Below are 54,681 nucleotides of genomic sequence, written 5' to 3'. Positions count from 1 at the left end.
TGCGAAGCTTGCATTATCTGTATCCCCTGCTCCGCTTACCAACGCATATGTAAAGCTACTTCCTGCATCAGGGTCAATTCCGGCTAATGTCCCTACACTGCTTCCTGATGCTGTATTTTCTGCTATGCTGTTATTTGAAAGAGTAATGTCTGTAGGCGTTTCATTTACATTGGTTATTGTAATGGTAAACTGCTTCTCATACCATAACCCTCCGGCATCCGTCGCTCTTACCCTTATGCTGTAGCTGTTCTTTGCTTCATAGTTAAAGCCTGCCGCTGTCTCTAAAGCAGTGCCATCTATTGCGAAGCTTGCATTATCTGTGTCCCCTGCTCCGCTTACCAATGCATATGTAAAAAGTACATCTCCTGAATTTGAGTCTGTAGTACTAAGACTACCTACAGCACTTTCTGAAGGACTATTTTCTGCTATGCTGCTGGATGATATAGCAATATCTGACGGTGCTGCATTGACTTCAGATATACTTATTGTGAACTGTCTTTCGTATGTCAGACCTCCCGCATCCGTTGTCCTTACCCTTATGCTGTAACTGTTTTTTGCAGCATAACTGAATGTAGTATTTGTTTTAAGTATATTGCCATCTATTGTAAAGCTCGCATTATCTGCATCACCTGCTCCGCTTACCAACGCATATGTAAATGTGTCTATCACGTCAGTATCTGTGCTGCTAAACGTACCTATTGCACTTCCTGTTGCACTATTTTCAGCTATTGTGCTGTTTGTAAGTGTTATCCCGGTAGGATTTTCATTAACATTGGTTATTGCAATGGTCAACTGCTTCTCATACCATAACCCTCCGGCATCCGTCGCCCTTACCCTTATGCTGTAGCTGTTCTTTGCTTCATAGTTAAAGCCTGCCGCTGTCTCTAAAGCAGTGCCATCTATTGCGAAACTTGCATTATCTGTATCCCCTGCTCCACTTACCAACGCATATGTAAAGGTTGTATCTCCTATATCAACATCAGTGCTGCTCAATATTCCAACTGTACTTCCAGATATGGCGCTTTCCGGTACACTGCTGTTTGACAGGCCGATATCTGCCGGTGCATCATTCGCTCTTGTTACATCAACTGTTACATTCGCTGTACCAGAAATACCGCCTCCACCATCATCAACCGTTACGGAAATTGTCCTTTGTGAAGTATCCGGATTTGCATTATTGCTATTTGAGTAGGTGAGAGCACGTATCAGACTCTGAATTGCTGCAGGACTAGAACTGGTATTAAGAGATACTACCAGATTGTTTACACCTGTACCACCTGAATATGTACCGATAGTAGTACCTTCATAAGTAACATTACTGCCGCTTACTCCAATCTGTCCACTGCCTGCACCCTGATTCTGAATGCACAGCACATCCTCGCCAGGTACACGGTTGCTGCTTATCTCAACAGTCACCTTGCCTCCATTCATATTAGTTGAATCTGCATCAGTTAATGCAGCCGGCGTCCCAGCATCAAGCAGGGCATGAGGGGAATCTTCAATATAACTGGCACTGTCCCCGGAAATATTGCCAAGAATGGGTGCTGTACTTGATACAGGGGTTGCATCATATACAAAATCTTCAAAGTACAAATCAAGCTTTCTTACAGTATCTATTACATTATTGTTATTATACTCTGTTACATCCTCATCAGCAGCAATCCTCACTTCATCAACATTCTGAAATCCAGTATCACTGATTACATTACAATATGTATTATCAGGTGTTGAATCATCATAATCATAATAGATTTCTCCAGTAACCTGTGCCCCATTCCTCCAACCTGTTACCTTGAGCTTTCTCGGAGCTAGAGTGGTGCGGGTGAAGTAAAAGCCTTTAAAAATAAAACGCACATTATTGCCTAACTCATTTATCTTTATAATCCTTAATTCATCTACCGGAGCACCATCACTTAATGATAAAGCAGCAGGGCTAGTAACTAGCTTTATTGCTGAAGGTGTAGCTGATGCACCTAAATAAAAAGATTGAAACTTCCATCCGTTATGCACGTATTCTGGTGAAGCACTTGTTCCATTTGAAAAACCCCAAGTCTCGAAATCTTCAGTTACATCTCCTGCATATGAAAAGCTAAAAATACTAACAACTACCGTTATCGCAAGAAAAACAGTTAGAGCCACTTTCGGTATATACCTCATTTCATATTACCTCTTTCTATTCACAATATCTATATAAATAAGTTATTTGCTGTCTTAAGAGCCACTTATTAATCTAAAATTATATTAGGATAAACATGCATAGATTCTACACCTGTATGAACACAGCCTTGAATTTTTACATTTATGAAACAAGTGTTTAAGAGCTATAAGAAATAAATATAGACTCTCAAACACTTGTCATAATAAAGCAAGCTAACTATTCAACCTTTATGTCCTGGTTACTGTAATTGTGTAATTTCTGCTGCCTGTGTAGTTCGGATAGGTTACTACTAAATTAAGCACAGTGCTTGCTCCGGTTAACGCTATAGGAGTAGATGCCTGTTCGCTGTTCAGTTCCTGACCGTTAACGTTTATCTTCACCCCATTCATTTCTGCATATGGAGTAACGGTTACACTGGATGCTTTTGTAGAAGTATTTGCTGTATAATTCAAATCAGTGTGATTCATAGTAACACTACTACTGCCCGAATACCTACTTCCGCTAAAAGCCAGATCGACTCTGGACAGATATAAGTCCGGTATTGCTCTGGTAACTTGTATTGTGTAAGTTTTTGAAGCGCCTCCATAGCCCGTAACTAGAACAGGTATAGCTGTTGTAGCTCCTGCATTCAAACTTATCACTCCCGATGCCTGTCCGCTCTGCACCACAGCCCCGTTTATCGTTATTACTGCATTACTGCTTTCCGCTGTAGGAGTGACGGTAGCACTTGCTACACCAAATTCGACATTTGCCGTATATGATGTTGTCCCTGCCGTAAATGCAGGACTTATCCCAATCGTATTATTAGCTGTATCTTTTAGTACCATATTTGTAAGGTTTACACTATCCTGCCTTGTCACAGTGATTGTATAGTTAAGTGGATCACCTATGTATGGTGTCACCTGCACCGTAATTGTATTCTGTCCTACGTTCAGGTTTACTGCTTGTGACGGCTGGCCGCTGGTTACGACCGCTCCGTTCACTTTAATAGTCGCTCTGCTGTCTTCAGCAGTCGGAGTCACGGTTATACTTGAAGTTTCAAATCCTACACTTGCAGTATACGCAGTTGTAGTTTTCACAAACCCCGGGGTGAGAGTTCCCGCACTTATTGTAAGTCCCGAAAGGTAGCTGCTGGTCGGGTCTGCCTGAAATACCTGAAACTCTGCTATTGATGCAAAATTAGTATTTGCAGCTATACCCTGCCCCCCAGGAACATAAAGGCGTACATATGATGCCTTGAATGGTGCTACTGTGCGTGTTGTAGAATTTGATGCATTTCCTGTTACAGTATCCCTGTCAACCCAGTTGATGTTATCCATGCTGGATTGAAGCTTGTAGCCGTTCATATTGTAGTTTTGAGGCCAGTTTGCCGCTCCCAGGTTTGCTACGGTCCACTTATCTATCCAGTATACTCCCTGTAAGTTTACAGACATCCATGCCGGCAGTGTCACACTGAGCCACCTGTTTGCTGTAGCCAGTGAGCCGTCAACAGCTCTTTGCGGTGCATACGGGTATAAATAGCTGCTGGAGCTGGCAGGCTTATTTAAGGCTATGTTTATATTCCCCATTATATTTCAATCCTTTCCTGCGGTTTTATTTAAACCAATAGACTAAATACTTCCTAATTTCTTGGCGGGAATATTCCCTGTACTGCTATATAGTACTTGGTATTCGGATTAGGCTCAGCTCCCTGAAGGTTTGGCAGCGCAAAGGTAGTAGTACCGTTGCCACCATATATGTTGCCGATAAGTGCAAACAACGCCTGATTCTGAGCTATGTTCAGTATCTGCCCCTTGCACTGCACCCAGCCTATCGGTTCGAAATTAAAAGCAAAAAGCTGAATCTGACCTAAAAAAGGATCCATAATATTTTCCTCCTGATTTTTAGTATAAAGAATTATAGCGGAGTGTCATCAATACCTTGAGGGGTATATACCCTCCACTGCGATGTAATAGCAGTTGTAATAGCTGCCAGCAGCCGGAACAGGATTTGCATTCATAAGATTAGGTATTCCAAAGGTAGTAGAACCATTTCCCCCGTAAGTAGTTCCTAGTAGCGAATATAGTGCTGAGTTCTGTTGGATATTCAGCGTTCTTCCGTCACATAATATCCACCCCATCGGTTCAAAACCAAAAGCAAACAATTGAACCTGTCCTAAAATAGGTTCCATAACATCCCCCTCCTAAAATCAACAAATTTTTACCTCAGATTGTAAAAATAAACAAAACTAGATATTATTCTACATAATAGAATTATATATGTGTTTCATGGCTAAATCAATCCTTTGTTTACATTTTTTGTGTAGGAAAATAAAATTTTGTTTGGGTAGCTATTAGTATGACTTTTTAGAGGTGGGCTGGAAGTTATGAAAAAACCCTGATGCATTTTATACTCAAGATGATAAAGCGGTAAAAAATACACTACTAAACAAAAATCTAAAGCTTTAGGTTTTAGTTTAGTAGTGTTCAAGTTCTGTTTGAAATATTCAAATCAATTAGTGTCATGTTTTGGTTGTCCATGTTGTGGTCGTTTAATTCCATTTCCATCTTTATCCAAAGAACTTATTGAATACCCTAGCGCTTCGCCAGTTTCCGCATCATAGAATTTAGTTAAAATTGCATTTTTTACAAAACCCGTTTTGTGCATAAATCCATTTGGGTAATGGCAAACTGTAACCCAAATCATTCTATCTTTGTCGATAGATAAATCAAGGTCGAATTGAGTATGCTTTTCTAAAAAATCTTGGTAAGTAAGTAATTCTCTCTTTTCATATTTGGCTCTGTCTTTAAGTTCTTCGTCTTTAATAAAACCTTTTACCTGTTCTATATTTTTTAGCGTATCCTTATTATCTTTATTAGCAGGCTTTGTTAACTTCTTTTTTCAACTTTATCTATTCCTGCCAATTTTGCTCTTTCTTCAAAATTATAATTCTGCTGATCTAATTTTTCAAAACGAGTCAATGATTTCACAAATATAATTGTTCCACTCAAAACAATTACTGATAATATTCCTAATATTATCATGCTTTTAAATTTCATTTTTTCCACCATCCATAAGTACAAATATCTTCAGTAGTATGGACTCCTCCGACTCCCTCTTTGCAAGTTATCATGTCCCCGTGTTTGTTGCTGAAATAAAGTTCACTTTGTCCTGATGAGTACATTTCCACGGCAGCGGACAAACCCTGTACTCAAACCCTGGATTATCGCCCAAGACATACCTGAAGGCCACCTTATCTGCAGCCCGGTCCCTGTCAAACAGCTTTAGAGGCATAGTCAGCGAACACTCCCTGTATTTCAACTCTTCTCCACCGAAAACCCTTATAGCTGTAAACAGGCACAATTGACTAAATCTGCTTTCCACACCCTCCGGAATGTCAACCTCAACCCAGGGAAAAGACCGGTTTCCATCGGTTTGCATATCTTCATCCGTACACCGTGTCGCAATGTCTTTATCCAACTGGAAAATTTCTCCGAGAGAGTGGAAATATTGCTCTTCATCTCCCGTCATTCCTACTATCCTATCCATGTCCATCTTGAGGTCAAGCAGTGCAGCACTCACAAATACACATTCAGGTACCAGAATCCCACCCTCTTCCATCTGGGGAGCCAGATTCATGGTTATGGCTACCTGGGGCTCTTTTTTCAACGCATTCTGCATGGTTTCCGTTATTATCATATGAACCGGTCTGTCTCTGTTTACCCTGTATTCCGCGGCATCGCACTGAACTATTTCATAAATGTAGTCCTCCAGTTGAAGGGACTTTATAACTCTCTTCAAGCATCTTATGCTTTCAGTATTTATCTCCAGAAGAGTGAATTTTATTTCAGAGCTAGCAAATACGGTCGTCAACGGTACAGCCAATGCAGCAAAAGGGCCTGTTCCGGCATACAGGATATGTATCTGCCTTCCGGGAAATTGTGTCTGCGCCTGCTTTATACCTTTATATACACCTCTTAAATACCTCTTTGTCCTTACCAGTTCCTTTATGCATGCGGCTGCCCAAAAAGACCCTATTGCCTTACCGCTTGGCAGGAATATATCCTCCCTGATTTTTTCATTGTTCTCCTCAAGACCCGATACAGTCTGGAATAACCTGTACAAATCATCTACAGCCTTTTTCATTTTCCCGTAATGGTCCTCTTCTTCAAGTAAAATCCCTGTTATGTTCCTTAATTCTTCTTTATATTCCATATCAAGCAATCACCTCGAGATTATTTTACAAATTATTGTATTTTATTCCATAAATAAAGTCAAAAAAAATAACAGCTGTATTTTAAACAACTGTTATTTTATATACTTTACTTCTTTAATCCGTTCAATCTCTCTGAGACTTTATCATACATCTCCTGATACCTGATTTTCTTTTCCTTCTCTTCTTCGATAACCTTTGCAGGAGCTTTTGCTACAAATCCTTCATTATTCAGCTTGTTATTAACTCTTTCAAGCTCTTTTCCCAGATTCGTCTTTTCCTTCTCGAGTCTGTCTATTTCCTTTTCTACATCTATAAGATCCTCAAGAGGTATGAATATTTCTGCGCCTGCAATAACCGATGCCACCGCATCCTGCGGAATACCCTCCTTAGAGGATTGAACGGCAATTTCCGAAGCACTGGATAGTCTTTCAAAGAAGCTCTTTCCTTCAGTGAATGTCTGTTCTTCCTCTTTTCCCGCTGTTACAAATATCACCTTAGCACGCCTTGAAGGCGGAACATTCATTTCAGCCCTTATATTTCTTATATTTCGTATTGCCTGCATTATAAGCGTCATCTTCTTTTCCGCTTCAGGATAATCATAATCAGCTCTGTATTCCGGCCATCTTGATATCATTATGCTGGCATCATCATTAATAAGGTGGGTGTATATCTCCTCAGTGATGAACGGCATATAAGGGTGCAAAAGCTTCATAGCATTGCCGAGTACATAATTCAGGACATACTGGGCTTCAAGCCTGCTGTCGCTTTCCCTGTCATACAGCCTTGGTTTTACCAGTTCTATATACCAGTCGCAGAACTCTTCCCAGATGAACTCATATATCTTCTGAAGCGCTATACCGAGCTCAAATTTTTCCATATTCTCGGTTACTTCCTTAGCCAGGGTGTTTATCCTGCTCAGTATCCATTTGTCCGCAACGGTAAACTTACCGGCATCAACTTTTGTAAAATCAAGATTCTCATCAAAATTCATCAATACAAATCTGGAAGCATTCCATATCTTGTTTGCAAAGTTTCTGCTGGACTCTATCTTCTCAGTAGAGAACCTTATGTCATTTCCCGGTGAATTGCCCGCACTGAGTGCAAACCTTAGTGCATCGGTACCATACTGGTCTATTATCTCAAGTGGATCTATACCGTTTCCGAGTGACTTGCTCATCTTTCTGCCCTGGGCATCTCTTACAAGTCCGTGTATGAATACGTATTTAAACGGCTCTTTACCCATATGCTCCATTCCGGAAAATATCATTCTTGCCACCCAGAAGAAGATAATGTCATAGCCTGTAACAAGCACATTTGTCGGATAGAAGTACTTCAGATCTTCAGTCATATCAGGCCATCCGAGGGTTGAAAAGGGCCAGAGAGCAGAACTGAACCATGTATCCAGTGTATCGGGGTCTTGTTCAAATTTTGTACTCCCGCACTTTGAGCACTTATCCGGCATATCATGCCCAACTTCCATGTATCCGCAGTCCTGGCAGTAATACGCAGGAATCCTGTGTCCCCACCACAATTGCCTTGATATGCACCAATCCTGGATATTCTCCATCCAGTTGAAATATATTTTTGAAAATCTTTCTGGTACAAATTTTATAGTTCCGTTTTTAACTACTTCTATTGCAGGTTCGGCAAGAGGCTTCATCTTTACGTACCACTGCTTTGAAATAAGCGGCTCGACAACCGTCTTACACCTCTGGCATGTACCTACATTGTGCTTGTGAGGTTCAATCTTTACCAGGAGGTCAAGGTTTTTCAGGTCGTTTATAATCTGCTTCCTTGCTTCGTATCTGTCCATACCCTGATACTGCCTGGAATTTTCATTCATTTTTCCCTTATCATCCATTACCCTTACCTGGGGCAGGTTGTGTCTCAATCCGACTTCGAAGTCATTCGGGTCATGGGCAGGGGTGATTTTTACAACTCCCGTTCCGAATTCCTTTTCGACATATTCATCTGCAATTATAGGTATCTCCCTGTTCATCAGCGGAAGAATGACTGTTTTCCCTACCAGGTGTTTATACCTTTCATCTTCAGGATGCACTGCCAGGGCAGTATCCCCGAGCATCGTCTCTGGTCTTGTAGTAGCTACCACAAGGTACTCTGCGCTGCCTTTTACCGGGTATCTGATATGCCAGAAGCTGCCTTCCTTTTCTTCATACTCAACTTCTATATCAGAAATCGAAGTATTGCAGTTCGGGCACCAGTTGGTGATTCTTTCTCCCTTATAAATAAGGCCGTCGTTGTACAGCTTGATAAATACTTCAATAACGGCTTTGGACAAGCCTTCATCCATTGTGAATCTCTCACGTTCCCAGTCGCATGAGCTTCCCAGCTTCTTAAGCTGCTCCACTATCCTGCCTCCATAGTGCTTTTTCCATTCCCATGCCCTTTCCAGATACTTCTCTCTGCCTATCATTTCCTTGGTAAGACCTTCTTTTGCCATTGCATCTACTATTTTAGCCTCAGTTGCGATACTGGCATGGTCTGTTCCCGGAAGCCACAGAGTAGCATACCCCTGCATCCTCTTCCATCTTATCAGTATATCCTGCAGCGTGTTGTCCAAGGCATGACCCATATGAAGCTGCCCGGTAATATTCGGCGGTGGTATGACTATGGTAAAAGGCTCTTTACTTTCATCCGCTTCAGCGTGAAAATACCTCTTATCTGTCCATTCCTTATACAATCTGTCTTCTACCTGCTTAGGGTCATAAGTTTTTGCTATATTTCTCTGTTCGTCCATATTGACTCCTCCACTCCTTATTTAAATGCTATCAAAATCATGATAAAACCGGGCAAAGCAACCAACATTCCAAGCATCTTAATATTTACGGCAGCTTTGTTTGCCTTATATTGTTCCAGTTCTTTCTCGGTCATCTCATTTTCAAAATCAACTTTTGCATTCCTATCCAGATTGAATCTGGATACCACCTGCCTTGCCATCAGTACCAGCAAACACCCTGGTATAATAAACAACAGGCCGAAAATTTTCAACAACAGCATAATACTCTCCCTTCCCTGCAAATGCTAGCAAATCCTGTTTTTCGCTTAGATAAACAAAAAAGCCTTTTCGTCTCTATATTGGACGAAAGGCTTGTAATTCCGCGGTACCACCAAAATTCCCCTAGGGGCTTCTCATTACATTCAAAATACTTATATATCCTAAATGCTCCATATTAACGGTTGGTTTCCGCTATAGTCTAACAAGGCTGTAAAATACAGAAATCAGATTCAATTTCTCAATAAGTATACCTTATGTTCCGAGAAATTTATCTGCAAAGCTTCAACTATAGAGCTCATAAGCTACCTTCAACAGCTTGATTCCCAGAATAGCTTGCACCCGACGGCTATCCCTCTCTTAAGGCCAATTCTGTCTACTCCTCTTATTCATCGCTTTTATTTCAATAATTTAATTACTAAAAATAATATATTAATTGAGTATTCATGTCAAGGTATAGATACCATACTGATATTATCTTTCCCTGACTTTCCTCTTTTCATAAGGGTCTTCATAGGAGTCATCAATATTGCCTTGCGTATGGTTGATTCTGCTGTTTGTGCGATTTCCACTCACAAGCTTTTCTATTTCATACTGATTTCTTGCTTTTATTTCCTCGGCTTTTACCATTGCATCTGCTCTTATCTGTTCTGTCTTAAGCTTCAGGTTCGTAAATTTTACAACGGATACTATGCTGATTGGAATCAAAGCTAATATACTTATACAAATTATAGCAGTCAAATTTGGATCTAACATCCCGGTTTCCTCCATTAACTTAAGATATCAATAATTTTCTCAGAAATATTAATAAATTTCAACTGATTTTTAGATAATTTCAAATATTTATCCGAGCTTTCTTCCTTAAAACTTCATAATTTGTTGAATACTAAATATGTTTTCTGTATAATTTAATGGAAGGAAAAGTATAATGTGCAGAATTTTCATTAATTCTAGTATTCTTAGCGGACTATAAGTAATTCAGGAGTGTACCGTATGACTTCCGTCGGGTACCAGCCTGACAGATAATAACAAAATTGAGGTGGAATAAATGCAGATAATAGAAGGTGGAGTTACTTCTCCAAAAGGTTTTACAGCATCAGGTGTAGCGTGCGGACTTAAGAAGAATGGTAAGAAAGATCTTGCGGTTGTATGCTCTGAAGGTACGGCAGCAGCTTCTGGTGTTTTTACTACAAATGTGGTTAAAGGGCATTCGCTATTGGTTACAATGGAACATATAAAAAACGGATATGCCCAGGCAGTGGTTATAAACAGTGGTAATGCAAATGCATGTGTGGGCGAACGAGGCTATAAGGATGCAAAGGAAATGGCAGAGCTTGCCGCACAGTTGTTAAACTGTGAGCCTGATGATATCCTTGTCGGTTCTACAGGCGTAATAGGCTCGCCGCTAAACATGCCCGCAGTGCGTTCAGGCATACGCGGCGCCATTGCAGGATTGAGTCCAGATGGCGGACATGATGCAGAAGAGGCAATAATGACAACGGATATTGTACCTAAGGAAATAGCCGTGGAGCTTGAGATACAGGGCGAAAATATACGTATAGGCGGTATGGCTAAGGGCTCGGGTATGATTCATCCGAATATGGCAACTATGATCGGGATAATTACCACCGACATCAATATTTCCCGCGGATTGCTCGATAAAGCACTGAAGGAAACTGTAAAGCACACTTTTAACAGAGTATCTGTAGATGGTGATACCAGTGTCTGCGATATGGTTGTAATGCTGGCTAACGGGGAAGCAGACAACTCAGGCATTGTAAAAGAAGACGCTGAGTATGAAAAATTTCTTTCGGCACTGAATCTTGTATGTACTACACTGGCAAGAATGATTGCCAAAGATGGCGAAGGTGCTACAAAACTTGTTGAAATCACCATAAACGGAGCCGGCAATGAAGCCGACGCCTACAAAGCAGTATGTGCGATAGCCAAATCTCCCCTTGTAAAAACAGCAATATTCGGAGAGGATGCAAACTGGGGCAGGATTATTACGGCAGTAGGATACTCGGGTGCAGACTTTGATCCGAATTTGGTAGATATTTTCCTTGCAGACCTTATGGTATGCAGAAATGGAACAGCTCTCGAGTTCGATGAAGAAAAAGCTAAAAAAATACTAAAGGCAAATGAGATAAAAATAACAGTTAATCTGAAAAGAGGTAATTTTTCGGATAGAATGTGGACCTGTGATTTCTCATATGACTATGTGAAAATAAACGGAAGCTATAGATCCTGAATAACAATTGACAGGTTACATATTTCCCCAATTGAAGAAAATCCGCCTGTAAACCGGATATGATCCAGCTATTGGCTCAGAGTTTACTCTAACAAACTGGAATAACTAATACTATGCAGCATTTATCAAAGCTATGGGGGTGCAGTCATGCTATATAAGGAATATGGTAAAACAGGTAAAAAGATTTCTGCTATAGGTTTTGGCGGTATGAGATTTATAAAGGATGGGGATTCGTACGATTATGACAGGTGTGCAGAAGTAGTAAGAAAAGCAAACGAACTTGGAATAAACTATTTTGATACGGCTCCATATTATAATGATGACAATAGTGAGCTTATATTCGGGCAGGCTTTCGCAAATATGCCGGGACAGTACTACGTATCTACCAAGAGCGGTGAAAAAGACGGAGACAAGCTCCGTGCCCAGCTTGAAACCTCTCTCAAGAGACTAGGACTTTCCAGGATCAACTTCTTTCATATCTGGTGTATACTCACACTGGATGACTATAAAAGCAGGATGGCTAAAAACGGGGCTTATGAGGCAGCACTGAAGGCAAAAGAGGAAGGTCTTATTGAGCATATAGTGTTTTCTACCCACTGTAATGGAGATGAAATAGAACAGATTGTAAAAGATGGGGCTTTTGAGGGCGTTACACTCGGATATAACATTCTGAATTCACCTTACAGGCAGCAGGGTTTAAAAGCCGCTTACAAACACGGCTTGGGTGTGGCAACCATGAATCCCTTAAGTGGAGGCCTTATACCCCAAAAGTCAGAATATTTTGATTTTATAAGAGATGAGGATGATAAAACTGTAACAGAGGCAGCCCTGCGTTTTAACGCTTCCCATAAAGAGATAACTACTGTACTAGCAGGGATGGGGTCTATTCAGGAAGTTATTGAAAATACAAATATAGGAAATAGAATTCTGGAATTCTCAGAAAACAAACTGAAGGAAATACAGGAAAAACTATTCGCCTCTATGGACAAGCTTTGTACCGGATGTAGATACTGCGAACACTGCCCGCAGGAAATCGAGATTTCAAAATTCATGATTGCTTATAATCAGAAAATGCTTGGAGGAGTCGAGGACGGGCTTAACTGGATAAAATGGCATTGGAGTATGACTACCGACAGCAGCAAGTCATGTGTGGATTGCAAGATATGTGAGGGCAAATGTACTCAGCACCTCCCGATAGTTGAAAGACTTAAGGAGATTTCAGGATGGTAGACTGTTAAAATATTATAACATTATAATTTTATGTTAAATTACCTCTATAGGTTGCCGTTTTCGTTTAAAACTGCTATAATTATGTATAAATCGTTTTATTTTCATATGACACTACTCTAGTTAGGGGGTAACTATTTATGTCAAATCGTCAGTTACTGATTTTCAAATTAAACGGGGATAATTACGGTGTTGAAATAACCCATATTGATTCTATTGTTCCCACAAAGGAGATCGTAAAAGTGCCTAATACGCCTGAATATGTAGAAGGACTTATGAGTCTCCGTGGTAAGGTGTACACGGTATTTAACCTTAGAAAGAGATTTGAGCTTCCTAACAGAGATTTTGATGAAAACACAAAAATCGTAATAGTAAATTTCAATTCAGTAACAGTAGGCTTTATTGTTGATGAAGTCAATGAGATTACCCACATAGAGGAAGAAAACATCGAAAATACCCCACAGGCAATATCGGCTATGAACAGAAAATATATCAGCGGTGTCGCAAAAATGGGTGACAAACTTGTCATAATGCTTAATCTTGAAGAAGTACTTTCATTAAGCGGCGAAAGTGTTGCATCAAAAGCATAGAATAATGAAGAAAAAAGGCCATATCATTTCCTTACTAAGATGGAAACGATATGGCCTTTTTGGAATATCTCAATAAAGCTTTTATCCTTGCAAGAACCTCATTATAGCACAATGGCTCGGTTACATAATCATCACATCCCAATTCAAATGCTATCACTTTACTGAGTTCATCTTTTTTTGAAGAAATCACAACTATAAAAGTATCAGCAAGTTTGACATCCGATCTCACTTTTCTTATAAAGTTGTACTTACTGCTGTCCGTATTGTCCAGATTTACCATGATTAAATCAGGTAACTTATACTGGGCTTTGAAAAAACCTTCCATAATCCGGTGTGAACTATATACCTTATAACCTTCTTTTCTTAAAAAGCTCTTTAACAGATACAGACTTTCCGTATTTTCATTTATTAACAAAACAGAGCGCAATGTTTCTCCCTCCAGGGATTACAGATATAAACAATGGAATTATTTCTCATTCAGATTAACCCGGTATTAATACAAAGTAAATTTAAGGTAAATTTTAGGATAAAGGCATTATTTGTAATATGCATATAAAGGTAATATATGAAATCAAAAATCCTATAATCACATCTGTCGGGAAATGGCAGCCAAGGTATATCCGCGAGATTCCTACTAAGACAGCGGGAAAAATGAATATAAGCGAAAAAGCCGGAATTGTATAAGTAAGTACAAAAGCTAATGAAAATGCAGCACTTGTATGCCCTGAAGGGAAAGAGTATTTACACTCCGGCGGTTTGACAGCAATTACCCAATCAAATGTTTTATATGGTCTGGGCCTGTTTGCTATACGCTTAACAAGTTGTATTATTACCTGACTGACAATCAGGTTTAGTACAACGAGTGCACCAATACGTGAATAATATGCAAGATCATACAGCAAACAAACTGTTGCCAGGCTCACAACAAAGCCTGCAGATCCCAATTGTGTGACAGCTTTCATCAACACATTCAGTATACGACAATGCATTTTCCTGTTTAGCAGAAAGAAAACAATAACATCATTTTTCTTAATAATAGCAGTTATTGAGGACATTTTATCACCTCCACCAGTATCGCTCTGATTCTATAAAAGTATTATTAAAACAGTATGAGGTTATTGTTATCTTACTGTAAACTATCAACCAGAAGCTCTCACTCCTATGATATGAATAAACCTTATATGAACCCAATTATAGTTTGTTATTTCATAATTATCCCTGTCATACGTGTGTGCTGCTATCAATAAATTATCCAGAGCCGGGGGAGTTCCGGCTTTCACTATTATCGGCGTATGGTTGAACATACCGTCACTGTTAAAAGATAATTGAGCTATATCACCGGGTTCAACATCCTTTACGTCAACAACCTCACCGAAAGGTCCTGCGCCTCTGTTATTAATCAGAAAATTATGGAGAAAATTTACACCTGTCCATGAAGCCGTCCTTTTCCGTGAATTTATATAATACCACCCATGAACGGGAGTAAAGTTCATTACACCGCTCCCGGCAAAAATAACCTGAGAAGCGAAATTAGTGCAATCACCCCCAAGCTTTTCAAAGTCCAGATATGAGCTATTACGCGTATATGCCCATTTATGAGCATATTCTACAGCCTTTTCCCTGTTATATGAGGCAATATTTGAGGCTTTGTGATACCATGTCATATAATCACCGCTAATTCAGCTTCTGTTACATAATATGATTTACATACATACAGTGATTCCTTTTGCTGTATTTATCTATACAACTCAGCTTAAAGGCTAAAATGCTTTATCGATTTTTGAAGTCTGTCTACTAATTCATTCAGATTATCAGCATAACTGTGAACATCTTTCACTATTTTGATCTGATTTTCAGTAAATTGCTGTACACTCTCCGAGCTTGCTGCAATTTCCTCAGCAATTTCGTTTAAGTTTCTGACCAGTCCTACTATGCCGGTTTTCTGTATACTCATTTCGTCAAGATGCTTTGATATTTTTACAGTTTTTGCAATGACTTCTTTGATAGACTTGTAGATTGAACCAAACGCAGCCTGTGTATCCAGGACAGCCTCGTTCTGCTTGTCTGCCGCATTGTTTGCATCTTTCATAGTAGTTACAAGCTCTTCTGATTTCTTTTGTATACTGAATATGAGCTTGTTAATTTCTCCTGCCTCGCTTTTGGTTTGTTCTGATAGCAACTGTATCTCTCCTGCAACCACTGAAAAACCTTTTCCTGCATCACCGGCTCTCGCAGCTTCAATCGAAGCATTGAGTGCCAGGAGATTTGTCTGTTTTGCTATATTGGTTATGGTTTTTGCAATCTTGTTTATCTCCGTAATTTCTTCACTTAGGAGTTGTATTACATTATCTACCATCTGAGTATTCCTGATATTTTCATCAGATTTTATCCTTAGAATGTCTACAAGCTTCAACCCATTTTCTGCAGCATCATTAACCCTTTTTGAGCTTTCACCGGCTTCGTTTGACAGCCTTATGGAAATACCAATTTTCTCTGCAAGCTCTTCCACATTTTTTGCAGCTACTTCAGTACCCGCCGCCTGTTCCTGTATGCATCCAGTGATATCTATTACTGCATTCAGTGTATCCCCGGCATGCTCAAGAGAATTCTGTGACGCAGCTGTCATGTATGCTGTGGTTCCACCTATATAGCCTGAAGCATCAACAATGTCTTTTATGAGTCTCTTCAGGTTTTCTATCATACTTGCAAAACCTTGCTTCAATTCTTCCATTTCTCTTACTGTAGTTTTAAAATCAGCTGCCACTCTTAAATCTCCTGTCGAAATGCTTTTCATCATTGCAGTCAGTTTTGTAACAGGTCTGGAAATATAGCTCGAAAACACCAGTGATATTACTGTTGCCAGAACTATGAGCAACAGTATCACTATAATGATAAAGCTTTTAAAATCGTTTACGGATTTATAAAATTCGCTGTTTTGCACCTGCGTACATATCAGCCAGCCTGTCCTGCCTGATTTTTGAAAAAAAAGCATATTCTCCTTACCAGCAAAATTATAAGTTCTAAATGCACTTTCGGTTTCTTCCTTTAAAATATTTTTTAGATCCACTGATTTATTCTGACTGTTAATCAGTTTACTATCATTATGAAATAGTATCCTGTTATCCTTATTTATAACCAATACTGCTCCGGTAGCAGCGAAATTGAATTTATCATAACCTTCTGTCAGTTCTTTATGATCAAACATTATAGTAATTACCCCTATAAAACCCTTTGCACTGCTTATGGGTCTTGAGACGGGAATAAGAATCTTCCCCTTCTCTCCTTCAGTTATCGGATTACCTATCAAGAAAGTATTATGCCTTTTTAAATATTCAAATGCCTCAGGAGAATAGAAATCAGTTCCTATCTTACTTTCACTCTGCTTTGAGCCATACATTACAGCCTTACCGTTAATATCATAAACTAATACGGTGCTATAAAGCTTCTGAGAGTTTTTCACAACTCCGCTTAAGGCCATCTGTATGGAATAGTATCTTATGGTGTTATCAGTCTTAGAAAATAAATTAAAATCTGTAAGTGTGGAAATAAGGTCTGCATTATTGGCCATCCCCCTAAGAGAGTTGTCTGCAACCTCCATTTTGCTTTCTATACTCTCCAGGATCACCCTTGAGTAAGCTTTCAGCGTATTTCTTTTTTCCACGCCCATATTTTCCTTTGTGCTTAAGTATGTAAAAATACCGGCAGAGACCATAGGGACTATAGACATGATAATAAGTACTGTAACGAGCTGCGTTTTTAGCGAAGAAATGAAAATAGGTTTCTTTTTTAAATGTTTCATACTAATCACTCCATTTTTTTTACGTTATAGCTGTGTCTGATTCTTCCATATTATGTATTGTCAACATAATATCTACTATGATTATATTAACGTTACTGTTAAGACAATATTAAGTTAGGGTTAATTTACTGCACGTTCCTATTAACCTGATTCTGAAACTGGAAAGATTTTAAAATTTACTTTCCCTTAACAATTGCTTAATGACTAATTAATTTGAGAAAACTAATATAAATCTGCAAGGACAAAACGTTATTAAAAACTTTACTTAATGATTTGTAGGAGGAATTAATTCATGAGAAGGTCAACAATTACTAAATCACTCACTCTAATGTTAGTCATGGTTTTCGCATTTTCACTTGTTTTCACAGGATGTGGCCAAAAAGAAAACACAAATGATCCGGCAGCAACTAAACCGGCAGGAGATTCCGGCGGAAAGAAACTGGAAGGCAGCATTACAATAGTAGGTTCAACTTCGGTTCAACCCATAGCACAAGCCCTGGCGGACGCTTTCGGCGATATAGAGTCAGGTGTGACTATTGATGTACAAGGTGGCGGTTCAACTTCAGGCGTTAAGTCAGCAAACGACGGAACAAGCGATATAGGAACTTCTTCCCGTGACCTTAAAGAGGAAGAAAAAGGTTGGGGACTTACAGAGCATGTTATAGCACTTGATGGTATAGCTGTAGCTGTTAATCCTGCTAATGCAGTATCAGACCTGACAAAAGACCAGGTTGCAAAAATATTCAAAGGTGAGATTAAGAACTGGAAGGAAGTAGGCGGAGCTGACAAGGAAATCCTTGTTGTAAGCCGTGAAGCAGGATCTGGTACAAGAGGAGCCTTTGAAGAAATTCTGAAACTTGAAAAGAAAGAAGGCGACAAGACAATTTCCCTGGTAAAAGCAGATGCCCTGATTGCTGACGGTTCAGGTGCCGTACTTGCTAATATAGCAAGCAAGGATAACGCTATAGGATATATATCTCTGGGTTCAGTAGATAAAACAATAAAGACAGTCAAGATTGATGGTATTGAAGCTACCATAGAAAACATAAAAAGTAAAACCTATGCAATATCAAGACCTTTCCTTATGCTTACAAAGGGTGATATGAAGCCTGAAGTAAAAGCATTCATCGACTATATCCTGGGAGAAAAAGGTCAGGAAGTAGTTGCTGAACACAAGTATATAAAAGTTAAATAAGGAATATTTTTAAAAGCAATAAAAAATCCACATATTAGACTTTGCAGAATAATGCAAAGTCTAATGCTGCGTAAAAATCCTTACCTGTTTTTTTCATCTGATGTGTGATTTATCAATTGATCATCTCAAAATATCCATGCAGGACAAAATCTTCGGAGGTGCAAATGAATGGCATCATTTAATAATACCACTTCTTTCTCCAGCAGGTCTGAAGCTAAAGAAAAATCCGGACTTACAGGTAGAAAGAACAAAAGGTTCAAAAAAACACTAGAAAAAATCGTTGAGAATATTTTTTTATTGTGTGCTTGTGTTGCAATTCTATCAGTATTAATAATAGCAATTTATATTTTTGTAAAAGGGTCCCCTGCTATTTTCAAAATCGGCGTATGGAAATTCATTTCAGGCACCACATGGATGCCTTCTGCCGGTGAGTATGGTATATTTCCATTCATTGTAGCATCAATTTTAGCTACCCTGGGAGCAGTTATATTCGGAGTAATAATCGGTTTATTCACCGCAATCTTTCTTGCAGAAATAGCCCCCAAATGGATGGTCAGAGTATTCAGGCCTGCAATAGAGCTTCTTGCGGGAATCCCTTCAATAGTATATGGTTTTTTTGGCCTGATTGTTATTGTCCCTTTGATAAGACAATATATAGGTGGAGAAGGAAACAGCTTATTGGCAGGTATCATAATACTATCCATTATGATTCTTCCCACGATTGTCAGTATTTCAGAGACTTCCATGCGTGCAGTACCGAATTCGTATAAAGAAGGTTCTCTGGCTCTCGGAGCTACCCATATACAAACTATCTTCAGAGTCATTCTTCCTGCTGCAAAATCAGGAATCCTTACTGCCATAGTATTAGGTACCGGCAGAGCCATAGGAGAAACCATGGCAGTAATTCTTATTACCGGTAACACCCCCATGATTCCACATGCCGTGACAGACCGTGTGCGTACACTGACGTCAAATATAGCACTTGAAATGGGTTATGCACAGGGGCTTCATCAAGAAGCACTTTTTGCTACAGGTGTTATACTGTTTGTTTTTATTATGATATTGAATATAATTCTAAATCTTATAATTTACAAGAAGGCCGGTGAATAAGATGAAAAAAACAAAAATTCTGGATAATACTCTAAAGGTTCTTATATGGATGTTTTCTTTCTTTACTATAGGTATTCTGGCTTGGATTCTTATTTATATCATTTCAAAAGGGATAACACAAATAAACTGGGATTTCATTAGCACGGTCTACAAGCCTGGAAAAGACTTGCATGGAGTATTTCCCATGATTATCAGCACCCTTTACCTTGTATCTCTCACTATTGTGATTTCAACACCTATCGGCATATGCGCAGCCATTTATCTGGTTGAATACTCAAAGCCCGGTAAGGTTTTGAATATCATACGTTTTGCCACTGAAACACTTGCCGGTATACCATCAATCATTTATGGACTCTTCGGTTACATATTCTTTGTAGTAATACTGCATTTCAGGTTTTCACTTTTATCAGGAGCCCTCACTCTAAGTATTATGGTTCTCCCCACTATCATAAGAACTACAGAGGAGGCTCTGAAAGCTGTTCCGGTATCTTACAAGGAAGGTAGTCTTGCTCTTGGAGCAACGAAGCTGACTACCATTGTAAAGGTTATTTTACCCTGTGCCATATCCGGAATATTGACGGCTGTCATCCTTAGTATAGGTCGTATAGTAGGTGAAACTGCTGCAGTATATTTGACTTTCGGCTATGCACCGAATATCCCGTCAAACTTGATGAAATCAGGAAGGACTCTTTCTGTCCATCTGTACCAGCTTGCTAAGGAAGGATTATCCTTTGAGCAGGCTTTCGCAACCGCTGCAGTATTGGTAGTCGTCGTTGCATTTATTAATTTTCTGGCAGGCAGAATAGCACATAATATAAGGAAAGCTACAATGGGCAGTTAACCCAAAGTTAACAGATATTTAACCGGGCATTAATTTACAATTGCTAAACTTGTCTTAATCCACGCAATAATAGGATTACTGCTGTCAATAATAATAAGGTAGCAGCTCCTGCTAATCTTAACAAAGAAGGGTTGATTTTGTGAAAAATAATGAATTCAAGCTATACACCAATGGCCTTAACCTCTTTTATGGAGAATCCCAGGCTTTAAAGAATATAAGTATCAATATTGAGGAAAAAAAGGTAACAGCGCTCATAGGTCCATCAGGATGCGGTAAGTCTACATTTTTAAAAACCCTGAACAGAATGAATGATCTGATAGCTAACGTAAAAATAACAGGAGATGTATTCTTTGACGGTTTGAATGTATATCAGGAATATGATATAGTTGAACTGAGGAAAAAGGTGGGTATGGTTTTTCAGAAGCCAAACCCCTTCCCCATGTCTGTTTATGATAATGTTGCATATGGACCCAGGATACATGGAATAAAATCCAAGGCAAAGCTTGATGAAATCGTAGAGAAAAGCTTAGTTAACGCTGCACTATGGGATGAAGTCAAGGACAGATTAAGACAAAACGCACTTGGATTGTCAGGAGGACAGCAGCAGAGATTGTGCATAGCCAGAGTTCTAGCTGTCGAGCCTGAAGTAGTCCTTATGGATGAACCCACATCTGCACTGGACCCGATATCTACCCTCAAAATTGAGGATTTAATAGATGAATTAAAGGAAAACTATACTATAGTCATAGTTACGCATAATATGCAGCAGGCAGGGCGAATATCCGATAAAACTGCTTTTTTCCTTCATGGAGAGATTATTGAATATGATCATACCGAAAAAATATTCAGTATACCCGCGGATAAACGAACGGAAGACTATATAACAGGTCGTTTCGGATAGTTAGTAATGAATTATTCCAAACGAATATTTTAAACAGATTGCAGTCACTATTGGCAACAGAAATTATATAAAATGGAGTGGATTATTATGGTTACAAGACACTTTTTTGATAGAGAGCTTGAAGAGCTTCATCTGCAGATTATAAAAATGGGGAGCCTTGTTGAAGAATCCATAGAAAAAACTATACATGCATTAAAGAAGCAGGATTTAGAACTGGCAAAAAAGATATTTGAAGATGATGATATAATAGATGATATGGAACAAAAAATAGAAAGAATCTGCCTGAATCTTATAGCACGACAACAGCCTCTTGCAAAGGATTTAAGGACTATAAGCACGGCTCTGAAGATAATTACGGATATGGAAAGGATCGCAGACCATTCTGCTGATATAGCCGAAATTACAATCAGAATGGCAAATGTTAAATATATAAAACCTCTTATTGATATACCCAGAATGGCTGAACTGGCAAAAAAAATGGTCAACAGATCAATTGATGCATATATCAGGCAGGATATAGAACTTGCACAGGCAGTATGCAACAGCGATGATGACGTTGATAATCTTTTTTCCAAGATAACACTTGAGTTGATAAATCTTATGAAAAATGATCCTGATACTATAGAACAGGCAATCGACTTCATGCTTATAGCAAAATACCTGGAAAGAATGGCTGATCACGCTACAAATATCGGTGAGTGGGTTGTGTTTAACGTTACAGGAGAACATGATCATTTGACTCACCAGAACAGTTCCGTTAAAGATATAAAAAAAGATTTGACATGAAGTTAAGTTTCGACAGAATTTTAAGGTAAGGTACTGGATTATATACAGAGAAATATACAGTACTTCTGACCTTTCCGGCTAAAAGGAGGACATTATGTCAAAAGAATTAATATTTGCTGTTGAGGATGAAAGCCACATACAGCAATTAATCAAATATAACCTTGAAACCAACGGGTATAAGGTACTGACATTCGACAGCGGTGAAAGTCTCCTTAATGAGTGTAAATCTGCCGTTCCCGATTTATTCATATTGGATATCATGCTTCCCGGGATAGACGGCCTTGAGGTATGTAGACAGCTTAGACAGAATATACGTACAAAAAACATCCCTATAATAATGTTAACCGCAAAAAGTGAAGAGTTTGACAAGGTATTGGGATTGGAACTCGGAGCAGATGATTACATAACCAAGCCGTTCAGTGTAAGAGAACTTGTTGCCCGTGTCAAGGCCCTGTTCAGACGTGTCAATAATCCTTCTCCTGAAGAAACAGAGCTTATAAAGCATGGCGATATCAGCATAGACTGTGTACGGAGAGAAGTCTATAAAGCAGGTAACCTTCTGGAACTGCCTCTAAAGGAGTTTGAACTGTTGAAAATGCTTGTCATAAATAAAGGTAAGGTTCTATCAAGGGATTTGCTTCTTGAAAAAGTCTGGGGTTTTGATTACTATGGGGAAACCAGAACTGTAGATGTCCATATAAGGTATTTGCGGCAAAAGATTGAGGATGACGACAATAATCCCGTATACATTGAAACAGTAAGGGGTATAGGATACAGATTCAATGACAAGGGGTCAAAACACAAGTAATTGACTCATCTGATGCGGCGTGTTGGCTTGCATACTATGACAAAAGGTGGTCAGAAACAATCATGAAAAGAAAGATTTTCCTGTACTATATTATTCTTATAATAATAGGTATATCAGTTACAGGCTTTTTTATCTCGGAACTGACACAAAAATTCTACAAGCAGGAAGTAGAAAACAAACTGATAGATACCGCATCGCTGATCAAAGACAGGGTCTCGGAATATATATCGGAAAAAGATGATCTGGACTATAACCGTATTGCAAACAAGTATGCAGGTCTGCTTATCAACCCGGATGCAGCTTATTCTTCAGAAGCAATTCATTCAAGAATTACATTCATTGATTTCAAGGGCAATGTATTAGGTGAATCCGAAGACGATTACCATACGATGGAAAACCACCTTAACCGTCTGGAAATCCAACAAGCTGTCAAGGGAAAAACTGGTAAGGATATACGTCACAGCAAAACGCTGGACGTTGATTACCTTTATATAGCCATGCCTATCAAAGAATACCAGATCATAGTCAGGGTGTCCGTACCTCTGATGATGTTGAAAAACATAGATAAAATAATCTGGTATTATACTATTATTGGTATTCTCGCAGCTTTATTGCTTACAACATTACTTGCTCTAAAATTCTCATCATCTGCAATCAAGCCTATTAATGAATTGATAGCCATATCCAATGAGATATCGAAGGGAAACTATACAAAGCGTGTAAATATTGCGACAAAAGATGAGTTCGGACTTCTTTCCAAGACTTTTAACGATATGGCCGCTAAACTGGAAGAAACCGTCGATAATCTTATTGATAAAAATGTAAAATTCGATTCAATAATGAATAGTATGATAAACGGGATAGTAGCTGTAGATACCAAATATAGAATTATCCTCATAAATGATATGGCCCGGGAAATGTTCAATGTAAAAAATGAAGCAGAAGTATTAGGCCATAATATTCTGGAGCTGGTGCGCAACAATCAGATAAATGCGTATGTCAAAAAAGCCGTAGAACAGAATACATCCCTTATTAATGAAGTAATAATCGGACCACCTGAAGATAAGGTCTTAAGAGTATATACAAATCCGATAAAACCAAAGGATTCAGAATACTCCGGACTACATGAAATATCAGGAGGTATTATCTTCATACAGGACATAACAAATATCAAAAAACTGGAGCAGATCAGAACTGAATTTGTTTCAAATGTAACACATGAACTGAAGACACCATTGACATCAATACGCGGTTTTGTCGAGACACTCAGAAGCGGCGCTATAAACAATGCTGACGTATCGGAGAAATTCCTGGAAATTATTGATATAGAAGCTGAAAGACTGTATATGCTCATAAATGATATCTTGCAGCTTTCTGAAATAGAAAACCGCCAAAAGGACTCAAACATAGAAAAGCACAATTTAAAATCCATTGTAGAAGAAGTACTTTCAATACTCCAGGGAGTTGCAGAAAAGAAAGGCATAACTGTCACAGACGAAATCGACAGCAACATTACAATAATTGCCAATAAGGACCGTATCAAGCAAATGCTCATAAACCTTATCGATAACGCAATAAAGTATAATAGTGAAAACGGTGCTGTCAACGTAAAAAGCTACAGATCCGAAGGAAAAGTAGTAATTATAGTAAGCGATACGGGTATAGGCATCGCGCAGGAGCATATACCCAGAATTTTTGAAAGATTTTACCGGGTTGATAAGGGAAGATCCAGAAACATGGGTGGAACAGGTCTTGGCCTATCAATAGTAAAGCATATTGTGAATCTTTATAACGGTGATATTAGAGTTAACAGCAATCCGGGCAAAGGAACAGAGTTTATAATTCAATTGCCTGCATAAATGCCGTGGGGCAGTCCTTTATTTTAAGTACTGCCCCACGGCATCTTAATAAAATTTTCTTACAGCTTATAAACTACTGAACCAGCAGGAACATTCCATTCAGTTTATCTACCGAAACAGTGTAATTACCGTCAGAAGCATTGATGATATCACCTGTAATTGCATTTTTAAGCGATGTGCCTCCTACCTGCTCTTGCGGAATAGATATAGTAGAAGTAGATGATCCTGTGTTCAAGACATACACTACCTTGTCATTATCGGCTGATTTGAAATCCACATATATTGTATTGTCAGCCCTTAAATTTTTCCTTTTGCCGTCATATAAAGCAGGGTGCTCTTTTCTCAGTTTCATTAAAGAGGTCACATAGTTCTTAAGATCGGTCTGATTTGAGTCAAATCCAGATATCTGGCCTGCCGATCTGGATGCATGATCATCGTAATAGCCAGAATCACGCTCAAATACAAAATTCGGTACTTCATCACCTATTTCATCTCCGTAATAGATTGTAATGGGGCCTGTGTAAGCTGCCATAAAGCTAAAGGCAGCCTTGTGCCTGTTCCAGTAGTCGGGGTTTTCCTTGCCGCCGTAGCCAGCCCTCTGGATCAAATCTCCAAACCTGACCAAATCGTGGTTGGTAAGCATCAGATTAGGGTGTGCATGAGAAGAATACACCTTATGAGTGTTATACCCTTCATTCAGGAATGAAGCTGGCTGTCCTTTTGCTTTGTCTTCATTTACTTTTTCCTTTGTGGCCAGGGTCGATACTAGTCTGTACCTCAAAGGAAAGTCAAAGCAGGAGTGCAGACCGGGATCAGTATTCTTGCCGTAGCCTTGGCTCTGAATTTCTTTTTCACTCCTCCAAATCTCTCCTACCATGTAGCCTAAGGTACCCCACTGCTTTCCTTCATTTTTCCTTTCCTGGCATTTGGCTTCTACTGCTTCACGGATCTCCTTCCAATATTCGATAGGAACCTGATAAGCCTGGTCAAGTCTCCAGCCGTCTATTTCCAGCTTATCAATCCACCAGGTAGCAACCTCCTTATAAAAGTCAAGGCTTCCGGGATAAGATACCGGATCATTTCCTCCTGTAGGGTAATACCCGCTTGGAGAAGCCGGTATTGGCACATTTTTATGATGTCCGAATACTCCGTCGAGAAAAACATACATTCCAAGCCTGTGTGCTTCTCTTACAAGCTCTTTAGCATCCCTCATGCTTCCGAATTTCGGATCAATCTCAAAGTAGTTCTGAGTGAAATAGCCCGTTGCGTCAAGTGCAGAGTTGCCGTTTGAGTTAAATATCGGTGTCATCCATATAGCATTGACACCCAAGCTCTTTATATACGGAAGGGCATTTTTTACACCTTTCAGGTCACCTCTGTGAGCACTTGGTCCATAACCTGTATTGTAATTTTTTGCATGGTCCCCATCCTGGAATGCTTCAACCATTATCTGATAAGTTATTAGATTGTCCGGATCATTAAAGCTTGGAGGTGGTGGAAGATTATTGTCAGGATTTGAATCATACCAGAGATTATCGGTATAGTACCAACTCTCAGTAGTATTGCTGAATAAATCCGGAGTTTGGTGTCCGTTCCCATCATTGAAAATTATATTGGCACTTATTACAGCCGGAATAGTAAATTTATACCAGTCCTCACCTTCGGATTCCATTGCCTCACCCGGCCATGCAATTTGCTCACCGCTCGGTAACATATTCCAGTAGTATATTTTGATGTCCGTTCCCCAGGTGGATGGTCTCTTAAAATGTACAGTTATGCCTGCCGGAACCGGAGTTCCGACAAGTACACTCCAGTCGCGTCCTCCATTATTATCCCAGAAATCTGTTGGTGCTGTAATGTGGAAACAATAATTTAGAGTAGTACCGTTAGGCACACTGACCTTTAGTTCGAATTCACCCCCGCCCTTGCTTGTCATCTGAACATCCTGTACACTGTTCCAGCCATTTATACCCCAGTGAGCAACAACTGTAGTTGCACTGGTATTGGTATAGGTTATTGTATATTCTACATCAGCAGCCAATACTAACGATGTTGACCCAAACAGACTAAAGCAGAATACCAACATCAGCAAAAATGCAAAAGTACTTTTAACTAACTTATTTCTCATATGGCATACCTCCAAATAATTCACTTTGACTTAATAATTTTTACAGCTTGTTCTACAAATTAAGAATAATCCATTTACGTTACCACCTTTCTGCCTTTGGTTTATTTAGAACATTTGCCAAGATGCCTTTTTATAGGGTCTTTAACAATAACCAAAACGGTCCCGGGTTTTATGGATGATAAGATATTTATTGTCATAAGACAATTCAAATGATATTCAAAACAAGAATAACAAAATCGATAGCAGGGAATAAAAACGAAAACTTAAATTAATATTACTATGCATTAAGTTTTCGAAGATCTGATCCTGAAATATGCTTCTGCTTTTTTTCAGCAAATTCCGTACAAATATAGTAAAAACGGTATATTTTATATCTTATAACATATTTACCATAATTTTACTCAATTACATTTTACATATGGTATACACCGTAGTCAATACAATAAAAAAATTTTATGCACTGAAGAGTATAAGTTAAAAGGGGTCAGTTCTTTTGTAAGAACTGACCCCTTTTATAGCCTAGGGAAATAAGATGGTTAATTATTTACACAATTTGTATTACTTCAAATATGTTCCTGTATCACCGATTTTTCCTGTACCGTTCAGGACATAAACTCTGGCATTTCCTTTTCCGGAGCAAGATGCTGTCAATGTACCATTGGTCACCGTCTTGGTGTCACCGGTTATGGCATCTTTATATGTACCATTCGGAATACTGTTAAAGGTTGCATCTCCTGAGACTGTAACAAGCACAAAGCTGTCAATACCTTTTGTTGTATCGGTATATCTTCTCTTGAATGCCATACTTCCTGAAATATTTTCAGTTGAATATTGACCTTTTTGCAATGCAGGTACGCTTCTCCTGATAAGGTTTAACCTGCGGATGTGCTGAGCTAAAGGATGATTCAGCGTATTTGCCATTTCGCCTGTAGCGTTTGTATATTTCCCATAATCCTGTACCTGAACACTTCCTTCTATTTTACTTCCGAAATACGCTCTTCCTGTTGTACTCAAAGGTGCGTTTGGTCCAACATCTATAGGCGCACCCTTCATAAACTCGATTTCAGATCCGTAGTAAATGCATGGAATCCCACGGAATGTAAACATAAGTGACAGGTTTTCAGCCCAGGTATCCTGTGTTCCTGCAAATCTCTGGTTTTCAGGAGCTCCATCAGGAGCATAGTCATGCGAATCCACATAGGTGACATTCCAGGTTGCATCGTTGTAATATTTATCGCCATATTTCATGTTAAAGGCTTCCTGAGCGGTTTTGAATGCCCAATGCATCGGAAAGTCTATTACGCCCATAGAGAACTTGGAGTAGTCAACTGTGTGATAGTTGTTGCCTGAGAGGAAAGCATTGCTTGATTCGGGTTGTCCTGCAGTTGATACATTATCAGCCCAGTTTTGCTCTACCGAAAGCTTGTTTGCATCGTAACTGTACACACTGTCACCCGGATATGTTTTTGATTCCTTCCATGTATAGAATGGCGCTGAGATGGCAGGAATTCCGCTGTTCCACACATCTCTATATCTTGTACAGACCTCCCCGAAGATAAAGAAGTTTGACCCGCCCCTTTGCTTGAAGGCCGGTACAAAAAACCTGTTCATATCATAACGGCTAATATGTTTTAAAGTATCTACACGGAAAGAATCTACTCCCATGTCAATATACTGGTTATAGGCATCGATTAGGTACTGAATAGTATTAGGTTCTTCCGTATTCAAATCAACACAATCCCCCGCTATCTGACCTGTCTGGACTGTATATGACTCCCATGAAAGGCTTTTTTCAGTATGATATATGTTGTTGTTTGCAGGCAGATTTTTCATTATGTTTATCCTTGCATCATATTGCTGGCTGGGAGTCAAAGAATCATAGTTTGCAGGAAGTTTATCAGTTATTTTTATCATATTCGCAGAAACATCAGGCTTGGTAGGATCTTTCTTAAACATTGGGAAAAGATTTTCCTCACCGAAATTTCCCGTATGATTTAATACGATATCCTGAATTACTTTCATACCCTTTGCATGGGCTGCATTTATCAGATCCTGGTATTTTGCATCAGCCGATTCATACCTCGGGTCTACCTTTTTGAAGTTGATAGCATGATACCCATGGTAATCATAGCCGCTAGCATTTTGAACGATAGGGGTTATCCATATTGCACTGAATCCAAGTGCTTTTATATAGTCCAACTTTTGAATCAACCCTTTGAAGTCCCCTCTCCAGGCAGGGTCAGAATCCGGGTTTCCAGCTTTTGTATCATCCCAGCAGTGTGTATTGTTACTGGTGTCACCGTCATAAAAACGTGAGGTCATTACAAAGTATATAGTATCTTCCCTAAAATCACCTTTTGTAACAGGTCCTATATTATAATAGAAACTCTGAGGAGTCTGATTACCCGCTCCATCTATTACCAGGAACTTCAGTGTGGTAGACTGTGATATAGTTATTGCAGGACCTGTCAATCCGGACGAAGCATTGCCTGAAACATAAACAGGTGAAGCTACTGTAGGATCTGAACCGTCTTTGGTATAATAAGCCGTAGTTGTTGCAGGCTTGTTATCACTTATTGTAAAAGTGACACTGACTGCCGTATCCGATTGTCCTACCGGCAGACTTGAAACTATGGCAGGCGGCTCAGTATCGATATTGGGATCGATTGTATATGAGAAGATATGGACACTTCCTGATTGTCCCGAAGTATTTACGCCAATTGCTTTAATAACCGTAGAAGTGGAAACAGTAATAGGAGCTGTGTATAAGGTAGAAGAAGTCGTAGGGGTTGTATTATCGGTTGTATAGTAAATTTTATCAGTTGTGTTCGAGCTGCTCAGTCTGACAGTTTGAGCCGCTGCATATGCCTTTGGTTCAGGTGTAGCACTAATCACCGGAATGGTGGCTTCAGGATTTGAGTTATACCAGGCATTATCGGTATAATACCAACCCTCGGCAGTGCTTCTGGACAAGTTTGCAGTCTGCTTCCCATTATTGTCGTTAAAAATCACACTGGCACTTGTTGCATTTGGAATGGTATATTTATACCAGCCATTTCCTTCAGATGACATATCCAAACCGGGCCAGGTAGTCTGTGTAGCTGTTGGTACCAGGTTCCAGTAGTGGATTTTTATACGTGACGACCATGTGGAAGGTTTCTTGAAATGTACTGTAAGCCCTGTGCTGCTAACAACCAGGCTCCAGTTGCTGCCGCCGTTATTATCCCAATAATCTGTTGGAGCTGTGACATGATAGCAATAGTTAAGCGTAGCTCCGTCCGGCACGCTTACTGTAGCTTCAAACACACCCCCGCCTTTGTTGGTCATCAGTGTATCCTGTACTCCGTTCCAGCCGTTATAGCCCCAGTGGGCATATACTGTTGTGGCAGTTGAGTTTGTATATACCAAAGTATAGCTTACATCGGCAGCAAAAACTACGGATGTCGAACCGATGAGACTGAAGCAGAATACCAGAGCTACTAATATAGACAAAGCTCTTTTGGAAAAATTATTTTTAGACATATCTTAATCCTTTCTGATAATATTGTATTTTTCATATAAATATCAAATATTTATTTTGATACAGGCAGCGTATCAATATATGCTGCCTGTATCCGCCTTTCAAGATTTTGCAAGTCTTATGTACTACTGAACCAGTAAGAACATTCCACTCAGCTTTTCTACAGAAACAGTATAACTACCGCCGGAAGCATTAATTACAGCACCTGTAAGTGCATTTTTAAGTGATGTACCTCCTACCTGGGATTGTGAGATAGATACGCTAGAAGTAGCTGAGCCTGTATTCAGGACATATACTACCTTGTCATTTGTTGCAGATTTGAAGTCAACATAAATTGTACTGTCAGCCCTTAAGTTTGTCCTTGCACCATCCCACATAGCAGGATGCTGGCTCCTTAAGTTCATCAGAGAAGTTACATAGTTTTTAAGATCTGTCTGGTTTGTATTAAAACCAGAAGTCTGTCCTGTTGACCTGGATACATGGTCATCATAATAGCCTAGATCGCCCTGGTATACAAAATTCGGTACCTCATCACCTATTTCATCACCATAATAAATCGTAATAGGCCCTGTAAAAGCTGCCATAAAACTGAAAGCAGCTTTATGTCTTCTCCAGTAATCGGCATTTTCCTTTCCACCATAACCTGCCCTCTGAATCAGGTCTCCAAATCTTACCAAGTCGTGATTGGTAAGCATCAGGTTGGGGTGAGCGTGGGAAGCATATACGTTATGGGTATTGTACCCGTCTCTCAGGCTGGAAGCAGGCTGTCCTTTTGCACCGGATTCATTGATGCTTTCCTTGGTTGCCAGGGTTGATACCAGTTTATATCTCAGTGGAAAGTCAAAGCAGGAGTGCAGACCGGGAGCAGAATCGCTATTGTAGCCTTGATTCTGAATATCTGTTTCACCCTTCCATATTTCGCCAACCATATATCCTAAAGTTCCCCACTGTTTTCCAGCATTTTTCCTTGCAAGACACTTTGCTTCTACAGCTTCGCGGATTTCCTTCCAGTATTGGACCGGAACCTGATAAGCCTGGTCAAGTCTCCATCCGTCTATCTCCAGCTGGTCAATCCACCATGTAGCAACCTCCCTATAGAAGTTCAGGCTTCCGGGGTAAGAGACAGGATCACTACCGCCGCTAGGGTAGTATCCGCTTGGAGAAGGCGGTATGGATACGTTTTTATGATGCCCGAATACTCCATCAAGGAACACATACATTCCAAGACCATGAGCTGCATTTACCAGATCTTTTGCATCCTGTAGACTTCCGAATTTGGGGTCGATCTCAAAATAATTCTGTGCGAAATAACCTGTTGCATCAAGCGCAGAGCTGCCGTTCGAGTTAAATATAGGTGTCATCCATATTGCATTGACCCCAAGGCTTTTTATATATGGAAGAGCATTCTTTATACCTTTCAGATCTCCTTTATGAGCGCTTGGTCCATAGCCTGTATTGTAATCCCTTGTGGAATCCCCATCCTGGAAGGACTCAACCATAACCTGGTAGATTCTCAAGCTGTCAGGGTCTGCTGAAGGATTTGGAGGAGTAGTTTCAGGATTTGAGTTATACCATGCATTGTCAGTGTAGTACCAGCCTTCCGTATTACTTCTGGACAGATCAGCGGTCTGATGCCCACTACCGTCGTTAAAAATCATACTTGCACTTGTTACACCGGGAATAGTAAATTTATACCAGTCACTTCCTTCAGATGTCATTGCCGTACCGGGCCATGTAGTCTGGGTACCGCTTGGCACCATGTTCCAGTAGTGAATTTTTATGCTTGTTCCCCAGCTTGATGGTCTCTTGAAATGCACTGTTAATCCAGCAGGAGGCTGTGATGTAACGACTACGTGCCAATTATTGCTGCTATTATTGTCCCAATAATCACTTGGGGCAGTAATGTGGAAACAATAATCAAGTGTGGCTCCATCGGGAACACTGACTGTAACTTCAAACTTACCCGAGCCTTTGTTTGTCATTAATGTATCCTGTACACCGGTAAAGCCGTTGATGCCCCAGTGAGCGTAAACTGTTGTTGCACTTGTATTGGTATAGGTTATCGTGTAATTCACATTTGCAGCAAAAACCAAAGATGTGGACCCAAACAGGCTGAAACAGAATGCCAATACCAATAAAAGCGTAAAAGTACTTTTTATTAACTTACTTCTCATATACATACCTCCAAATTTTCACTTTAATTACATATATTTTCTTACAGATTTATTACATATTAAGAATAGTTCATTAGTATCGTCTCCTTTCTGTCTTACATTTTTGTTATGCACTTGCCTGGCTGCCTTTTCATGTCCGATAATTAACACAAATAGACAAATACCGGTCCGGCATACAGCAATATTTACCACCAATTGCAATAACAAGCCTGCTTATTCTACCTAATACATTCACGCCAGATTAGTTTACAAAAGTGATAAATGATATTAATTATTTAGTTGAACTGGATTAGAGCAGTTGGAAATTATTTTTTATGAGTCACAAAAATAATAAAGGAATAAGAATAGCGAAATAGAGCAGCTTTAAGCCAAAAAAAACGTAAACCCTTAGAAAAGATTTTACAGCAAAAGTAAAAAACATAAACAAAAATATAAGTAAAAGCTAAACAAAAGAAAAATCTGATAAAATGGAAAATAGAAACAGAAATACAATAAAAGATTTACATAGAATGGAAATTCATAATAAAGATTACATATTCATACGCTAAAAAAATAAAATAAAATTACAAAAAGGTTTATTTCTAACATATACATAAATCAAGCATATTGTAAAACTATTGGAAACCCTACTTTACTACACTATATACTTGTTTTTTATATCTTTATATTAAGTTAAGAATCCAACCTATAAAAATAAAATTAATTTATTCTTATTACCATCACTCCTTACTGATAAAACAATGTTAATAGTAACATGAACCACATTTGTAAGTATTTGTCTTATCCATATTTTATATACAGCATGGATAATTGTCAATACGTTTATGAAATTTATAATAAATTTGTAATATTATACCGTTTTGAGATTGTTTTAAAGAAGATAATGTCTATTGCAATTTGCATATAAATAGAAAAAGTGCACTAATACTAGCATTAGTGCACTTTTTCGCATTTTATTAATGTAGATAATTGTTTTACTATAATCAACTAAAAACTATCATTCCGTTTTCACATTCAACAGTAATATTACTTCCTTCCTTATATACACCCTTCAGGAATAAATCCGTCAATTCATCCTCTATATACCTCTGTATCGTTCTTCTCAAAGGACGTGCCCCATATTTTACATCGTAACCCTTTTCCAGAATATACTCCTTCACACCCTCAGATATACTGATTTTCATATTCTTCGCAATAACTTCATCAATAACCTCTTTCAACATCAGATCAATAATCTGTCTTAGCTCATCCTTTTTCAGTTCTGAGAATATGATTATTTCATCAATCCTATTAAGGAATTCAGGTCTGAATGTTTCTTTCATCACTTCAGTAATCTTATTTTTCAGTGCACTATAGCCATCGTTTGCAAACCCGATACCATTAGATTTCAAGGTAGTTCCTGCATTTGAAGTCATTATGATAACCGTATTTTCAAAATTCACAGTTCTTCCATGGCTATCAGTAAGCCTGCCATCCTCCAATATTTGCAATAGCATATTAAATACATCAGGATGTGCTTTTTCCATTTCATCCATAAGAATGACCGAGTACGGCTTTCTCCTTATTTTCTCTGTAAGCTGCCCGCCATCATCATATCCGACATATCCCGGGGGGGAGCCTATAAGCTTTGATACTGTATGTTTTTCCATATACTCAGACATATCAAGTCTTATAAGCGCTTCCTCACTCTCAAAGAGCTCCAAAGCCAATGCCCTGACTAATTCCGTCTTTCCTACACCCGTAGGTCCGATAAATATAAATGATGACGGCCTTTTCTTTTTACTGAACCCAGCCCGATTTCGTCTTATTGCTTTTGCAACACTTTTTACTGCATCATCCTGCCCAATCACTCTTTTATGCAGTCTTTCTTCAAGGTTCAAAAGCTTTTCCGTTTCTACCTCGGTTATTCTCTGAACTGGTATCTTAGTCCATGCTTCTATTACGTAAGCTATATCATCTATCGTTATTTCCACATCTTTATTTCTATCCTCGATGTCTTTAATATTCTGTATAAGCTTGCATTCATGTACTTTAAGGTCTGCTGCCTTCTGATAATCCTCTATGGAATCGGCAGAAATGGCACTTTCCTTTTCTTCCTGTACTTTTTTTAGTTCTTCTTTAAGTGCTTCAAGTTCTACAAGTCCGACATTTTTCAGATTAGCCCTTGATCCTGCTTCGTCTATTACATCTATAGCCTTGTCAGGAAGAAATCTGTCTGTTATATATCTTTCAGAAAGAATAACTGCATTCTTAATTACTTCATCTGAAATCTTGACTCTGTGGTAGCTCTCGTAGTAATCCTTAATGCCCTTTAATATTTCGATGGAATCTTCAATGGAAGGTTCATCCACCAGCACCGGTTGAAACCTTCTTTCCAGTGCAGTATCCTTTTCAATGTGTTTCCTGTATTCATTAAGTGTGGTTGCCCCAATTATCTGAATTTCCCCTCTGGATAATGCAGGTTTTAAAATATTGGCCGCATTCATTGCTCCTTCTGCTTCACCAGCACCCATAATATTATGGAGTTCATCAATAACAAGTATAATATTCCCAAACTGCTTTGCTTCATCAATTATACCTTTCATACGGCTTTCAAACTGTCCCCTGAACTGAGTTCCCGCCACTATTCCCGTCAGATCCAGCAAGTAAACCTCCGCGTTAAATAGCTTTGCAGGAACCTGCTTTTTAACAATTCGCACCGCCAGCCCCTCTGCTATAGCAGTTTTTCCCACACCAGGTTCGCCTATCAGTACAGGATTATTTTTGGTTCTCCTGTTCAATATCTGGATTACTCTGTCGATTTCCCTGTGTCTGCCTATAACACGGTCAAGCTTTTCTTCCTTTGCCTGTTCGGTAAGATTAGTGCCATACATATCAAGGTACTTCTTTTTCTTGGGGCTTTTCTTTTCCTGAGTTTTTGTTCTGGTATTATTCCCCTGGCCTTTTCCGTCCTTTTCTTCGGCCGTTTCTCTATTCTGTTCATTACTAGCAGTATCAGCATTGTTTTCATTCTTTCCAAAGGCTTTGTTGATAAAACTAAAAAACGGGTTTCCCCCTACAGGCTGAGCATTTGCACCTGGATTAGCATTGTTCAGACTATCCATATCAATATTTTCAAACAAGCTTCCAACCTGTTTATTTAAACTTTCAATATCATCATCTGTCATACCGGTTTGTTCAATCAGTTGGTTTACCGGCTGTATACCCTGTTTTTTTGCACAAGTCAGACATAACCCTTCCTGAACCTGCTTTCCATCCATTATTTTTGTAATAAATACTACTGCAAAGTTTTCTTTACAAACCGAACACATCATCATACCATTCATCTCCTTCCGTACTTCATGGTAGCATTAAATAACTGCTCCCAGAAATATTACAGGGTTCATTTTTTCAAATCAGCCTGACCCCATAGTATTAACATTAACGTATTCTAAAAACAGTATATTATATCTATAAAAATTTTCAATTATATGGAAATATTCCCTATTTTCTATTTATAGAATATTCCATATAAAAATCCGTTTAAATAAGTATATCATATTATATATACCCAGTCTAACCAGCATCAAACTTACTTATATTCCATCCAGATAAATAAAAGAGTTTACCTTTAATTAAATAAAAATACCTGTACTATAGTCAATATATCTTTCAGTTTTGACTAAAGCACAGGTATTTTGTTTTTAGTAAAGTAAAATCAACCTACAAAAAACTTGATAATCAAAGCCATTAATGCTCCTAATAACGCAGTTATCGGTATAGTAAGCACCCAGGCCCAAACAATATTTCTTGCCAATGCCCATCTGACAGCCGAAAGTCTTTTTGAAGCTCCTACTCCCATTATAGATGTTGAAATAACATGCGTAGTACTCACAGGTGCACCTATTGTAGAAGCAGTTGCTATCACTATAGCAGCTCCGGTTTCTGCTGCAAATCCGCCTATCGGTTGAAGTCTGATCATATTTACACCCATAGTTTTTATTATTTTCCATCCGCCGACCGAAGTACCCAGTGCCATAGCTACCGCACATGCTAACATTACCCAAGTAGGTACATCTGCACCTTTGGGAAGCAGATTTGTACTAATCAACGCCAGAGTGATAATACCCATCGATTTCTGTGCATCATTTCTTCCATGTTCAAGAGACATAAATGCTGCTGATAATATCTGCAGCTTAGAAAACCATCTATTTACAAAACGCTGTGAGAAAGGTCTAAGTATCCTGAATAGGATGGACATTATAAAATATCCAAGCACAAAACCTATAACTGGAGATGTTACAAGCGGTACAACAACTTTTTTAAAGACACCTTTCCATATTACAATATCAAAGCTCCCGAAATAAGCTATAGAAGCACCTAAAAGTCCACCTATAAGGGCATGGGATGAACTGCTTGGAATACCGAAATACCAGGTAATCAAATCCCATATAATTGCTGCAATTAATGTTGCGATTACTATGTATTGGCCAACTGAATTGTTCTCTATACTTACAAGGCCGCTCGAAATAGTTTTTGCCACCTTATGACTTAATAGAGCGCCTAGGAAGTTTAAGCCCGCTGCCATAATAATAGCTTGTTTCGGAGATAAAACTCTTGTCGATACTGATGTTGCAATAGAGTTTGCAGTATCATGGAAGCCGTTTATAAAGTCGAATGCAAGTGCAAGAATAACTACAAGCACTAAAACAAAAGTTACCTCACTAAGCATGTTTCATTACAACCCCTTCTACGATATTTGCAACATCTTCACAGGCATCTAATGTACTCTCTAACAGTTCATACATTTCCTTCCACTTAATTACTTCTATAGGATCTTTTTCATTTTTAAAGAGGTTAGTTACCGCATTTCTAAAGATAGTATCGCCATAGTCTTCCAATCTGTTTACTTCTATTATTTTTTTCTGAAGACTATTGCTCTTCTTCATATTTTTTACTTCTACCATTACACCTTTTAATTCTTTGGTACAAGCTACTATCAATTCTGCAAGCTTCTTTGCCTCATCAGTAATAGAATTTACGTTTAGCATAACAAACCTATGAGCAGTAGCCTCTATGGAGTCAGTGATATTATCAAGCTCTTTTGCTATTAAGTATATATCTTCTCTATCAATAGGAGTAATAAATGATTTGTTCAACTGTTCCATTATGACGTGGACTCTCTGGTCACACTCATGTTCAGTTTCTTCAATAGCTTTTACCTTTTTTTCGATGTCAATATAATTTTTCATTAACTCTTCCAGCATAACAGCAGATTTGCAAGCATTCTCCGCTGTTTCGACAAACAAATCGAAAAATTTCTCTTCTTTTGGTGATATTCTAAACATCTGATTATCTTCCCCCGTTTTTAAATTGATTGAATCCAGACATTAATGCAATTATTTATTTAAACAGACATACTTGTTATGTTATGCCTGTAAGTTCTGCAACTAATTAACGAATAAACCCAAAAAAGATTATATACCAGTGTTAAAGTGAATACAATATCAGTTAACATATATTTAACAATTGTTTCGCCAACAATTTAGTAAAGCCTGATAAATCAAGCTTTACAACCATTTATCTTTTTACTGTTTTTTATAAAAAACAGTAAAACTTCTCGCTAGTTTACTAGCACACTAGTATTGTTTATCGTATACATTATTGATCCATTAGCATAAGGATTCATAATAATTATTATAATTTACTGTATGTACGTTTTATATGAATGAATATAATGTATTTCTCAATAATAGATTATAATTGATTAAACACTTTGTAATTATTCCCACTTATGCAATAATTATGTGTCAATATGATCAAGTACATAATATACCCTTACAGCTAGTTAATTTATAGTAAACTAATCTGTATAAAAAAATCCTTGGATGTAAATACATCCAAGGATTTTTTATTATTGTTGCAGAATTTTCTTTAAAAAATGCCCCGTATAGGATCGGTCTACTTTAATTACCTGCTCGGGAGTACCCTGAGCTACTATCGTTCCACCTCGGTTTCCCCCGTCAGGTCCAAGATCTATCAAATAGTCAGCTGTTTTAATAACGTCAAGATTGTGTTCAATAACCAGTACAGAATTACCTGCCTCAACAAGTCTGTGCAATATATCTATCAGTCTGTGGACATCCGCAACATGCAAGCCTGTGGTAGGTTCGTCAAGAATATACATAGTACTTCCGGTACTTCTTTTTGAAAGTTCGGTAGCAAGCTTAATCCTCTGTGCTTCGCCTCCCGACAGTGTTGTTGAGGGTTGCCCAACTTTTATATAGCCCAGCCCTACATCATATAATGTCTGAAGCTTTTTTTGTATTCTGGGTATATTCTTAAAGAATTCCAATGCATCTTCTACTGTCATATTTAGAACATCAGATATATTTTTACCTTTATACTTTACCTCGAGAGTTTCCCTGTTATACCTTTTCCCTTTACATACTTCACACGGAACATAAACGTCAGGCAAAAAGTGCATTTCTATTTTAATTATTCCATCGCCATTACAAGCCTCACACCGCCCACCTTTTACATTGAAACTGAAACGTCCTGATTTATAGCCTTTCATTTTAGCTTCTGTAGTTCCTGCAAATACCTCTCTTATCAAATCAAACATTCCCGTATATGTCGCAGGATTTGATCTCGGAGTCCTCCCTATAGGCGACTGGTCTATATCTATTACTTTGTCCAGATATTCTATCCCTTTGATTGCATCGTGTTCACCAGCCCTGGTTCTTGCTTTGTTCAATTCTGCTGCCAGCTTTTTGTGTAATATCTCATTTATCAAAGAACTCTTACCTGAACCAGAAACTCCGGTAACGCATGTAAACACTCCCAAGGGTATCTTTGCATCGACATTTTTCAGGTTATTTTCTCTTGCTCCTAGTATTTCCAACCATTTACCGTTTGGCTTTCTTCTTTTCTTTGGTATCTCGATTTTCTTTTTACCGCTCAGGTATAATCCGGTAAGAGATTCATCACATTCTTTGATTACGTCAACAGGCCCCTTACAGACCACCTGTCCCCCATGTATTCCGGCACCAGGTCCCATATCGATGATATAGTCGGCAGCATACATGGTATCTTCATCATGCTCAACAACAATGAGGGTATTGCCTAAATCCCTTAAACGCTTCAGAGTTTTCAACAGTCTGTCATTGTCTCTCTGATGCAAGCCGATACTGGGTTCATCAAGTATATATAAAACCCCCATAAGCCCTGATCCGATCTGAGTTGCCAGCCTGATTCTCTGGGCTTCCCCTCCCGAAAGAGTACCGGCAGAGCGGGACAATGTCAGGTAATCCAAACCGACATCTACAAGGAATCCAACTCTTGCATTGATTTCCTTCATTATTTGGTGTGCTATGATACTGTCTCTTTGATTAAGATTCAGGTTATTAAAGAAATTCTTTGTTTCCAGTACCGGCATGCTAACCACATCATGTATATTTTTCCCTCCAACGGTAACGGCCAAGCTTTCCTTCTTTAATCTTGCACCTTTGCAATCCGGACAAGGATTACTGCTCATAAAGCCCTCATAGTATTGTTTCATTCCATCAGACTGAGTCTCTCTATACCGCCTCTCGGCTATATTTATAACTCCATCAAAAGCCGCCATATATGAACCGCTTCCATATTCTCTTTCATACTCTACTTTGATTTTTTCACCTTTTGTTCCATAAAGTATAATATCGACAATATCTGCCGGAAGCTTGTCAATTGGTGTATCCAGCTTAAATTTATAATGTTTTGCCAGTGCATTAAAAAACATTCTTGAATACGCATCTTCATTTTCAATGTTCCATCCTGACACGGCAATAGCACCATCTGCAAGCGACTTGGAACGTTCCGGAACAACAAGGTCAGGATCAATGTTTAGCAGAGTGCCCAATCCACTGCATGTAGGACATGCTCCAAACGGGTTATTAAATGAGAACATCCTCGGTGCAAGCTCCTCAATACTCACTCCACAGTCACTACAGGCAAAATTTTGGCTAAAAAGAAGCTCCTCCTTACCTATAACATCGACCACTACTATTCCACTACTAAGATGGAGTACTGTCTCTATGGAATCCGCAAGTCTTTTTTGTATATCTTTCTTTATGACAAGCCTGTCCACTACTATTTCGATTGTATGTTTCTTATTCTTATCCAGGTGTATTTCGTCATTTATATCCATTACTTCTCCGTCAATCCTGATTCTTACGAATCCACCTTTTTTAGCATCTTCTATCAGTTTGTGATACTCGCCTTTTCTTCCCCTAACTACAGGCGCGAGAATCTGAATTTTCGTACCTTCCTCAAGACCCAATATATGATCTACCATCTGATCAACCGTCTGCTGGGAAATCTCTTTACCGCATATGTGGCAGTGAGGTACTCCAATCCTCGCATATAGCAGCCTTAAGTAATCATATATTTCAGTCACTGTGCCAACAGTCGAACGCGGATTTCTGCTGGTTGTTTTCTGATCAATAGATATTGCCGGAGATAATCCGTCTATATAGTCAACTTCCGGTTTCTCCATCTGACCGAGAAATTGTCTGGCATATGCTGAAAGAGACTCTACATACCGCCTTTGCCCTTCCGCATAAATCGTATCAAAAGCAAGAGACGATTTACCTGAGCCACTCAAGCCTGTTATTACTACAAGCTTGTCCCTTGGTATCTCGATGTCGACATTCTTAAGATTATGCTCTCTGGCTCCTTTAATAAAAATATTATCCCTTATCATATTCTACACCTGCTTACTAAATAAAGTATATGTTCAGAGTCAACAGTTCATCTGTAAGAATAACCTGCAAACCATTGCCCCCTAATCATGATCGTTACGCATATACTATTATAGCAAACTGTAAATAAAATGCAAACATTTGTTCGAAAAAAATAATTTTTTTAGATATTATACAAAAAGCACCCCAGATATTCATTTCTGAGATGCCTCCATATGTATCTGCATATTTTTTTTCTTTCAATAACTGGCTGCCCGCACCCTCTTTATGGCTGTCTTCATATTCGGAACAAGAAGAATTCCCAATATGATAATAAGCTCAGGTATCAGGTAAGAAGAGTTATATGCAAGAGAGTATATAAACACATTTTGCCCATTAGCGTACTCTGCAAAAAATACTACTCCTGAAAGGTAATGGCAAATAAATCTTCCTGCACATCCGATAACTGCTCCAATAAACAATCTATCTTTTATCAGACCGGCTAATCCCAGCAGTGCAAACGCCAGGGGATAATCCAGTATAAACTGTACAGGGTGTACAAGGAACGGATCTTGAATGAACTGTAGCAAGCCATAACACATTCCTGCCAATATACCTGCCCTGGGACCTGCTATGTAAGCAAAAATGAATATGGGCAGCATACTCGCAAGTGTTACTGTTCCTCCCGTAGGCATTTTGTATATCCTTACGTAAGACAATATGAATGCAGCAGAAATAGCGATAGCACCGTAAGAAAGCATCTTTACACTTAAACTTGTTTTGCTTCTTATCAATACTAATACTATTATTAATGCTATAAGAGCTGCCAGACTAATCAGTGGCTTTGGCTCCACCAGTCTTGCCAGATACTCTTTGAGCGGATCTAAAATTTGTGTCATTTTGACAACCTCCATTCTTAAACAAAATAAAAACACTTACCCTGGGATAAGCGTCAATAGTGTTATTTCAGCTTCCCTACGGCGGTATTAACCACATCAGGTTCAAAGGGTCGAAATTTTCATCTCTCTCAGCCTCCTGGCTCCCCCAGCTACTTTATTCTGTTAACTAATCTTATGAACAACGAAATAAATTATACATCATAAAAAATGGTATGTAAAGCACAAATAAAAGCTCCAAACCTGTACATTTGTACATATTTGGAGCTTCATCAGTATTTTCAGATTTTTCTATATTACCATTCATTCTCTATAATATTTCTTTTATAAACATTGTACAATTTTTTCAGCTCGCTTACCTTAGACGCCATCTCCAGCTGCAGGCTTGAAACCTTATCATAATCTTTGGAATCAATCGCTTCCCTGATCCTGCTGAATAAAGATTTTGTCTTTAGGGAATCCTTCATGAGATTATGCCTCAATGCATTTATTTTCGACCAAAGTTCTTCATCATAATCAGTAAATTCACCGCTTCTGTGACGCTTTATACAGCTCCTTACCAGGTCGGCTCCTTCTAAAATTATGCGCTCACTCAGTTCCATGGTCCACTGAATGCAGGTTGCTTTTATATATGAATTTATTATATCCTGTTCAAACACATTTCCTTGCATCAGCACAGAGGCTTTATCGGGGTAAACAGACAGGCTCCTGAGATTTTCCCATACAGTTGCAGGCGGTATACCAAAAAAGGAGTTTCTTTCCTCTTCCGTGTAATGCTCAAATACATCTTCTTCGCTTCTATATGCCCTATCCTTTTCAAGATATTCACTTGCCGTTCCTGCTTCCTTAGAAAACTCCTTTTCAAGCTCAGAAGCTGTTTTACCGGATTTAACCGCGTATTTTATCCCATCCAGCATAGCCTGGTAAATAGCGGCTATTGCCAGATACGTATTGGTATGAGGGTTTGGCGACCTTACTTCAAACCTGACTGATAAGGGGTTTGACATATCCCTGATAAGTCCAGCCAGTACAGTTCTGTTTCTGGACGGCTCCTCAACATTATTTCCAATTGATGCTACTATACAAATAGGAGCTTCAAAACCGGGTTTCAAGCGGTTAAATGCATCGTTGCTGGAAGTAATGAACGGATTTACGGCCTCATAGTTCTTTAACAGCCCCATCAAAGCTCCCCAACCGATAGGGTTAAGAAAATCCTTCTTCGCTTCCTTAGCTGCAAAAAGATTGATCATTTTTCCGTTTTTAAGCTTGGCTGTAGCATTTACATGGGTATGTTCCCCACTTCCGGCAACTCCTTCTATAGGCTTCGCCATAAACGTTACTTCGAGTCCATGTTTTCTAAAGGTCTCCTTTATCAGTATCCTCGCCAGCAATTCATTATCCGCAGCTTGCAGAGCGAGAGAGAATTTCCAGTCAATCTCCAGCTGCTCCATTATGTGGCTTAAATTTCCGTCTCCACTGATACGGGCCTTAACACCACCAACTTCCTTGTGTCCCATCTCAGGCTTTATACCGTATCTTTCCAGAAGCATCAGGGATTTTTCTAGAGCAGTCCTGACAATCCCTTTTGTCCTTTTCCAGTACTGTTCCTGAAGCACTTGTGAGACAGACAGCTCCTCATACTCAGCAATATCATCGGGAGTTTTCACCCAAAACTCAAGCTCTGTTGCCGCAGTAAGGCGAACTTCACTTATATCATCTGCAGTAGCACCTATCTCCTCTGCTACCTTTGGATTCTCCCTGATCAAATTAATGATTTCCTTTTTGAAGTAATCTGTAGATTTTTGCAATATAGATCTGGAATCAACTTTCCTGCCATTATGTACAAGAAATGAAGGTATTCTTAAAGTTCCTATCGGACGCCCAGTTTCATAATCGATGTGTTCAAAGTTATAATCAATAAACCAATTTACAGAGCAGTCTGCCACAATTTCAACTTTTCCATCGTTCAGGGTGGCAATTCCGGGCAAAACTACACTTGAGCCGTCAGTCTGTACACCACCACTTAAAAATTCTTCAATATCTTCCAAAAAGCTATTGATTGGAATTCTTTCATCAGTATCATTTCCTCTTAAATCAATACCTACAAGTGAAACAAATTTTACTTCCGGATGATCTCTTAATAGAGAATTTATCTCATCCTTCTCATGCATTCCTACGGGTATCACGTACAACAACTCTGCTTCGCGATTCCTGATTTCAGTTTGATCCATTTCAAACCCCCCATAAATATTTCATTTTTCTATATAACGCCATTGTTATATTGGTAATCATATTATTTTTATATGTTTGCCTCTATGAGCCTTATTAACATACATGCAGAAATTATAGCACAGCTAAAAATAAAAATACAAGTGAGTTAACCTGTGCAATTTATTTTTTCCAGATATATTTTTATATCATTTATACTGTCTCTGCAAACATAATCCGAAAAGAAATACACAGCTTTGTCCCTGAATTTTACCTTATCAACCGCATCTTTTGCACTGGTACATATTACAAAACTGTCCATGTCCTTCAAGTCTTTCTTGTACTTCTCAATCTCTCTGGCAGCCAGTACTATCTTTGGCCTGAAAAATCTTTCTGTTATAAACATCCCTGCCATTATCTGAGCCCCATTACGACTAGCCCCGATAACTGCTGTTTTCGATTTCTTTTCAGTCCCTCTCTCAAGCTGCTTAAGCATGCTCAATTCAGGCCCCGTTTTTATTATTGGTTTATTCTCCGGTATCAAGAGCTTAAAGTATTCATATACTATACTGGGAACTACTACGAAGTCAACTCTTTCAAAAGCTTCCGCCACTTGCTCGCGCATAGTATCCTTTCCTATATAAAAGCCTTCGAAATCAACCCTGCTTATATTTTCTTTAAGCTTCCTTACATTACATTCAATAAGTTCTCTGTTAACCCCCATTAAAAACAAAGCTTTTACCCTCTTGTTTGCCTGCACATAAGCGAATCGTACATTTATCAGGTTTAGCAGTTCATTCAGTGTTATTTTCCTTCTGTTTGCTTCACCTATTAAAGCGTCTACTCTGTGCTGAAACTCTTCACTGATCAGAGCATTTTGGATTTGAAGGCTAATGAATGCTCCTTTCCCTCTGAAGCATTCAATATAGCCTTCAGTTTCAAGATCCTTCAAAACAGCAACGACAGTATTTTTGTTTACACCAAGGGAAGCTGCATATGACGCTATCGAGGGAAGCTTGTCTCCATGTTTGTAAAACCCTGAATTTATTAGCATTTTAAGTTGCTCTTTTATTTGTATACCTACCGGTATGGGGCTATTCTTATCAATATTTATTTCCATAACTTTTCTACTATAACTTATCCTTTAGTTGTTTTATTTTATCTCTAAGTTCTGCAGCTCTCTCGAATTGAAGAGCTGAAGCAGCTATCCGCATTTCTTCCGATAATCTTTCAATCAGCTCTTCGATCTCTCCAACAGCCATATTATCCTCATCAGACCGCATTGAGTATTTGGCACTGTCCTCAGCAACTTTTGTTGATTCAATTACATCCCTTACGCCTTTCTGTATGGATTTAGGCACGATATCATGTTCTTCGTTGTATTTAAGCTGAATCCCTCTTCTTCTGTTTGTTTCACTTATCGCACGCTTCATTGAGTCAGTCATAGTGTCTGCATACATTATGACCTTTCCTTCTATATTCCTTGCCGCTCTTCCTATCGTCTGAATAAGGGAAGTTTCCGAACGCAGGAATCCTTCCTTGTCTGCATCCAGTATCGCAACCATTGATACTTCAGGTATATCCAATCCTTCCCTCAGCAGATTTATACCAACAAGCACATCAAAAACTCCTAGCCGGAGATTTCTTATAATTTCTACCCTTTCCAACGTTTTTACATCTGAATGCAGGTATTCAACCTTAAAGTCCAGTTCTTTAAGATAGTCTGTTAAATCCTCCGCCATCTTCTTTGTCAGTGTGGTAACCAGTACTCTCTCACTTTTTGAGACCCGCTCACTTATTTCACCGATCAGATCATCAATCTGCCCCTTAACCGGCTTTACAATCACCTCAGGGTCAATCAGACCGGTGGGACGTATTATCTGCTCAACTATTTGAACCGAGTGATTCCTTTCATATTGAGCGGGCGTTGCACTGACATATACAACCTGATTTATTCTTTCCTCAAACTCGGAGAATTTAAGCGGTCTGTTATCAAATGCTGAAGGAAGTCTGAAACCGAAATCAACAAGTGATTCTTTCCTAGAACGGTCTCCGTTGTGCATCGCACCTATCTGAGGTACCGATACATGAGACTCATCTATAACCAGCAAAAAATCATCAGGGAAATAATCCAACAGGGTGAAAGGTGCACTCCCCGGCTCTCTACCGCTGATATGCCTTGAGTAATTCTCAATCCCCTGACAGAAACCGATTTCCTGCATCATTTCCAGATCATACCGCGTTCTCTGTTCCAATCTCTGTGCCTCAAGCAGCTTGCCTTGAATTTTAAGCTCCTCAAGTCTCCACTCCAGTTCCTGCTCAATAGTAACAATGGCACGCTCCATCTTTGCCCTGCTCGTAGCATGATGCGATGCAGGGAAAACAGCAATATGAGGCTTTACACCAAGAACTTCTCCCGTAAGTGAATCCACTTCGGTAATTCTTTCTATTTCATCTCCGAAAAACTCCACACGGAATACTTTTTGTGACGAAGAAGCAGGAAATATCTCCAGTACATCTCCACGGACCCTGAACTTTCCTCTTTTAAATTCTATCTCATTTCTTTCATATTGAATATCAACCAGCTTTCTGATTACCTCATCCCTGTCCTTTTGCATACCCGGTCTTAAGGATAGCATCAGATCTGTGTAATCTGTCGGATCACCCAAACCATATATACATGATACACTTGCAACTATAATTACGTCCCTTCTTTCAAAAAGCGCAGCTGTTGCAGAATGCCTCAACTCATCTATTTCATCATTTATTGATGAATCCTTTTCTATATAAGTGTCAGTTGCGGGTATATAAGCCTCAGGCTGATAATAGTCATAGTAGCTTACAAAATACTCTACTGCGTTATTTGGAAAAAACTCCTTGAATTCACTGTAAAGCTGGGCTGCAAGAGTTTTGTTATGCGCAATCACAAGCGTAGGCTTCTGAACCTTTTCAATTACATTAGCCACTGTAAAAGTCTTGCCAGATCCGGTAACACCAAGCAGAGTCTGGTGCTTAAATCTCATATTTATTCCGTTTGCAAGCTCTTTTATAGCCTTTGGCTGGTCACCGCAAGGCTTATAATCCGATACAACTTTAAAATCAAGCATGGTATGTCTCCTATCGAACTTAAGTATGTGTCCAAAATAATTATACCATATTAAAAAACGATTTCAAACATATGTTTGGTTGTTTTCAACTTCCTGCATATAAAAAAACAAGCATTATGCTTGTTTTTTTACTTAAAATTGATAGTGATATCAACAATCTCGCCAGAGATTCCGACCCTGATAGGCGGTCCCCATGTACCATAACCACTGGTGACAATGAAGTGGGTATTTTCTTTCCGGAGATATCCGTAATCTACTTCAAACACTTTGTTTGTTATAAGATCTATCGGGAAAAGCTGTCCTTGGTGTGTATGCCCAGACAGCTGTAAATCCACCCCCTGGCCCACAGCCTCACTCAGGTTGACAGGCTGATGATCCAGCAGTATAACAGGTAGTGATTTGTCTACATTTCCCAAAACGGATTCAAGGCTTTTCCTTTCTCCACCAAGTTTTCTTCTTACAGAAGACTTGTCCTCACGCCCTGCCAAATAAAAAGTCTCACCTATCTTCACTGCATTGTCTCTCAAAACATTAATGCCGGCATCATTGAACAAACTGACCTTTTCCTCCATACTGCCGCTGAAATAATCGTGATTACCCAATGCAGCATATACTCCATATTTTGATTTCAGCTTTTTGAATTCTTCTCCCATATTTTCGTTTGCAAAAGGCTCTAAGCTGCTATCCAGTATATCTCCGGCTATAAGTATAATATCCGGGTTAAGCCTGTTAATGCCTTCAACCATTTTTGCCAAACGTTTTTTATTTACTACCTTTCCGAGATGTATATCGGAAACCATGGCTACATGCAGTTGTTTTAAGGTGTCCGCCTTTTTGGCAATATCTATGTCATAATGCTTGATATGTGTTCTCCTTGAGTTCCATGTACCATATGCAAGTATGCCCGCTACCAGAAAAATGACCAGAATACCTGTTAAGAAAGCAATATTTGGATTATTGCTAAAGTTTGATGGAAACTTTTTGAAAAGCTTCAGCAATATACGTATTATATCTATAACGGCTATTGTCAGCAATAAGTATAAAATCGCCGCCATCCAGTACGAACCAATAATATCCAGAATCTCGCTCACGGTTCCGGGTATAAATTGTACTCCTGCCATTGCTATAACATATGAAAATGCCGCAATCCAGAAAATTATCCAATATCCCTTAGCCCAGCTTCTGGGAAACCTGCTGCCTATAGTCTGCCAGCCTCTACGGCCGATATAGTAGTTCAGCAACCCGTAAATACCTATAAATAAAACCATGTAAAGCAAATACTGTATTTTCATATATCTCCCCGCCAATTCTCCCGGTTATAGGCCAATTATTTCAAAAAATGCTCCGCTACAGTGAAATTTACTAAAAATAATATCATTTTTCTACTTGGTTTTCCAGTCTAATCTCTTAAACAGTTCGTCCAAAAATCCTCAAGAATTTCTTTCAAAGATTTATTACCTTTCACTTCAATTACCGGATGCCATTCGGTGGGAAATAATCCCCTGTAGGCAGAATAGGAAAACCGTTCATCAATCAATAAAACCGCCCCTTTATCCTCTTCAGTTCTGATGACCCTACCGACTGCCTGCATTACCTTGTTCATCCCCGGATATATATATGCATATTCAAAACCCTGTCCATTCTGCTCATCAAAATAATTTCGGATTATGTCTCTTTCAAGGCATATCTGGGGCAAACCTACACCTACTACGACAACTCCTGACAACCTCTCTCCAATCAAGTCGATACCTTCACCGAATACTCCTCCCATTACAGCAAACCCCAGCAAGCTGCCTTGCCTGCATTCAGCAAACTCTTCAAGAAACATTTCCCTTTCTGATTCTGTCATATCAGGTTTCTGGCAGATAGTTCCCACTCCGGTATTCATGCCTGTAAACCTAACATAAACTTCATTCATATAACTGTACGAAGGAAAATAAACAAGAAAGTTTCCCGGTTTACTACTTGAGAAGGTATATAAGGATAAAGCAATTTTATTATATGAAAATTCCCTTGTGCTATACCGGGTGGAAGTAGTCGGATCCATCATAATGCATAAGTTCTCCCTTGGAAAAGGTGAAGGCAGGCGGATACGGCTTACGGGCTTCTCTTCCTTAATGTCAAGCTCTTCGTCCCCACCTAGTATCTTTGCAAAATATTTCATTGGTGACAGTGTGGCAGAAAAAAGGATGGATGCTTTTGCCCTCTTCATTGCCTGGTTTAACAGAAACGAAGGGTCCAGGCAAAAGAGTTTTAATATGATGTCATTTGTATTTCTTTCATAATAAGTAACATATCTTTCATTAAAAAATTCAGCGATACGCAGAAAACTCATGGCCTCAAGATAGAATTCCAAAAGCTTGTCCCTGAAGTGAAGAGGCTCGCTGCCGGACAGATACTTGTCCGCTTTAACCGTAAACTTTTTCAGAACCGAGTAAAAATCCCTATCGGGCTCTTTTTTCACAATTGACCGTGTATCCTCACATTCAAGCTTTTTTCTTACTCCAATCAGAAAATCATTTATAGCTCCAATACTTTTCTCCAGATTTTTTACACCTTTTACTTCTCTTTTCAGATCCAAAACCTTTTTTTTGCCGATATACGCTGAAAACATTTCTCTTGCCCTATCCACAAGATTATGTGCTTCATCAACAAGAAATACATAGTCTCCTGTACCAAGCATAAAATACCGCTTCAGATAAACACCGGGATCGAAGGCATAGTTATAATCACAAATAATGTAATCGGACCAAAGCGAAATGTCAAGCGAGAATTCGAATGGACAGATTCTATGTTTATGCGCATACTCCGACAAAGTATCTCTTGTAAATGAATCTAAAACAAATATGTCCTGTATAGCACCATTTACTCTGTCATAATACCCTCTTATGAATTCACAATTCTCAGGCTTGCATGAGAAAACCCCGTTGCAGCATATTTTTTCTTTAGCAGTGATAGTTACGGTTTTTAGCCTCAACCCCTTGCTTCTCAGCCTTTCAAAAGCAGCTTCCGCTACAGACCTGGTAATAGTTTTTGCTGTAAGATAAAATATCTTTGATGCATAGCCTTGCCCCATAGCCTTTAATGACGGGAAAATAGCCGCCATAGTCTTACCAATTCCTGTTGGGGCTTGAGCAAACAGCTTTCCTTCCTCTTTTATGGCTCTATATACAGCTGCCGAAAGACTTCTCTGCCCTTTTCTATATGTCTCAAAAGGAAATTCCAGCTTACTGATGGATTCATTCCTTATTTCTTCCCAGTCATGCAGGGTTTTCAACCACAAAACATACTTATCCACCAGTTCATAGAAAAAGTATTCCAACTCTTTGATACCAATTATTTTTGAGAAACACTTTATAGAACCGGAATCAATATTATAGTAAGTGATCTGTACCTTTAAACTTTCCATGCAGTTCTGAAAACCGTATATATAAGCGTAACACTTGGCTTGTGCCCAATGCATGGGATTGTAATCTTCTTCTATTTCGTCAAGCTCAATAGTTGTGGATTTTATTTCGTCTATGACAATTTCCTCTTCGGACTTTATTATTCCGTCGACACGTCCACTTACCTCCAGAAGGATATTGTCTCTTTCTATCAGTATGGAAACCGGAACCTCAGGCAAATACTCCTCTGTACTGGATTTGCTAATGAAAGTATGTGCCTTTATACCTTCTACCATTCTAAAACTGCTTACGTAACCTGCATAAGCATCCCCTGTCTTCATAGCATATTCAATTAGATTTCTTACAGAAATTTTATATGTGCTTGCCTGGTGCATTTTTATCTCCATTTTCAGTAAAAGCTAGATAAATTAATAACAAGCCCCGTAAGAACAGGACTTGTTTACCTATTTTACAAGTCTATCGGCAGCGTTAGTTGCTCATCCTGCTGATCTTCGTCTTTCAGATAACATCCTACGGCAGGAATATTCTGAGTCCTGTAATAGTCAAGATCCTTAAACCCTACTTCCTCTACCCTCTTTACTGCCGTCATTATACTACCTTTTTTAGACTTCAGCACCTGTACTCCCTGTGAATCTCTTGTCGATTTGGAGTTGATATTTGAGGTGCTAAATATAAGTATCTTATCAATGCTGCTAAAAGCAACAAGCTCTATATCTTCATTAAGGTACATCATTTTAACCAAAGGTGACAAGTCCGAGTATGCATTTGCCAGCTTCTTTCTGTTGGTTTTTGTAGCATAGCTTTCAAGATCGATTTTTGCTGCCTTACCATTTTCAAAAGCAAACAGCACATATCCTTTATAGTCATCCGTAGCTATAATGTGAATAATCCTTTCATCAGCATCAAGTCCCAGAAGATTTGAAAGGTATTCTCCCAGGCTGCTGGCTTTACAGTCGCTTATCTCATATATTTTCAGCTTATATACCGTATACTTGTTTGAGAACAATAGTAAATCCGCTTTATTATGAGTATCAACCTCCTGTATGATGAAATCATCTTCCTTAAGCTTGTGTTCGGGATTTGCCCTTAAGGAAACGAGCGGTATTTTCTTGAGATAGTTGTGCTCTGTAAGGAAAAGCTTCAGATTATAGTCCTCGATCAAGTGTTCATGGGTTATCTCCTCAATATGCTCTTCCTGAATAATCTCCGTACGCCTCGGCTGTCCGTATTTCTTTGATACTTCATTAAGCTGTCTGATAATAACCTTCCTTATCTTGCTGTCGCTGCCATATAAATCTTTCAGTTCATCTATTTCCTTCTGTAAGTCATCTACTTCACTGACCCTTTTTAGAATATACTCCTTATTAAGGTTCCTCAGCCTGATTTCAGCGATAAACTCCGCCTGAACCTGGTCTATGTCAAAACCTTTCATAAGGTTTGGAATAACTTCCGCTTCCTGCTCTGTGTCTCTAATTATTTTTATTGCCTTGTCTATGTCCAGAAGTATCTTTCTTAAACCAAGCAATAAATGGAGCTTCTCTGTTTTCTTATCTATATCGAATAAAGTCTGTCTCTTAATACAATTAATCCTGAAGGAAAGCCATTCACCCAGTATTGTTTTTATCCCCATAACCCTGGGATTCCCATTAACAAGGATGTTAAAATTACAGCTGAAGGTATCCTGAAGAGGTGTAAGCTTAAACAGCTTATTCATCAAATTATCAGGTTCCGCACTTTTTCTAATATCTATAGTTATTTTAAGTCCGCTTAAATCCGTCTCATCCCTGACATCTGTTATATCCTTTATTTTCCCATCCTTAACCAGTCCGATTATTGCATCCATAATTGCTTCAGTAGTGGTGGTATAAGGTATTTCATATATTTCAATGCAGCTGTTTGCCTTGTCATATCTGTACTTTGCCCTTACCTTGAAGCTTCCTCTGCCAGTATTATAGATATCCATAATATCCTTTGGGTTATATATGAGCTGACCGCCTGAAGATAAGTCTGGAGCCTTTAAATATCCGGTTATCTCAGCATCCTCATCCATAATATACTGTACGGTTGCTGCACATACCTCCTGGAGGTTGAAGCTGCATATGTTGCTTGCCATTCCTACTGCTATACCCTGATTGGAGTTCACAAGTATACTTGGGAACGTAGTAGGGAGCAATGTCGGCTCTTTTATTGTACCGTCATAATTGTCAGCAAAATCAACCGTATTCTTATCAAGATCCCTGAATATTTCTTCGCATATTTTATCCAATTTCACTTCTGTATAACGCGGTGCAGCAAATTGCATATCTTTTGAATACTGTTTTCCGAAGTTTCCCTTGGAATCTATGAAAGGATGCAGCAAAGCGCCATTTCCTCTTGTCAGCCTTACAAGAGTCTCATATATTGCCATGTCTCCATGGGGATTAAGCTTCATTGTCTGACCGACAACATTTGCAGATTTTGTTTTCTGCCCTGTTAACAGTCCCATTTTGTACATCGTATACAACAGCTTTCTGTGAGACGGCTTAAACCCGTCAATTTCAGGAATTGCCCTTGATACTATAACACTCATGGCATAGGGCATATAATTTTTTTCCAGGGTATCGACAATTTTTTGTTCTATAGGATTGTTTTTTGACATTTTCCCTCCACCAACTCACCCTACCCCTCTCTTTTTTTGGGGGAGGGGGTATTTTCCGGAATATTCATGTTAATCGTCAGAAATGGTTGCAGCAAAGGCGATCTCTGACACAGTAACCCAACGCTTATCATAATCTCCTGCTTAGCTTACGTCAATCATATCAAGGTACTTATACCCGTTAGTTTCTATATAGCTTTTTCTACCCGGCAGGTTTTCACCCAGCAGCAAATCAAAAAACTCTTCAGTCTTTTCCATATCATCCGGCATTACCTTGATAAGCCTTCTTGTTTCAGGGTTCATAGTTGTATGCCACATCATGTCAGGTTCATTTTCACCAAGCCCCTTTGATCTCTGAATGCTATATTTGCTCTTTAATTTTGCTACAATATCGTTCTTTTCCTTATCAGAATACGCAAAGTATGTCTTTTCCTTAGTACTTATCTCAAAAAGCGGAGATTCTGCTATATACACTTTACCTGTCTGTATGAGTGTGGGCACCAGCCTGTAGAGCATAGCCAGAATCAGTGTCCTTATCTGGAAGCCGTCTACATCTGCATCGGTACATATAATAACCTTGTTCCAGCGCAGGTTGTTTATATCAAAAGTATGCAGATCCTTATTATGCTTTGATTTTATTTCCACTCCACAACCCAGGACTTTTAAGAGGTCAACTATTATTTCGTTTTTAAATATGCTGTCATACTCAGCCTTGAGGCAGTTTAATATCTTACCCCTAACCGGCATGATAGCTTGGAATTCCGCATCCCTTCCGAGCTTACAGGCGCCAAGGGCCGAATCTCCCTCAACTATATAGATTTCCCTTTTACTTAAATCCTTTGTACGGCAGTCGACGAATTTTTTTACCCTGTTTGAAATATCTATAGTGCCCGAAAGCTTCTTTTTAATGTTTATCCTGGTCTTTTCAGCCGTCTCACGGCTTCTCTTATTGACCAGTATCTGTTCAATTATCCTATCACTCTCGGCCTTATTTTCTATAAAATAAATTTCAAGCTGCTGCTTTAAAAATTCAGTCATGGCTTCCTGTATAAATTTATTGGTTATGGCCTTTTTAGTCTGGTTTTCGTAGCTCGTAACGGTTGAGAAAGAGTTTGTAACAAGAATAAGGCTGTCTTCTATATCAGCAAAGGTTATTTTTGCCTCATCCTTATTG

38 protein-coding genes, 1 riboswitch and 1 other annotated feature are annotated in these 54,681 nt (G+C 38.9%); of the genes, 10 read left to right on the top strand and 28 right to left on the bottom strand.

Features of this window, described 5'->3' with window-relative positions:
* From N3I35_13760 to N3I35_13720, 9 genes are all read right to left on the bottom strand, one after another.
* Positions 1-2,157: hypothetical protein (locus N3I35_13760; GenBank protein ID MCX8131151.1), on the bottom strand; the 2,157-nt coding region annotated here is incomplete at its 3' end.
* Positions 2,158-2,385: 228 nt separating this feature from the next.
* The gene (locus N3I35_13755) at positions 2,386-3,726 is read right to left on the bottom strand and encodes a cadherin-like beta sandwich domain-containing protein (protein MCX8131150.1); all 1,341 of its coding nucleotides are present in this window, start codon (positions 3,724-3,726) and stop codon (positions 2,386-2,388) included.
* Positions 3,727-3,779: 53 nt separating this feature from the next.
* Entirely contained in the window at positions 3,780-4,022 is a 243-nt protein-coding gene (locus N3I35_13750; protein ID MCX8131149.1) for a tail fiber protein, read from the bottom strand.
* 48 nt (positions 4,023-4,070) lie between these two features.
* Positions 4,071-4,328, bottom strand: a complete 258-nt coding sequence (locus tag N3I35_13745; GenBank protein MCX8131148.1) for a tail fiber protein — start codon at positions 4,326-4,328, stop codon at positions 4,071-4,073.
* Between the two features lie 697 nt (positions 4,329-5,025).
* Positions 5,026-5,196: a hypothetical protein gene (locus tag N3I35_13740; GenBank protein MCX8131147.1), complete on the bottom strand. Its 171-nt coding sequence runs from the start codon at positions 5,194-5,196 to the stop codon at positions 5,026-5,028.
* A 70-nt stretch (positions 5,197-5,266) separates the two neighbouring features.
* Complete coding sequence (locus N3I35_13735) at positions 5,267-6,352, bottom strand: phytanoyl-CoA dioxygenase (GenBank protein ID MCX8131146.1); 1,086 nt, start codon at positions 6,350-6,352, stop codon at positions 5,267-5,269.
* A gap of 107 nt (positions 6,353-6,459) precedes the next feature.
* Positions 6,460-9,111 carry a valine--tRNA ligase gene (locus tag N3I35_13730; protein MCX8131145.1) on the bottom strand — a complete coding sequence of 884 codons (2,652 nt, stop codon included), beginning with the start codon at positions 9,109-9,111 and terminating at the stop codon, positions 6,460-6,462.
* A 17-nt stretch (positions 9,112-9,128) separates the two neighbouring features.
* Complete coding sequence (locus N3I35_13725) at positions 9,129-9,371, bottom strand: hypothetical protein (GenBank protein MCX8131144.1); 243 nt, start codon at positions 9,369-9,371, stop codon at positions 9,129-9,131.
* Positions 9,372-9,446: 75 nt separating this feature from the next.
* Positions 9,447-9,768 (bottom strand) — a binding site (T-box leader).
* Between the two features lie 72 nt (positions 9,769-9,840).
* On the bottom strand, positions 9,841-10,122 hold the full coding sequence (locus tag N3I35_13720) for a hypothetical protein (protein ID MCX8131143.1): 282 nt from the start codon (positions 10,120-10,122) through the stop codon (positions 9,841-9,843).
* A 292-nt stretch (positions 10,123-10,414) separates the two neighbouring features.
* On the opposite strand from N3I35_13720, the gene argJ reads away from it, so the two are divergent.
* From argJ to N3I35_13705, 3 genes are all read left to right on the top strand, one after another.
* The gene (gene argJ, locus N3I35_13715) at positions 10,415-11,617 is read left to right on the top strand and encodes a bifunctional glutamate N-acetyltransferase/amino-acid acetyltransferase ArgJ (GenBank protein ID MCX8131142.1); all 1,203 of its coding nucleotides are present in this window, start codon (positions 10,415-10,417) and stop codon (positions 11,615-11,617) included.
* 147 nt (positions 11,618-11,764) lie between these two features.
* Positions 11,765-12,847 carry an aldo/keto reductase gene (locus N3I35_13710; GenBank protein ID MCX8131141.1) on the top strand — a complete coding sequence of 361 codons (1,083 nt, stop codon included), beginning with the start codon at positions 11,765-11,767 and terminating at the stop codon, positions 12,845-12,847.
* 137 nt (positions 12,848-12,984) lie between these two features.
* Positions 12,985-13,434, top strand: a complete 450-nt coding sequence (locus N3I35_13705; GenBank protein MCX8131140.1) for a chemotaxis protein CheW — start codon at positions 12,985-12,987, stop codon at positions 13,432-13,434.
* A 34-nt stretch (positions 13,435-13,468) separates the two neighbouring features.
* Here the strand turns inward: N3I35_13705 and N3I35_13700 are convergent, their stop codons facing one another.
* The 4 genes from N3I35_13700 to N3I35_13685 form a co-directional block, all read right to left on the bottom strand.
* The gene (locus tag N3I35_13700; GenBank protein MCX8131139.1) at positions 13,469-13,861 is read right to left on the bottom strand and encodes a hypothetical protein; all 393 of its coding nucleotides are present in this window, start codon (positions 13,859-13,861) and stop codon (positions 13,469-13,471) included.
* A gap of 94 nt (positions 13,862-13,955) precedes the next feature.
* On the bottom strand, positions 13,956-14,489 hold the full coding sequence (locus N3I35_13695) for a phosphatase PAP2 family protein (GenBank protein ID MCX8131138.1): 534 nt from the start codon (positions 14,487-14,489) through the stop codon (positions 13,956-13,958).
* 84 nt (positions 14,490-14,573) lie between these two features.
* A complete protein-coding gene (locus tag N3I35_13690) occupies positions 14,574-15,098 on the bottom strand; it encodes an amidase domain-containing protein (protein MCX8131137.1) in 525 nt (174 codons plus the stop codon).
* An 89-nt stretch (positions 15,099-15,187) separates the two neighbouring features.
* A complete protein-coding gene (locus tag N3I35_13685; GenBank protein MCX8131136.1) occupies positions 15,188-17,233 on the bottom strand; it encodes a methyl-accepting chemotaxis protein in 2,046 nt (681 codons plus the stop codon).
* Between the two features lie 292 nt (positions 17,234-17,525).
* Between N3I35_13685 and N3I35_13680 the strand changes: the two genes are divergently transcribed.
* The 7 genes from N3I35_13680 (at position 17,526) to N3I35_13650 (ending at position 24,733) form a co-directional block, all read left to right on the top strand.
* On the top strand, positions 17,526-18,428 hold the full coding sequence (locus N3I35_13680) for a phosphate ABC transporter substrate-binding protein (protein ID MCX8131135.1): 903 nt from the start codon (positions 17,526-17,528) through the stop codon (positions 18,426-18,428).
* A 168-nt stretch (positions 18,429-18,596) separates the two neighbouring features.
* The gene (pstC, locus tag N3I35_13675; protein ID MCX8131134.1) at positions 18,597-19,538 is read left to right on the top strand and encodes a phosphate ABC transporter permease subunit PstC; all 942 of its coding nucleotides are present in this window, start codon (positions 18,597-18,599) and stop codon (positions 19,536-19,538) included.
* Position 19,539: 1 nt separating this feature from the next.
* The gene (pstA, locus tag N3I35_13670) at positions 19,540-20,379 is read left to right on the top strand and encodes a phosphate ABC transporter permease PstA (protein ID MCX8131133.1); all 840 of its coding nucleotides are present in this window, start codon (positions 19,540-19,542) and stop codon (positions 20,377-20,379) included.
* A 139-nt stretch (positions 20,380-20,518) separates the two neighbouring features.
* The gene (pstB, locus tag N3I35_13665; protein ID MCX8131132.1) at positions 20,519-21,280 is read left to right on the top strand and encodes a phosphate ABC transporter ATP-binding protein PstB; all 762 of its coding nucleotides are present in this window, start codon (positions 20,519-20,521) and stop codon (positions 21,278-21,280) included.
* An 87-nt stretch (positions 21,281-21,367) separates the two neighbouring features.
* Positions 21,368-22,066: a phosphate signaling complex protein PhoU gene (gene phoU, locus N3I35_13660; GenBank protein MCX8131131.1), complete on the top strand. Its 699-nt coding sequence runs from the start codon at positions 21,368-21,370 to the stop codon at positions 22,064-22,066.
* Positions 22,067-22,160: 94 nt separating this feature from the next.
* Positions 22,161-22,874, top strand: coding sequence for a response regulator transcription factor (locus tag N3I35_13655; protein ID MCX8131130.1), 714 nt, complete (start codon positions 22,161-22,163; stop codon positions 22,872-22,874).
* 62 nt (positions 22,875-22,936) lie between these two features.
* Complete coding sequence (locus N3I35_13650; GenBank protein ID MCX8131129.1) at positions 22,937-24,733, top strand: ATP-binding protein; 1,797 nt, start codon at positions 22,937-22,939, stop codon at positions 24,731-24,733.
* Positions 24,734-24,806: 73 nt separating this feature from the next.
* Here N3I35_13650 and N3I35_13645 read toward each other — a convergent pair whose 3' ends face one another.
* From N3I35_13645 to N3I35_13575, 15 genes are all read right to left on the bottom strand, one after another.
* Complete coding sequence (locus N3I35_13645) at positions 24,807-26,861, bottom strand: alpha-amylase family glycosyl hydrolase (GenBank protein MCX8131128.1); 2,055 nt, start codon at positions 26,859-26,861, stop codon at positions 24,807-24,809.
* A 558-nt stretch (positions 26,862-27,419) separates the two neighbouring features.
* Positions 27,420-30,383: an alpha-amylase family glycosyl hydrolase gene (locus tag N3I35_13640; GenBank protein ID MCX8131127.1), complete on the bottom strand. Its 2,964-nt coding sequence runs from the start codon at positions 30,381-30,383 to the stop codon at positions 27,420-27,422.
* 123 nt (positions 30,384-30,506) lie between these two features.
* Entirely contained in the window at positions 30,507-32,555 is a 2,049-nt protein-coding gene (locus N3I35_13635) for an alpha-amylase family glycosyl hydrolase (GenBank protein MCX8131126.1), read from the bottom strand.
* A 983-nt stretch (positions 32,556-33,538) separates the two neighbouring features.
* A complete protein-coding gene (locus N3I35_13630; GenBank protein MCX8131125.1) occupies positions 33,539-35,872 on the bottom strand; it encodes an ATP-dependent Clp protease ATP-binding subunit in 2,334 nt (777 codons plus the stop codon).
* Between the two features lie 380 nt (positions 35,873-36,252).
* Complete coding sequence (locus tag N3I35_13625; protein MCX8131124.1) at positions 36,253-37,266, bottom strand: inorganic phosphate transporter; 1,014 nt, start codon at positions 37,264-37,266, stop codon at positions 36,253-36,255.
* Positions 37,259-37,882, bottom strand: coding sequence for a DUF47 family protein (locus tag N3I35_13620; GenBank protein ID MCX8131123.1), 624 nt, complete (start codon positions 37,880-37,882; stop codon positions 37,259-37,261). Before N3I35_13620 ends, N3I35_13625 begins: the two co-directional genes overlap by 8 nt.
* 566 nt (positions 37,883-38,448) lie before the next feature.
* Positions 38,449-41,277, bottom strand: a complete 2,829-nt coding sequence (gene uvrA, locus N3I35_13615; protein MCX8131122.1) for an excinuclease ABC subunit UvrA — start codon at positions 41,275-41,277, stop codon at positions 38,449-38,451.
* Positions 41,278-41,514: 237 nt separating this feature from the next.
* Positions 41,515-42,153 (bottom strand): energy-coupled thiamine transporter ThiT, encoded by a 639-nt coding sequence (gene thiT / locus N3I35_13610; GenBank protein ID MCX8131121.1) that lies wholly within the window; start codon positions 42,151-42,153, stop codon positions 41,515-41,517.
* A 56-nt stretch (positions 42,154-42,209) separates the two neighbouring features.
* A riboswitch (TPP riboswitch) is annotated at positions 42,210-42,310 on the bottom strand.
* 136 nt (positions 42,311-42,446) lie between these two features.
* Positions 42,447-44,381, bottom strand: coding sequence for a glutamine synthetase (locus N3I35_13605; protein MCX8131120.1), 1,935 nt, complete (start codon positions 44,379-44,381; stop codon positions 42,447-42,449).
* Between the two features lie 146 nt (positions 44,382-44,527).
* Positions 44,528-45,478, bottom strand: a complete 951-nt coding sequence (locus tag N3I35_13600; protein MCX8131119.1) for a GntR family transcriptional regulator — start codon at positions 45,476-45,478, stop codon at positions 44,528-44,530.
* A 10-nt stretch (positions 45,479-45,488) separates the two neighbouring features.
* Positions 45,489-47,465, bottom strand: a complete 1,977-nt coding sequence (uvrB, locus tag N3I35_13595; protein MCX8131118.1) for an excinuclease ABC subunit UvrB — start codon at positions 47,463-47,465, stop codon at positions 45,489-45,491.
* Positions 47,466-47,593: 128 nt separating this feature from the next.
* Positions 47,594-48,757 carry a metallophosphoesterase gene (locus tag N3I35_13590; protein ID MCX8131117.1) on the bottom strand — a complete coding sequence of 388 codons (1,164 nt, stop codon included), beginning with the start codon at positions 48,755-48,757 and terminating at the stop codon, positions 47,594-47,596.
* Positions 48,758-48,864: 107 nt separating this feature from the next.
* On the bottom strand, positions 48,865-51,246 hold the full coding sequence (locus tag N3I35_13585) for an ATP-dependent DNA helicase (GenBank protein MCX8131116.1): 2,382 nt from the start codon (positions 51,244-51,246) through the stop codon (positions 48,865-48,867).
* A 74-nt stretch (positions 51,247-51,320) separates the two neighbouring features.
* Positions 51,321-53,510, bottom strand: a complete 2,190-nt coding sequence (locus N3I35_13580) for a DNA topoisomerase (ATP-hydrolyzing) subunit A (protein MCX8131115.1) — start codon at positions 53,508-53,510, stop codon at positions 51,321-51,323.
* 141 nt (positions 53,511-53,651) lie between these two features.
* Positions 53,652-54,681: toprim domain-containing protein (locus N3I35_13575; GenBank protein MCX8131114.1), on the bottom strand; the 1,030-nt coding region annotated here is incomplete at its 5' end.

It is taken from the genome of Clostridia bacterium, assembly GCA_026414765.1.
In the GTDB taxonomy this organism is placed as follows: domain Bacteria; phylum Bacillota; class Clostridia; order Acetivibrionales; family DSM-27016; genus SKW86.
The sequence above is the reverse complement of the archived record's forward strand: the minus strand, read 5'-3'. Positions and strand labels throughout refer to the sequence as shown.

Bases quoted from the DNA above. Each gene is read 5' to 3' on its own strand.
- N3I35_13755 (MCX8131150.1), bottom strand. From the start codon at position 3,726: ATGGGGAATATAAACATAGCCTTAAATAAGCCTGCCAGCTCCAGCAGC.
- N3I35_13750 (MCX8131149.1), bottom strand. From the start codon at position 4,022: ATGGATCCTTTTTTAGGTCAGATTCAGCTTTTTGCTTTTAATTTCGAA.
- N3I35_13745 (MCX8131148.1), bottom strand. From the start codon at position 4,328: ATGGAACCTATTTTAGGACAGGTTCAATTGTTTGCTTTTGGTTTTGAA.
- N3I35_13740 (MCX8131147.1), bottom strand. From the start codon at position 5,196: ATGAAATTTAAAAGCATGATAATATTAGGAATATTATCAGTAATTGTT.
- N3I35_13735 (MCX8131146.1), bottom strand. From the start codon at position 6,352: ATGGAATATAAAGAAGAATTAAGGAACATAACAGGGATTTTACTTGAA.
- N3I35_13730 (MCX8131145.1), bottom strand. From the start codon at position 9,111: ATGGACGAACAGAGAAATATAGCAAAAACTTATGACCCTAAGCAGGTA.
- N3I35_13725 (MCX8131144.1), bottom strand. From the start codon at position 9,371: ATGCTGTTGTTGAAAATTTTCGGCCTGTTGTTTATTATACCAGGGTGT.
- N3I35_13720 (MCX8131143.1), bottom strand. From the start codon at position 10,122: ATGTTAGATCCAAATTTGACTGCTATAATTTGTATAAGTATATTAGCT.
- argJ (MCX8131142.1), top strand. From the start codon at position 10,415: ATGCAGATAATAGAAGGTGGAGTTACTTCTCCAAAAGGTTTTACAGCA.
- N3I35_13710 (MCX8131141.1), top strand. From the start codon at position 11,765: ATGCTATATAAGGAATATGGTAAAACAGGTAAAAAGATTTCTGCTATA.
- N3I35_13705 (MCX8131140.1), top strand. From the start codon at position 12,985: ATGTCAAATCGTCAGTTACTGATTTTCAAATTAAACGGGGATAATTAC.
- N3I35_13695 (MCX8131138.1), bottom strand. From the start codon at position 14,489: ATGTCCTCAATAACTGCTATTATTAAGAAAAATGATGTTATTGTTTTC.
- N3I35_13690 (MCX8131137.1), bottom strand. From the start codon at position 15,098: ATGACATGGTATCACAAAGCCTCAAATATTGCCTCATATAACAGGGAA.
- N3I35_13685 (MCX8131136.1), bottom strand. From the start codon at position 17,233: ATGAAACATTTAAAAAAGAAACCTATTTTCATTTCTTCGCTAAAAACG.
- N3I35_13680 (MCX8131135.1), top strand. From the start codon at position 17,526: ATGAGAAGGTCAACAATTACTAAATCACTCACTCTAATGTTAGTCATG.
- pstC (MCX8131134.1), top strand. From the start codon at position 18,597: ATGGCATCATTTAATAATACCACTTCTTTCTCCAGCAGGTCTGAAGCT.
- pstA (MCX8131133.1), top strand. From the start codon at position 19,540: ATGAAAAAAACAAAAATTCTGGATAATACTCTAAAGGTTCTTATATGG.
- phoU (MCX8131131.1), top strand. From the start codon at position 21,368: ATGGTTACAAGACACTTTTTTGATAGAGAGCTTGAAGAGCTTCATCTG.
- N3I35_13655 (MCX8131130.1), top strand. From the start codon at position 22,161: ATGTCAAAAGAATTAATATTTGCTGTTGAGGATGAAAGCCACATACAG.
- N3I35_13650 (MCX8131129.1), top strand. From the start codon at position 22,937: ATGAAAAGAAAGATTTTCCTGTACTATATTATTCTTATAATAATAGGT.
- N3I35_13645 (MCX8131128.1), bottom strand. From the start codon at position 26,861: ATGAGAAATAAGTTAGTTAAAAGTACTTTTGCATTTTTGCTGATGTTG.
- N3I35_13640 (MCX8131127.1), bottom strand. From the start codon at position 30,383: ATGTCTAAAAATAATTTTTCCAAAAGAGCTTTGTCTATATTAGTAGCT.
- N3I35_13635 (MCX8131126.1), bottom strand. From the start codon at position 32,555: ATGAGAAGTAAGTTAATAAAAAGTACTTTTACGCTTTTATTGGTATTG.
- N3I35_13630 (MCX8131125.1), bottom strand. From the start codon at position 35,872: ATGATGATGTGTTCGGTTTGTAAAGAAAACTTTGCAGTAGTATTTATT.
- N3I35_13625 (MCX8131124.1), bottom strand. From the start codon at position 37,266: ATGCTTAGTGAGGTAACTTTTGTTTTAGTGCTTGTAGTTATTCTTGCA.
- N3I35_13620 (MCX8131123.1), bottom strand. From the start codon at position 37,882: ATGTTTAGAATATCACCAAAAGAAGAGAAATTTTTCGATTTGTTTGTC.
- uvrA (MCX8131122.1), bottom strand. From the start codon at position 41,277: ATGATAAGGGATAATATTTTTATTAAAGGAGCCAGAGAGCATAATCTT.
- thiT (MCX8131121.1), bottom strand. From the start codon at position 42,153: ATGACACAAATTTTAGATCCGCTCAAAGAGTATCTGGCAAGACTGGTG.
- N3I35_13605 (MCX8131120.1), bottom strand. From the start codon at position 44,381: ATGGATCAAACTGAAATCAGGAATCGCGAAGCAGAGTTGTTGTACGTG.
- N3I35_13600 (MCX8131119.1), bottom strand. From the start codon at position 45,478: ATGGAAATAAATATTGATAAGAATAGCCCCATACCGGTAGGTATACAA.
- uvrB (MCX8131118.1), bottom strand. From the start codon at position 47,465: ATGCTTGATTTTAAAGTTGTATCGGATTATAAGCCTTGCGGTGACCAG.
- N3I35_13590 (MCX8131117.1), bottom strand. From the start codon at position 48,757: ATGAAAATACAGTATTTGCTTTACATGGTTTTATTTATAGGTATTTAC.
- N3I35_13585 (MCX8131116.1), bottom strand. From the start codon at position 51,246: ATGCACCAGGCAAGCACATATAAAATTTCTGTAAGAAATCTAATTGAA.
- N3I35_13580 (MCX8131115.1), bottom strand. From the start codon at position 53,510: ATGTCAAAAAACAATCCTATAGAACAAAAAATTGTCGATACCCTGGAA.